This is a genomic window from Phytohabitans kaempferiae, from assembly GCF_042433955.1.
Classification (GTDB): Bacteria; Actinomycetota; Actinomycetes; order Mycobacteriales; family Micromonosporaceae; genus Phytohabitans; species Phytohabitans kaempferiae.
Map to the genome: position 1 here is coordinate 114,335 of NZ_JBHLUH010000068.1, position 56,646 is coordinate 170,980.

At 71.9% G+C, this 56,646-nt stretch carries 50 protein-coding genes, 2 pseudogenes and 1 riboswitch; of the genes and pseudogenes, 32 read left to right on the plus strand and 20 right to left on the minus strand.

All coding sequences use genetic code 11. The features are described from left to right. Positions 1-183: 183 nt before the first annotated feature. Positions 184-384, minus strand: a complete 201-nt coding sequence (locus tag ACFFIA_RS31865) for a DUF397 domain-containing protein (RefSeq protein WP_377257972.1) — start codon at positions 382-384, stop codon at positions 184-186. Positions 385-674: 290 nt separating this feature from the next. On the opposite strand from ACFFIA_RS31865, the gene ACFFIA_RS31870 reads away from it, so the two are divergent. Beyond that, positions 675-1,547 carry a helix-turn-helix domain-containing protein gene (locus ACFFIA_RS31870; protein ID WP_377257974.1) on the plus strand — a complete coding sequence of 291 codons (873 nt, stop codon included), beginning with the start codon at positions 675-677 and terminating at the stop codon, positions 1,545-1,547. Positions 1,548-1,572: 25 nt separating this feature from the next. Then, complete coding sequence (locus tag ACFFIA_RS31875) at positions 1,573-2,421, plus strand: helix-turn-helix domain-containing protein (RefSeq protein WP_377257977.1); 849 nt, start codon at positions 1,573-1,575, stop codon at positions 2,419-2,421. Positions 2,422-2,524: 103 nt separating this feature from the next. Here ACFFIA_RS31875 and ACFFIA_RS31880 read toward each other — a convergent pair whose 3' ends face one another. Further along, a complete protein-coding gene (locus ACFFIA_RS31880; protein WP_377257980.1) occupies positions 2,525-3,127 on the minus strand; it encodes a DUF6232 family protein in 603 nt (200 codons plus the stop codon). Between the two features lie 439 nt (positions 3,128-3,566). Beyond that, positions 3,567-3,716, plus strand: a riboswitch (cyclic di-AMP (ydaO/yuaA leader). A gap of 8 nt (positions 3,717-3,724) precedes the next feature. On the opposite strand from ACFFIA_RS31880, the gene ACFFIA_RS31885 reads away from it, so the two are divergent. Next, the gene (locus tag ACFFIA_RS31885; protein WP_377257983.1) at positions 3,725-4,684 is read left to right on the plus strand and encodes a C40 family peptidase; all 960 of its coding nucleotides are present in this window, start codon (positions 3,725-3,727) and stop codon (positions 4,682-4,684) included. A 157-nt stretch (positions 4,685-4,841) separates the two neighbouring features. Next, a complete protein-coding gene (locus ACFFIA_RS31890; protein WP_377257986.1) occupies positions 4,842-5,774 on the plus strand; it encodes a DNA-3-methyladenine glycosylase family protein in 933 nt (310 codons plus the stop codon). 179 nt (positions 5,775-5,953) lie between these two features. Here ACFFIA_RS31890 and ACFFIA_RS31895 read toward each other — a convergent pair whose 3' ends face one another. The 3 genes from ACFFIA_RS31895 to ACFFIA_RS31905 all read right to left on the minus strand — a co-directional run bounded on the left by ACFFIA_RS31895 (position 5,954) and on the right by ACFFIA_RS31905 (position 9,320). Further along, positions 5,954-6,955 (minus strand): sigma-70 family RNA polymerase sigma factor, encoded by a 1,002-nt coding sequence (locus ACFFIA_RS31895; protein ID WP_377257988.1) that lies wholly within the window; start codon positions 6,953-6,955, stop codon positions 5,954-5,956. Positions 6,956-7,381: 426 nt separating this feature from the next. Next, a complete protein-coding gene (murQ, locus tag ACFFIA_RS31900) occupies positions 7,382-8,323 on the minus strand; it encodes an N-acetylmuramic acid 6-phosphate etherase (protein ID WP_377257991.1) in 942 nt (313 codons plus the stop codon). Positions 8,324-8,405: 82 nt separating this feature from the next. Further along, positions 8,406-9,320 carry a MurR/RpiR family transcriptional regulator gene (locus tag ACFFIA_RS31905; RefSeq protein ID WP_377257994.1) on the minus strand — a complete coding sequence of 305 codons (915 nt, stop codon included), beginning with the start codon at positions 9,318-9,320 and terminating at the stop codon, positions 8,406-8,408. 170 nt (positions 9,321-9,490) lie between these two features. Between ACFFIA_RS31905 and ACFFIA_RS31910 the strand changes: the two genes are divergently transcribed. After that, the gene (locus ACFFIA_RS31910; protein ID WP_377257997.1) at positions 9,491-10,171 is read left to right on the plus strand and encodes an SDR family NAD(P)-dependent oxidoreductase; all 681 of its coding nucleotides are present in this window, start codon (positions 9,491-9,493) and stop codon (positions 10,169-10,171) included. Here ACFFIA_RS31910 and ACFFIA_RS31915 read toward each other — a convergent pair. Next, positions 10,156-10,785, minus strand: a complete 630-nt coding sequence (locus ACFFIA_RS31915) for a dTMP kinase (RefSeq protein ID WP_377258000.1) — start codon at positions 10,783-10,785, stop codon at positions 10,156-10,158. The genes ACFFIA_RS31910 and ACFFIA_RS31915 overlap by 16 nt on opposite strands. A gap of 197 nt (positions 10,786-10,982) precedes the next feature. Between ACFFIA_RS31915 and ACFFIA_RS31920 the strand changes: the two genes are divergently transcribed. The 6 genes from ACFFIA_RS31920 (at position 10,983) to ACFFIA_RS31945 (ending at position 14,832) form a co-directional block, all read left to right on the plus strand. Then, positions 10,983-11,795, plus strand: a complete 813-nt coding sequence (locus ACFFIA_RS31920; RefSeq protein WP_377258003.1) for a SigB/SigF/SigG family RNA polymerase sigma factor — start codon at positions 10,983-10,985, stop codon at positions 11,793-11,795. Positions 11,796-12,053: 258 nt separating this feature from the next. Next, complete coding sequence (locus tag ACFFIA_RS31925) at positions 12,054-12,602, plus strand: nucleotidyltransferase (protein WP_377258006.1); 549 nt, start codon at positions 12,054-12,056, stop codon at positions 12,600-12,602. Beyond that, entirely contained in the window at positions 12,599-12,844 is a 246-nt protein-coding gene (locus ACFFIA_RS31930) for a BON domain-containing protein (RefSeq protein WP_377258009.1), read from the plus strand. The genes ACFFIA_RS31925 and ACFFIA_RS31930 overlap by 4 nt, the downstream gene beginning before the upstream one ends. Beyond that, positions 12,841-13,575: a metallophosphoesterase family protein gene (locus ACFFIA_RS31935; protein WP_377258012.1), complete on the plus strand. Its 735-nt coding sequence runs from the start codon at positions 12,841-12,843 to the stop codon at positions 13,573-13,575. The genes ACFFIA_RS31930 and ACFFIA_RS31935 overlap by 4 nt, the downstream gene beginning before the upstream one ends. A 41-nt stretch (positions 13,576-13,616) precedes the next feature. Continuing rightward, positions 13,617-13,760 (plus strand): GPGG-motif small membrane protein, encoded by a 144-nt coding sequence (locus ACFFIA_RS31940; protein ID WP_173041606.1) that lies wholly within the window; start codon positions 13,617-13,619, stop codon positions 13,758-13,760. Positions 13,761-13,890: 130 nt separating this feature from the next. Next, entirely contained in the window at positions 13,891-14,832 is a 942-nt protein-coding gene (locus tag ACFFIA_RS31945; protein WP_377258015.1) for an MHYT domain-containing protein, read from the plus strand. Here the strand turns inward: ACFFIA_RS31945 and ACFFIA_RS31950 are convergent. Further along, on the minus strand, positions 14,807-15,586 hold the full coding sequence (locus ACFFIA_RS31950; protein WP_377258018.1) for a peptidoglycan DD-metalloendopeptidase family protein: 780 nt from the start codon (positions 15,584-15,586) through the stop codon (positions 14,807-14,809). The genes ACFFIA_RS31945 and ACFFIA_RS31950 overlap by 26 nt on opposite strands. 115 nt (positions 15,587-15,701) lie before the next feature. Here ACFFIA_RS31950 and ACFFIA_RS31955 point away from each other — a divergent pair, with 115 nt between their 5' ends. From ACFFIA_RS31955 to ACFFIA_RS31980, 6 genes are all read left to right on the plus strand, one after another. Then, positions 15,702-16,421, plus strand: coding sequence for an HD domain-containing protein (locus ACFFIA_RS31955; RefSeq protein WP_377258021.1), 720 nt, complete (start codon positions 15,702-15,704; stop codon positions 16,419-16,421). Positions 16,422-16,545: 124 nt separating this feature from the next. Then, positions 16,546-17,889: an ABC transporter substrate-binding protein gene (locus tag ACFFIA_RS31960; RefSeq protein WP_377258024.1), complete on the plus strand. Its 1,344-nt coding sequence runs from the start codon at positions 16,546-16,548 to the stop codon at positions 17,887-17,889. Between the two features lie 65 nt (positions 17,890-17,954). Further along, positions 17,955-19,007 carry a carbohydrate ABC transporter permease gene (locus ACFFIA_RS31965; protein ID WP_377258027.1) on the plus strand — a complete coding sequence of 351 codons (1,053 nt, stop codon included), beginning with the start codon at positions 17,955-17,957 and terminating at the stop codon, positions 19,005-19,007. Between the two features lies 1 nt (position 19,008). Continuing rightward, complete coding sequence (locus ACFFIA_RS31970; RefSeq protein ID WP_377258030.1) at positions 19,009-19,971, plus strand: carbohydrate ABC transporter permease; 963 nt, start codon at positions 19,009-19,011, stop codon at positions 19,969-19,971. A gap of 63 nt (positions 19,972-20,034) precedes the next feature. Beyond that, complete coding sequence (locus ACFFIA_RS31975) at positions 20,035-21,054, plus strand: LacI family DNA-binding transcriptional regulator (protein ID WP_377258033.1); 1,020 nt, start codon at positions 20,035-20,037, stop codon at positions 21,052-21,054. Between the two features lie 4 nt (positions 21,055-21,058). After that, positions 21,059-22,720, plus strand: a complete 1,662-nt coding sequence (locus ACFFIA_RS31980; RefSeq protein ID WP_377258036.1) for a glycoside hydrolase family 13 protein — start codon at positions 21,059-21,061, stop codon at positions 22,718-22,720. Here ACFFIA_RS31980 and ACFFIA_RS31985 read toward each other — a convergent pair. The 5 genes and pseudogenes from ACFFIA_RS31985 to ACFFIA_RS32005 all read right to left on the minus strand — a co-directional run. Continuing rightward, complete coding sequence (locus ACFFIA_RS31985; RefSeq protein WP_377258039.1) at positions 22,698-24,119, minus strand: MFS transporter; 1,422 nt, start codon at positions 24,117-24,119, stop codon at positions 22,698-22,700. The genes ACFFIA_RS31980 and ACFFIA_RS31985 overlap by 23 nt on opposite strands. Before the next feature lie 45 nt (positions 24,120-24,164). Then, positions 24,165-25,547: an ATP-binding protein gene (locus ACFFIA_RS31990; protein ID WP_377258042.1), complete on the minus strand. Its 1,383-nt coding sequence runs from the start codon at positions 25,545-25,547 to the stop codon at positions 24,165-24,167. A 53-nt stretch (positions 25,548-25,600) separates the two neighbouring features. Then, positions 25,601-29,818: a PDDEXK-like endonuclease domain-containing protein gene (locus ACFFIA_RS31995; RefSeq protein ID WP_377258045.1), complete on the minus strand. Its 4,218-nt coding sequence runs from the start codon at positions 29,816-29,818 to the stop codon at positions 25,601-25,603. A 43-nt stretch (positions 29,819-29,861) separates the two neighbouring features. Beyond that, complete coding sequence (gene xylB, locus ACFFIA_RS32000; protein WP_377258048.1) at positions 29,862-31,259, minus strand: xylulokinase; 1,398 nt, start codon at positions 31,257-31,259, stop codon at positions 29,862-29,864. Positions 31,260-31,357: 98 nt separating this feature from the next. After that, positions 31,358-31,501, minus strand: a pseudogene (locus ACFFIA_RS32005) (xylose isomerase); the annotation flags it as partial. A 74-nt stretch (positions 31,502-31,575) separates the two neighbouring features. Between ACFFIA_RS32005 and ACFFIA_RS32010 the strand changes: the two are divergent. Further along, positions 31,576-32,811: an ROK family protein gene (locus tag ACFFIA_RS32010; RefSeq protein ID WP_377258051.1), complete on the plus strand. Its 1,236-nt coding sequence runs from the start codon at positions 31,576-31,578 to the stop codon at positions 32,809-32,811. 93 nt (positions 32,812-32,904) lie between these two features. Here ACFFIA_RS32010 and ACFFIA_RS32015 read toward each other — a convergent pair whose 3' ends face one another. The 3 genes from ACFFIA_RS32015 to ACFFIA_RS32025 form a co-directional block, all read right to left on the minus strand. Continuing rightward, a complete protein-coding gene (locus tag ACFFIA_RS32015) occupies positions 32,905-34,407 on the minus strand; it encodes a sugar transferase (protein ID WP_377258054.1) in 1,503 nt (500 codons plus the stop codon). 216 nt (positions 34,408-34,623) lie between these two features. After that, positions 34,624-36,384, minus strand: coding sequence for a substrate-binding domain-containing protein (locus ACFFIA_RS32020; protein ID WP_377258173.1), 1,761 nt, complete (start codon positions 36,382-36,384; stop codon positions 34,624-34,626). Positions 36,385-36,592: 208 nt separating this feature from the next. Continuing rightward, positions 36,593-37,633: a lactonase family protein gene (locus tag ACFFIA_RS32025; RefSeq protein ID WP_377258057.1), complete on the minus strand. Its 1,041-nt coding sequence runs from the start codon at positions 37,631-37,633 to the stop codon at positions 36,593-36,595. A gap of 72 nt (positions 37,634-37,705) precedes the next feature. On the opposite strand from ACFFIA_RS32025, the gene ACFFIA_RS32030 reads away from it, so the two are divergent. The 4 genes from ACFFIA_RS32030 to ACFFIA_RS32045 are packed head-to-tail and all read left to right on the plus strand — an operon-like array spanning position 37,706 to position 41,131. Then, entirely contained in the window at positions 37,706-38,371 is a 666-nt protein-coding gene (locus ACFFIA_RS32030; RefSeq protein WP_377258176.1) for a GntR family transcriptional regulator, read from the plus strand. Continuing rightward, entirely contained in the window at positions 38,368-39,069 is a 702-nt protein-coding gene (locus tag ACFFIA_RS32035) for a (Fe-S)-binding protein (protein ID WP_377258060.1), read from the plus strand. Before ACFFIA_RS32030 ends, ACFFIA_RS32035 begins: the two co-directional genes overlap by 4 nt. Then, positions 39,066-40,517 (plus strand): LutB/LldF family L-lactate oxidation iron-sulfur protein, encoded by a 1,452-nt coding sequence (locus tag ACFFIA_RS32040; protein WP_377258063.1) that lies wholly within the window; start codon positions 39,066-39,068, stop codon positions 40,515-40,517. Before ACFFIA_RS32035 ends, ACFFIA_RS32040 begins: the two co-directional genes overlap by 4 nt. Then, positions 40,514-41,131, plus strand: coding sequence for a LutC/YkgG family protein (locus ACFFIA_RS32045; RefSeq protein WP_377258066.1), 618 nt, complete (start codon positions 40,514-40,516; stop codon positions 41,129-41,131). The genes ACFFIA_RS32040 and ACFFIA_RS32045 overlap by 4 nt, the downstream gene beginning before the upstream one ends. Here the strand turns inward: ACFFIA_RS32045 and ACFFIA_RS32050 are convergent. Next, complete coding sequence (locus ACFFIA_RS32050; protein WP_377258069.1) at positions 41,069-42,154, minus strand: hypothetical protein; 1,086 nt, start codon at positions 42,152-42,154, stop codon at positions 41,069-41,071. The genes ACFFIA_RS32045 and ACFFIA_RS32050 overlap by 63 nt on opposite strands. Before the next feature lie 259 nt (positions 42,155-42,413). Between ACFFIA_RS32050 and ACFFIA_RS32055 the strand changes: the two genes are divergently transcribed. Continuing rightward, entirely contained in the window at positions 42,414-43,118 is a 705-nt protein-coding gene (locus tag ACFFIA_RS32055) for a hypothetical protein (protein WP_377258071.1), read from the plus strand. A gap of 1 nt (position 43,119) precedes the next feature. Here ACFFIA_RS32055 and ACFFIA_RS32060 read toward each other — a convergent pair whose 3' ends face one another. The 4 genes and pseudogenes from ACFFIA_RS32060 to ACFFIA_RS32075 all read right to left on the minus strand — a co-directional run. Continuing rightward, positions 43,120-43,716 (minus strand): GTP-binding protein, encoded by a 597-nt coding sequence (locus ACFFIA_RS32060; RefSeq protein ID WP_377258074.1) that lies wholly within the window; start codon positions 43,714-43,716, stop codon positions 43,120-43,122. Next, entirely contained in the window at positions 43,697-44,086 is a 390-nt protein-coding gene (locus ACFFIA_RS32065; protein ID WP_377258077.1) for a DUF742 domain-containing protein, read from the minus strand. Before ACFFIA_RS32065 ends, ACFFIA_RS32060 begins: the two co-directional genes overlap by 20 nt. Further along, entirely contained in the window at positions 44,076-44,498 is a 423-nt protein-coding gene (locus tag ACFFIA_RS32070; RefSeq protein WP_173056264.1) for a roadblock/LC7 domain-containing protein, read from the minus strand. Before ACFFIA_RS32070 ends, ACFFIA_RS32065 begins: the two co-directional genes overlap by 11 nt. A 704-nt stretch (positions 44,499-45,202) precedes the next feature. Further along, a pseudogene (locus tag ACFFIA_RS32075) lies at positions 45,203-47,518 on the minus strand (sensor histidine kinase); the annotation flags it as partial. Between the two features lie 363 nt (positions 47,519-47,881). On the opposite strand from ACFFIA_RS32075, the gene ACFFIA_RS32080 reads away from it, so the two are divergent. From ACFFIA_RS32080 to ACFFIA_RS32120, 9 genes are all read left to right on the plus strand, one after another. Continuing rightward, positions 47,882-48,481 carry a hypothetical protein gene (locus ACFFIA_RS32080; RefSeq protein ID WP_377258080.1) on the plus strand — a complete coding sequence of 200 codons (600 nt, stop codon included), beginning with the start codon at positions 47,882-47,884 and terminating at the stop codon, positions 48,479-48,481. Positions 48,482-48,495: 14 nt separating this feature from the next. Next, the gene (locus tag ACFFIA_RS32085; RefSeq protein WP_377258083.1) at positions 48,496-49,347 is read left to right on the plus strand and encodes a hypothetical protein; all 852 of its coding nucleotides are present in this window, start codon (positions 48,496-48,498) and stop codon (positions 49,345-49,347) included. 134 nt (positions 49,348-49,481) lie between these two features. Then, complete coding sequence (locus ACFFIA_RS32090; RefSeq protein ID WP_377258086.1) at positions 49,482-51,122, plus strand: DUF4331 domain-containing protein; 1,641 nt, start codon at positions 49,482-49,484, stop codon at positions 51,120-51,122. A gap of 60 nt (positions 51,123-51,182) precedes the next feature. Further along, complete coding sequence (locus ACFFIA_RS32095; RefSeq protein WP_377258089.1) at positions 51,183-51,407, plus strand: hypothetical protein; 225 nt, start codon at positions 51,183-51,185, stop codon at positions 51,405-51,407. Beyond that, positions 51,404-51,541 carry a hypothetical protein gene (locus ACFFIA_RS32100; RefSeq protein ID WP_377258092.1) on the plus strand — a complete coding sequence of 46 codons (138 nt, stop codon included), beginning with the start codon at positions 51,404-51,406 and terminating at the stop codon, positions 51,539-51,541. Before ACFFIA_RS32095 ends, ACFFIA_RS32100 begins: the two co-directional genes overlap by 4 nt. Then, on the plus strand, positions 51,538-52,893 hold the full coding sequence (locus tag ACFFIA_RS32105) for an urease accessory protein UreH domain-containing protein (protein WP_377258095.1): 1,356 nt from the start codon (positions 51,538-51,540) through the stop codon (positions 52,891-52,893). The genes ACFFIA_RS32100 and ACFFIA_RS32105 overlap by 4 nt, the downstream gene beginning before the upstream one ends. A gap of 183 nt (positions 52,894-53,076) precedes the next feature. Beyond that, positions 53,077-54,540, plus strand: coding sequence for a flavin-containing monooxygenase (locus ACFFIA_RS32110; protein WP_377258098.1), 1,464 nt, complete (start codon positions 53,077-53,079; stop codon positions 54,538-54,540). Next, a complete protein-coding gene (locus tag ACFFIA_RS32115) occupies positions 54,530-55,387 on the plus strand; it encodes an SDR family oxidoreductase (RefSeq protein ID WP_377258101.1) in 858 nt (285 codons plus the stop codon). Before ACFFIA_RS32110 ends, ACFFIA_RS32115 begins: the two co-directional genes overlap by 11 nt. Next, on the plus strand, positions 55,384-56,169 hold the full coding sequence (locus tag ACFFIA_RS32120; RefSeq protein WP_377258104.1) for an alpha/beta fold hydrolase: 786 nt from the start codon (positions 55,384-55,386) through the stop codon (positions 56,167-56,169). Before ACFFIA_RS32115 ends, ACFFIA_RS32120 begins: the two co-directional genes overlap by 4 nt. Positions 56,170-56,646 lie beyond the last annotated feature (477 nt).

The window sequence follows — 56,646 nt, forward strand, 5'->3', positions numbered from 1 at the left end:
ATGTTTCATGTCGGGGCATCCACAGAAAGGAGGTGGTGCATGAATGAATGCCCTCCTGACCGCTACCAATGTGCCACAGGCTGTCACCGATCCATGAACAGCAAAAGAGGGCACCCATTGGGGGATGCCCTTTGTCTGGTGGCGCGGGGAGAGCTCCCCGGGTGCGGACCCGGGGAACCGGCCCTATCGAAGGTCGAACTGACCTGCACGGACGCCGCTGATGAACGCCGCCCAGGCGGGGCGGGCGAAGGCCAGCTGGGTGTCCGGGACCGCGCTGTTGCGAATTGCGATCTCGTCGGGGCGCTTAGCCACCTCGACACAGTTGTGCGCTTCGCAGCGAGCGCTCTTCCGCCACACGTCGGCGACGGAATCTGTCTGAGCCATCCGGTGCTCCTCTTAAGCAGCCGCAGCAATGTCGCGGCCAAGCGCCGTGACGCCACACTGTAGCGCATGAAGACCGGACTCATGTGTCCAAACCGCCACACTTACGGTCGAGTCGGAACCGCACCTTTGACGGATGCTTTGGCCGACGCAAACCGGCGCTGGAAAAAGCTAGCAAGGCAGGTGTAGCCTTCACAAGACTAGCTAAATGGCAGGTCGCGTCTAGCCAGGTGGCATTCTGCACGGAGCGATCTCTGGCGCGTGACGCGTCGCGCAGCCGGGGAGGGTCGCCGATGACGACGGTGCATGGGCCTACGGTCGGCCGGCGCCGACTGCGGTCCGCTTTGCGCCGGGCGCGGGATGCGGCGGGCCTGACCCAGGAGCAGGTGGCGGCGGCCATGGACTGGTCGCTCTCCAAGCTCATCCGGATCGAGGCCGGTTCGGTCTCGATCTCGACCAACGACGTCAAGGCACTGCTCGGCCACTACCGGATGACCGACCAGCAGCAGATCAACGAGCTGGTGGAGCTGGCCCGGGTCTCCCGGCGCCGCACCTGGTGGTCGCAGTACAAAGACACGCTCCCCAGCGCGTACGCCTCCTACATCGGCCTGGAGATCGAAGCTTCGGCCCTCTCGTTCTTCCAGCCCTCGGGCATCCCCGGGCTCTTGCAGACCGAGGCGTACGCACGAGCCGCCGTCACCGCTGCCTCCACCACCGTCGGCGACATGATGGACGCGGAGCAGATCGAGGTGCGGCATGCGATTCGCATGCGGCGGCAGAAGGAGGTGCTCGACCGCCCCGACCGGCCCGACATCGACGTCGTGCTCGACGAGGCCGCCCTGCACCGCCAGACCGGCGGCCCGGAGCGCCTGCGCGAGCAGCTGCTCCACCTCGCTGACGTCGGGCGGCTGCCCAGGGTGACCATGCGAGTGCTGCCCTTCACGGCTGGCGACTACGCCCCGCAGGGGCCGTTCGTGATCCTGGGCTTCCCTGACGAAGACGACACCGATGTCGTCTACCTCGAGGGCGTTCTCGCCCAGGATGTGCTCGACCGCCCCGCCGACGTGGCCGCATACCAGCAGACGTTCGACCGCCTCCGGGAGATGTCCCTGGAGCCCGAGGAGTCCCTCGCAAAGATCACCAAGGTGGCTGGCCAGCTCGGCTGAGCGGCGGAAACGCAGGAGCGGCGGCATGACTGCGACATATGGACCCACCGTCGGTCGGCGACGGCTCCGGTCCGCGTTACGCGCGGCGCGGGAGGCGGCGGGCCTCACCCAGGAGCAGGTCTCCCAGGAGATGGACTGGTCCCTCTCCAAGGTGATCCGGATCGAGTCCGGCGCGGTCGGCGTCTCCCCCATCGACGCGCGCGCCCTCCTGAAGCTGTACGGGGTGAGCGACCGGGAGCGGATCGACGAGCTGGTCGGGCTGGCCCGGTCCTCGCGGGCGCGCCGCTGGTGGTCGACGTACGCGGGGGCGCTCCCCGCGCCGTACACGGCGTACATCGGGCTGGAGGCGGAGACCTCGTCGGTGCTCTGCTACACGCCCACCAAGCTCCCGGCGCTCTTCCAGACCGAGGCGTACGCGGCGAAGGCGGTCCGCCGCGACCAGCCCGGTGGCGACGAGCAGAGCCAGGTGGAGGTGCGGCTCGCCCGCCAGCGCGAGGTGCTCGACAAGGCCGACCCGCCCCACATCACCGCGGTGATCGACGAGGCGGTGGTCCGGCGCATCGCCAACGACCCGCGCACCAAGCGCGAGCAGTTGGAGCGGCTCGTGTCGCTGGGCGCCCAGCCCAACATCACCATCCAGGTGCTGCCCTTCGCCGCCGGCGTCGACGGATTCCCCAACCCGTTCGCGATCCTCGAGTTTCCCGACCCGTCCGACGTCGTGATGTACGTGGAGAACGGCCTCGCCGACGACGTGGTCGACCAGCCCGACCTGGTGCGGCCGTTCCGGCACGAGTTTGAGCGGCTGCGCGAGATGGCGCTCAGCCCGGCCGAGACCCAGGAGATGATCAAACGGATCGTGGGCGGGCTCGAGTGAGCCCGCCCACGATCGGTGTGGCCCCCCGGCCCCACCTGCGCCCTTCATCCGGTCACTGCTGCCGCCTTGCCGGGCGGCTGCCGAACTTCGGGCGAAGTCTCTCCTATGGACGCATGCGCCACATGTTTACCGTCACCAGGGGCTCGGCCAGGCCGCCGAGCCGGTAGGCCTCCTGTGCCCGGAGCAGTGCCCGGGTCACCTGACCGTACTGCCGCTCCTCGTCGCTGCTGAAGAGCAGCACCGTCATGCCGCGGAACTCGCCCCACAGCTCGAAGGCCCTGGGCCGCAGGCGGTGGCCGATCGTCGCCACGAGGAATGGGATGAACGCCACCGCCGTGAGCGCCAGATATGCCTGGGCGCTCAGATCGTTGAAATCGGTGGTCACGCCGAGCGCGACCCCGATGGCGGCCAGCACGATCGCGGTCACCGTCACCGACCGAACGGTGAGCTGATGGTGCGGGCCCCGTGCCGTGTGCAGGTGGTGCAACTCGCCGACCGGAAAACGCCGACCACCGACGATGAACCAGTCGCGCGTCACCACGATGCCCGGCCGCTGGTAGAGCGGGCCGACTGATTTCGGGGTTGTTACGTCTACTGGTGTTACAGGCTGTGGTGCTGGTGACCGCGCGGGGTAGCGAGTAGTCTGCACTGCATGCCTCCTACGGCTCGTGAGGCGGGCTGGTGTGGTGGTCTTTGAGATCGGCACCTGGTGGCAGCCAGGTGCCGATCGTCTTTCGCGCTCCAGTGCCGCATCAGAGCTCTGTGCCGCCTTCAAACTGCGTTGCCGCTTGCGCGACCCAAGGGCCCTGTTGCCATTGTGCGAGATGCCATCTAGTCGAGGGAAGGGGCGCAATCAGCCACCTGGCAGATTGGAAGCGGTCTCCTAGCGGTACGGCGCCACTTTCCGCCCCCCATGTCCGATTTACCGGCACCGTCGCCCACCCAACGCGTAGAGCGACAAATCACCCATCACCCTTACGGCGACGTCACTCGGATCCACGAACTAATCACTATGAGTGACCTCGACATTTCGCTTATTGGCGGGCGTCAGTCACAAGTCACCCTCAGGCCACTTTCGCCCAACCGGCCCCGGCGCTAGGTTGGAGCCGCTGGTCCGGTCGTCAGTCACTCCCCCGGGTGGCGCCGGTCCGGTGCCGCCGAATCGCACGACGGTCACGCTCCGTCTGCGAATCGGGGACCCACCTTCTGCACTGGGGTGAATCCGCGAGCCGCGGTAGGGCGATCTTCCCGCCCGAACCCGTCAGCTAACCCGGTAGGCGGCGTTGGGGAAGAAGGTCACCGTTTGTCTTCCGCGCGGAAGCTGTTGCGCGCCCTCGTACTGGTCGCCCTCGGGTTCGGGCTGACCGTACCGGCCGCGGCGGCCCAGGCCGAGCCGTCACCCAGCGAGCTGACGGACCAGATCAACAAGGCGTCGACCGAGCTGGAGAAGGTCGTCGAGGCGTACAACAAGCTCAACGAGCAGCTCAAGCAGACCAAGGCCGCCTCGGCCGAGCTGGCCGCCAAGATGGGCCCGCTCGAGGCGCAGCTCGCCCAGGCTGACGCCGAGGTGGGCGCGATGGCGGCGGTGGCGTACCGCACCGGGCAGGTGGGCGCCGCGAGCGCGCTGCTCGACGGGAGCGGCCCCCTCGCCGACCGGCTCGGCATGCTCGACCAGCTCGCCCGCGACCGCCAGCGCCAGTTGGCCGGCTTCACGGCCGCCGAGCGGCGGTACACCGAGGAGAAGGCGAAGCTCGACGCCACGCAGGCCAAGCAGACCGCCCAGCTCAAAGAGCTCGCGGCCGGCAAGAAGAAGATCGAGGCGGATCTCAAGAAGCTGTACGAGATGCGGGAGCGGGCGTACGGCGCGGCCACCTCACCGAGCGGCGGCAAGTACACCGGCACCGTCCCCTCCGTCTCCGGCAAGGCCGGCGTGGCGGTGCGGTTCGCGTACGACGCGATCGGCAAGCCCTACGTGTGGGCGGCCGACGGCCCGAACGGGTACGACTGCTCCGGGCTCACGCTCGCCGCGTGGCGGGCGGCCGGCAAGCAACTGCCGCACAACGCCGCGATGCAATGGGACGCGGTGGCGCACATCGGCCGTGGTTCGCTCCAGCCGGGCGACCTCGTCTTCTACCGCGACCTCGGCCATGTCGCCATCTACGTGGGCAGCGGCAAGGTCATCCACGCGCCGACGTTCGGCGAGAGCGTCAAGCTGGCGTCGGTCGACATGATGAACCCGTACGGCTACGGCCGGGTCCGCTGACCCGCCCGAAAAATCTTCAACTGCGCCGATCAGGGACAGGGGATCGCGGTTCGCTCGCGGACACGCCGGTCTCCTGCCCTTGGTCGACGCATGAATCCCTGATCGGCGAGGTACCGGGCCGGCGGGAAGTGTCGTACCGCGGGCGCACCGTCGGGGCATGACTGAGCGCACCGATGCGAGCACGGCCGTGAGCCTGGCCGCCGAGCCGTATTCGTTCGACCTGTCCCTGCGCGCCCTCGCCGGCTTCGCGCCCACCGCCGGCGGCCACGTGATCGCCGGCGGCCGCGTGCGCAAGGCGTTCCTGCTCGGCGCCGACGCCGTGGTCGCCGAGGTGGGCCCCGGCGCCCCGGGCTCCGGCCCCGCAGTCACGCTCCACGCCGAGCGCCACCTGTCACCCGGGGAGCGAGCGGCGGTGCACCAGGCCGTCGGGCGGTGGCTCGGCCTCGACGACGACCTCACTGGCTTCCTCGACGTGGCCGAGCGCGACCCGGCCATGGCCACGCTGCTGCGCGCCGCACACGGGCTGCACCAGGTGCGTTTCGGCTCGCTCGCCGAGGGCACCGTCTACTTCGCACTGATCCAGCGCAGCACGCAGTGGTACGCGGCGGCCCGCAAGCGCCGCGTCGCCGCCGAGCTGGGGCCACGGCTCCGGCTCGACGGCGTGGAGCACGTCGCCTTCCCTTCGCTCGCCACCGTCTCCGCGCTGGACGACCGCGACCTGATCCGGTTCGCGGGCAGCCGGCTCCGCGCCGCCCGCGTCCGCGAGGTGGTCGACGGCGTGGCCGCGCTCGATGAGGAGTGGCTGCGCACGGGCCCCTACGACGAGGTGCGCAAGGCACTGCTCGCCGTTCCGGGCATCGGCACCTTCACCGCGCACGCCCTGCTCCTGCGAGTGCTCGGCCGTCCCGACGACGTCCCGCTGGAGATGGCCCAGTTCGAAGACGCGGCCCGCCGGCTCTACGGCGATCCCCCGCCCAGCCCGGCCGAGCTGCGCGCGGCCTACGGGCCGTTGGTCGGCTGGTGGGCCTACTACGCCCGCACCGCCGCCTCCTGGCTCCCGCAAGACACCGCCGTCGCCGTTCCGGCCTAGGGCCTAGTGCCCACCGGAGTTCACCGGTTGACCGGCGGTCCCTTCGGCCGCTGGTCACCGGCAGCCGCGAGACCCGCGCCCCGCGCCGAAGAGGCTGCCCGGGCGCGGGCCCTCGGGACAGACGAGCGGCCGGCGTCCGATGTGGACGCCGACCGCTCGGTGGGCTGATGGGGGTGGTGTCAGGCGGCCTGTAGGCCCTCGGCCCGAGCCAGCTCGCGGAGCCGGCCCAGTGCCTGGATCTCCAGCTGGCGGATCCGCTCACGGGAGAGGGAGAAGCGCGAGGCGACCTCGGTGAGCGAGTGCTCGCGCCCGTCCTCCAGGCCGTAGCGTGCCCGCATGATGCCGGCCGACCGGTCGTCGAGGTGGTTGAGCAGACCCTCGATGCGCTGGCGCTCAAGGGCGGTCAGCACGACCTCCTCCGGCGACGGCGCGTCGCTGTCGGCCACCAGGTCGCCGAGGTTGGTGTCGCCGTCGTCGCCGACCGGCGTGTCCAGCGACACGGTGTCCTGCGACCAGCGCACCAGCTCGTGCACCCGCTCGACCGGCACGCCCAGCGCCACCGCGATCTGCTCCGGCTCCGGGTCGGAGCCGAGCTCGCGGGTCAGCTGGCGAGCCACATTACGCATCCGGTTGACGTCTTCGACCAGGTGCACCGGCAGCCGCACGGTGCGCTCCTGCTGGGCGATCGCCCGGCTGATCGCCTGGCGGATCCACCACGTCGCATAGGTCGAAAACTTGAAACCGCGCTCGTAGTCGAACTTCTCCACGGCGCGCACCAGGCCGGTGTTGCCCTCCTGGATCAGGTCGAGCATCGGCATCCCCGACCGCACGTAGCGGCGGGCGATCGACACGACCAGCCGAAGGTTGGCCCGTATGAAGAGATCCTTCGCGCGCTCGCCCTCGAAGACGATGCGCTCCAGCTCCTCCTGCCCGACGCCCTTCGGGATCTGCCCCTCGTCGAGCAGGTGCTCGGCGTACAGCCCGGCCTCGATGGCCTTCGAGAGGTCGACCTCGGTAGCGGCGTCGAGCAGTGGCGTCCGGGAGATCTCGTGTAGGTAGACACCAACCAGGTCGCGCTCTTCGGCGACCTCGTCGGTGCGCATCACCACATTGCTTTCCACGTTGCTCACGATCCCCTCGCTCGCCCCTGTTGCTCTCTTGCGTGCGGTCCCCACGTTCATCAGCCCTCCCCCGTAATCTCCGCTATCCCCCGCGGTGCTGACACCTACACAACAGATGAGACGCGTAAGGGATTCCATCTGCTGAGTCGAAAGTGTCACGAATGCCTGAGTCTTAGCTGAGAGTGCGGTGCATACTTGCTGTGCACTGCCCTCATCAGGGCGTTTGGGAGCAGACCCGGTGGCGGATTGGGCGGCCGCTGCGCGCACTTCGCCCGAATAATGACACCATCCAGGCTCCGTGGCACACAGCGATCCGGGTCACTACCTCTCTGCGATCCTCGTCACTTCACAGTACGCACGTACGCCGTAGGTGGTTCACCGTCTGATCGAGGATTACCCGGGTCACATGACACCTAACTCGGGGCCGCCGCGGATCCATCCCGGGCGTGGCCGCGATCACGTCGGGTGACCCCCGCGCGGGCACTTTCAGGGGTAGCTCGGGCCTTCGGCGAGAGCGGCGAGCGCGCCACGCACCTGGCCGGCGGAGCGCACCAGCGCGCCCTGGGCCTCGGCCACGCCCGCCCCGGAGACGAGCGCCACAAGGGCCACCTTGAGGTCGCCCTCCGCCTCGGCGAGCGCGCGGCGGCAGACCTCCTCGGCGTACCCGGTCGCCTCCTCCAGGATGGAGATCATGCGGCCGCGCAGCTTCGCGTTGGTGGCGACCATGTCGATCATCAGGTTGGAGTAGACCCGGCCGAGCCGCACCATCACCGCCGTGGAGAAGGCGTTCAGCACCAGCTTCTGTGCGGTCGCCGCCTTCATCCGGGTCGAGCCGGTCACCACCTCCGGGCCGGTGTCCAGGCCGATGAAGACGTCGACGCCGGTGGCCGCCGCGGCGTCCGGGTCGGCCGCGACGAGTACCGTGCCCGCGCCCGCCGCCCCGGAAGCGCTCAGGGCGCCCAGCACGTACGGGGTGCGCCCGCTCGCCGCGAGCCCCACCACGAGGTCGCCGGCGCGTACGCACTCGGTCGCCTCGCGGGCGCCGCCCTCTTCGTCGTCCTCGGCATCCTCGACCGGCCGGAAGACCGCCTCGGGGCCGCCGGCGATGTGGGCGCAGAACCAGTCTTCCGGCGAGTTGAAGGTGGGCGGCAGCTCGGCGACGTCGAGCACGCCGAGGCGTCCTGAGGTGCCGGCGCCGAAGTAGTGCACCCGGCAGCCGGAGCGGATCGCGGTGACCGCCAGGTCGACGGCCGAGGCGATCTCGTCGAGCACCGCCGCCACCGCGGTCGGCACGGTGCGGTCGGCGTCGTTGATGACCCGCAGCACGTCGCGAGTGGACATGAGGTCGAGGTCGGCGCTGGCGGGGTTACGCCGCTCGGTCGGTGACCCGACCCGGACCACCGCGCGCCCGTCCGCCTCCGCCGTCATCGCGCCCCCCTGCGCCCTCGATCGGAGACCCGGTGGCGGGACAGGCCCGCGAGATCCCGGATCGACACGCAGCCGGCGGTGGTCACCGCGACCGCCGCGTGGTGCCCACGCGGTGGGTCTGCACGGCCTCGGCGGTGACCTCGAGCGCGCGGCGGGCCTTGCTCCGGTTGCGGGCCGCCACGCCCACGAACAGGCAGTCGACGACGGTCAGCTGGGCCAGGCGGCTGGCCATCGCGCCGGACCGGTACGTCGTCTCGCGCGCCGCCGTGGTGAGCACGAAGTCGGCCACCTCGGTGATCGGGGATCTGGGGAAGTTGGTGAGTCCGACTGTCGTGGCGCCCCGCGCCCGCGCCTGCTGCAACACCTCGACCACATCGGACGTCGTGCCGGAGTGGGAGATGCCGATCGCCACGTCGCCCTTGCCGAGCAGCGCCGCCGAGGTGAGCGCGAGGTGCACGTCCGGCCAGGCGAACGCGGTGCGCCCGATGCGGTGCAGCTTCTGCTGGAAGTCGGACGCGACGAAACCACTCGCGGCGGCACCGTAGATGTCCACGCGGCCGGCGCCGTTGATGGCGTCGACCACCTGCTCGCAGACGGCCGGGTCGAGCTGCTCGGCGGTCTCCTCCACGGCTCGCGCGTCGTTGAACGCGATCGTCGCGATGATCTGGGCCAGGTCGGCACCGGGCGGGATGTCGCCACCGACGACCCGCGCGTCCGGCGGCTCGACCCGGCGCGCGGCCTCGGCGGCGAGCCGGATGCGCAGCTGCGGGTAGCCCTCCATGCCGACCGAACGGCAGAAGCGGATCACTGTCGCCTCGGATGTCTCCGCGGCTGTGGCGAGGTCGGTGATGGTGCGCCGGGCGGCGTCGGCCGGGTCGGCCACGACGAGTCGCGCCACGCGCTGCTCCGCGGGCGACAGCGACGGCAGCAGGCCGCTGATGTGCACGATCAGCCCGCTCGCCTCGTTAGTCGCAGAAACCTTCGTCGTCTTCGCCACGGATGAAACTTACTTTCAGAGAGGTCGGACCGTCAACCGTGACCTCGGTATCTGCGACGGTACGCCGTACACCTCGGCCTCAGCCTCGGCTTTTGCTGGCCAAGCGTGCCATTCTCCACGCCGTTCGGTTCATCCCGACGTGGCGGGACGGTGAGGATACGGTTTGGGCCATGTTTGATCGCACCGCGCTCATCACGGGCGGCACTGGAGGGCTTGGCGGCGCCGTCACGGCCGCCTTCCGCGCCGCGGGCTGGCGCACCGTCGTACCCGTGCGTGAAGATCCGCCCGCCGACGACGGCGCTGTCTACCTGACCGCGGACCTCACCGATCCGGCGGCGGTGGCGGCGGCCGTGGCCGCCGCCACGAGCGATCCGGCGGCGCCGCTGCGGGCGGTGGTCAACCTGGTCGGCGGCTACGCCTCGGGCGGGCTCGTGCACGAGACGCCGATCGACGACTTCGAGGGCATGTTGACGCTCAACCTGCGCCCGACCTACCTCGTGACCCAGGCCGCCCTGCCCCACCTCGTCGAGACCGGCGGCGGCTCGGTGGTCTGCGTCTCCTCGCGCGCGGCGCTCGCCCCCTTCCCCGGCGCGATCGGCTACGTCACGGCGAAGGCCGCGGTGCTGGCATTCGCCAACGCGGTGGCGGTGGAGTACAAGTCCAGGAGCGTGCGGTGCAACACCGTGCTGCCGAGCGTCATCGACACCCCCACCAATCGGGCCGCCCAACCGGACGCCGACACCTCCCGATGGGTACGGCCCGAGGAGATCGCCCCGGTGATCCGCTTCCTGGCCGGCGAGGAGTCGGCGCCGATGAGCGGCGCGGCCATCCCGGTCTACGGGCGGGCGTAGGTCGGACCCGCGAGCATCTCGAGGTGCTCGTTGATCCGGGCGGTCACCTCGTCGGGCGTACCACTGGCATCAATTACGACAAACGACTTGAATTCTGGCAAAGAGCGATATGCCACGTCCGAGGTTGCCAGAAACTCCTCGCTCTCGTGGTCCTCCCCACGCAGGTCGATCCGGCGCACCGCCTCGGCCGCGTCCAGGGCCAGGAAGAAGGTCATGTCCGGCCGGGGAAAGAGCGCGTACGCCGCCCGCGCGAACCACTCCGCCACCCGGCTGCCCTCGTGCGCGCGGATGCTCGCGTACTGGCAGACGGCGTACCGATCCATGACCGCCACCCGGCCGCGCAGGCGGGACCGGAGCAGCGCGCGGGCGATGGCGAGCCAGCGCAGGATCGACTCGACCAGCAGGAGTCCGGCACGGCCGAGCAGGCGCTGGGCGTCACTGCCGCGGCCCAGGCGCTTGGCGAGCCGGCCGAACCAGCGGCGGCCACCGGCGTTCTGCCAGTAGGTGGCGGGTAGCCCGACCTCGGTCAGCGCCGCGGCCAGCCGGTGGGCCTGGGTGGTCTTGCCGGAGCCGTCCACGCCCACAAGGGCGACAACCCGTGGCCGCCTCGTCACAGCAAGCCGAACTCTGGATAGATCACGGCGATCCAGGCTACCTGAGCAGCGCCACCTCGTACTTTCGGCTAGATTTCTCGGAGCCATTTGGTCTAAGGTGAGATAGCTGATCGGTTAGCCCCGCCAGGATGATCGGGCAGCGCACGAGCACAAGAAGTACGAACACGAGTCCGGACACAGGTGCAGGGAGGATCACCATGACCGCGACACACGTGCACCAGCCGAAGAGCAACGCCCTCCTGGACGAGCGCCAGGTCACTGATAGCGCCGCCGACATGCTTACCACGATGGCCTCGCTGCCGACGCACCACCCGTCCCGGGCCAGGGTGCGCGACCAGGTGATCGAGTCGTGGCTGCCGCTGGCGCAGCACCTCGCCAACCGCTTCGCCGGACGTGGTGAGCCGATCGAGGATCTGGTGCAGACGGCCACCGTCGGGCTGATCAAGGCGGTCGACAAGTTCGACCCCGCGCGCGGCGTCGAGTTCGCCGCGTACGCGATCCCCACCATCATCGGTGAGATCAAGCGTCACTTCCGTGACCGCACGTGGGACATCCGCGTTCCCCGCCGCCTCCAGGAGCTGCGGCTCAGCATCTCCGAGGCGACGAGCACGCTGCTCCAGACGCTCGGCCGCTCGCCGACCGTCGCCGACATCGCCGCGCACATCGGGATCAGCGAGGAAGAGGTCCTGGAAGGGCTGGAAGGCGCCCGGGCGTACAACGCGGTGTCGCTCTCCATGCCGACCAGCGACGGCGACCGCGCCACCGAACTGGGCGACATGCTCGGCAGCGAGGACAGCGAGTTCGAGCTCGCCGAGCTGCGGGTCGCCCTCGGCCCCGCCCTCGCCGCCCTGGACCAGCGCGAGCAGAAGATCCTCACCCTCCGCTTCTACGGCAACATGACCCAGTCGCAGATCGCCGACCAGATCGGCGTCTCGCAGATGCACGTGTCCCGGCTGCTCGCCCGGGCGCTGGCCAAGCTCCGCGGCCACCTCGGCGAGGACTCCGCCTAGGTCACGCGGGCGTTCGCCACACACCAGCCGCGACGGCGGTTCGCCGTCTGCACCAGGCGCTCGGCGGCGGTTCGCCGTGCGAGCGATCCAAATGCGCACGGACGGTCCGGTGTGCCCGTCAGGGGGTTTCGACCCCGAGGAGGGGCACGGGTCACACCGGTCCGTCCGTGCGCGCGTACCCCGCTGGTGGCGTGTCAACCGAGTGCCGCCCGGGTATCTGTACTTCCTCCCCCCGAGCGACCGAGCTGAGGAGCCTTCATGAGCGTTGACGAGGGACTGCTCAACACACTCAAGCGAGTTGCCGCCACCTTGAAGCAGGCCGAGATCCCGTTCGCACTCGGCGGAAGCTTCGCCGTGTACGCGCACGGCGGCCACTCCGGCGACCACGACGTCGACTTCCTGATCCGGGAGGAGGACGTCGAGCGCGCGCTGGAGGCGTTGGTGGCGACCGGCTTCCGGGCCGAGCGGCCGCCCGAGGACTGGTTGGTCAAGGTCTACGACGACGACGGCCGGATGGTGGATCTGATCCACCATCCGCTGGACACGCCCGTTACCGAGGAGACGCTGGCCGACACCGTCCCCCGGGTCGTCGACGCGATCGTCATGCCGTGCCTGACCGCCACGCAACTGATGATTCACAAGCTGCTGAGCTTCACCGAGCACTACTGCGACTTCACTCGAGGGCTGCCGCTCGCCCGGTCGCTGCGCGAGCAGATCGACTGGGACCGCGTCCGCAAGGAGACCGCGCAGTCGCCGTACGCCGAGGCGTTCCTCCTGCTGCTCGAACGCCTGGAGGTGGTCCCATGATCGACGAGTACGTGGAGGCGGCCGTACAGCGGCTCCTCACCGAACACTCGGACCTCGCCGAGCAGGGCATCACAGTGGCCCGCCGGGAACGCACGATGCTCCTCCGCGGAGAGGTGGAGAGCACCGCCCGCCGGGACGAGATCGTGCGGCTGGTCGAGGAGCACTTCCCGGACATACCGCTCTGGGTCGACATCGGCATCACGCGCACGAACCCACCAAGCGAGCCGGAGGTCCTTCCGTGAAAGAGGCGTACGACCCACCGATCCGGATAGCGGCGGTCGGCGACGTCCACATGGACCAGGACGTACTCGGCCGCTTCCGCCCGGCGCTGGAGCAACTGTCCGAACAGGCCGATCTGCTGCTGCTGGCCGGCGACCTGACCCGGCACGGCACCGAGGCCGAGGCGCGTTGCGTGGCCCAGGAGTTCGGCCACCTCGACGTACCGGTGATCGCGGTGCTGGGCAACCACGACTACCACTGCGACCAGGTGGAGACGGTCGTGGACGTGCTGACCGACGAGGGCGGCATTACCGTCCTGGAGGGCGGCAGCACGGTCGTGGAGACCCCCGCCTGCCGCGTCGGTATCGCCGGCGCGAAGGGCTTCGGCGGTGGCTTCGCGGGGCGGTGCGCCAGCGAGTTCGGCGAGCCGGAGATGAAGGCGTTCGTACGCACCACCAGCGCCGTGTCGGACCGGCTGGGGCAGGCGCTGCGCGACCTCGACTGTGACGTACGGATCGCGCTGACCCACTACGCGCCGGTGCCGGACACGCTCGCCGGTGAGCCGCCGGAGATCTACCCGTTCCTCGGCTCGTACCTGCTCGGTCAGGCCATCGACTCGGCGCCCACCGCGCTGGCCGTGCACGGGCACGCGCACGCTGGCACCGAGCGGGGCGCGACGCCGGGCGGCGTACGGGTGCGGAACGTGGCGCATCCCGTCATCAAGCAGGCTTACAGCGTCTTCCGACTGGGCTGAGAACGGGTTTCTGCGCAGACCACCAGGGGTACCTACAACACATGGAATTTCTTCTGTGGATCCTCGCGGTTGTACTCGTGGTCGCCGGCGTCCTGGCGCTCTTCCGCCGGCAGGTCCTGTGGGGCATCGTCCTCATCATCGTCGGGCTGCTCGTTGGCCCGGGCGGCGTCAGCATCTTCACCTAACCCCCTCCGTACACAGGCCGATCTGGACGGTTCGCGGCTCCCCCAACAGCCGCGAGCCGTCCAGATCTGTGTAAGGTGCGGCGCACACCGTGTCCGGCCGGCCACCGCGCCGCGTGCCTCAATCTCTGGTGTGGCTGAGATCCATCACCTGACGTACGGCGCGATGAACCCCGTCGTCGCCTACCTGATCGCCTTCGTCGGCTCGCTGCTCGGCTTGGTCTGCACGACCCGGGCGCGGGCCGCTCGCCATCCCAGGCGGCGCAACCGGTGGCTGGTCCTGGCCGCCATCACGATCGGTGGCGCCGCGGTCTGGCTCATGCACTTCACCGCGATGTTCGGCTTCGACGTGCCGGACAGCCCGGTCCGGTACAGCCCGGTACTCACGGTCGCCAGCCTCGTCATCGCGGTCGTTACCACCGGTGCCGCGCTCTTCGTCGTCGGGCGGGGCGACCCGACCCTCGGCCGCGTCGCCATCGGCGGGCTGCTCATCGGCGCCGGCGCCGTGGCGATGCACCACACGGCGATGGCCGCGGTCCGCGTGGCCGGTTGGATCGAGTACGAACCCGCGCTCGTCGCCGCCTCCGCGCTGATCGCCGTCGCGACCGCCATCGCCGCGCTCTGGCTCACCGTGGTGGTACGCGGCTGGCGCGCGGTCGTCGCGGCCGCGTTCCTCCTCGGGCTCGGCCTGTGCGGCATGCACTACACCGGCATGGCCGCCATACGCGTACGGCTGTGGGCGCCCGGCGACAACCGGGTCGAAGGGCTCAGCCCGTCGCTGCTGATCGTGCCGATCACCGTGCTCGCCGCGGTCACGCTGATCGGTGTGGCGTTCAGCGCGCTCCAGGCGATGACCGAGGAGGAGTTCGCCGACGAACGCTGGCCGGCGGCGCGAGTGGTGTGGCCACCGGCCGACCCGGCATCGCCAGGCGGGAGGCCCGGGCAGCGCCCGGCGCGGGCGGTCCGGGCGATCGAGGCACCGCGGGCGGCGCTCGAAGACACCGCCCGGGGCGCCCGGCGTCCACACCGGACCGGGCGCCCCGGCGGGGTCAGCAGCGCGGGACGCCCGGGATGAAGCCGTCGTACCCGGTGTAGACGTACGCGTCGGAGACGAACCGCCCGGTGCCGATCCGGTCCCAGATGTTGCTGGTGCCGTACGTACCGGTGACCGTGGTGCCGGTGGTCTGGCAGTAGATGGTGACCCCGGCACCATCGGCAACCGTGCCGACCGAGCTGTAGCCCGTACCCGGTCCGGATCGGACGGTCAGCGGCGAGCCGGCGGTGTTGACGGTGCCTGCGCCGGTGTTGCCGCCGGAGCAGGCGTTGTCGCTCGTGTACGTCTTCGTGCCCCAGTACAGGGCGAGCGCGCCGTTGAAGCGGATCTGGATGTCGGCGCCGTTCAGCCGCTGCTCGTAGTGCAGGTGCGGCCCGGTCGAGCCGCCCGTGGTGCCGACCCAGCCGATGACCGTGCCGTAGCCCACCGTCTGCCCCACCGAGACGTTGAAGCCGTTGAGGTGCGCGTAGTACGTCGTGTAGCCGCTGCCGTGGTTGATCCGGACGTACTTGCCGTAGCTGGTGTTGCCGAGGTCGGTGACCCGGTCGACGGTGCCGGGCGCGCTCGCCACCACCGGGTCGCCGAGGTCGTCGGTGCGGTTGAAGTCGATCGCGTTCGCCGGGCTGTGGGCGGGGCGGGTCTGCCCGGACCATGACTGTCCACACGGGAACGGGACCTTGAAGGTCGGTGCGGCCTGCGCCGGGCCGGGCCCGACCAGGACCACGGCGGCCGCGATGGCGGTCACCGCCATGAGCCGGAGTACGCGGCGGATCATCCAGAACCTCCCCAGTGACGAAATCCTTCCACTTTGGGCGGCAGTCTGACAGAAACCTTCAGAGAGGGGAAGACGGGCCGACGGAAATTGGCGTGATCCGGTATACCTGGTGCCCATGGCGTCCCCGACGTACCTCGCGACCATGCCGCTGCACGCCATCACCGAGGTCTACGGGGAAGAAGGGCTGCGCCAGCGGTTCGCACTGGAGGTGGCCCGCTTCGGCGCGGCCGACCAGGAGCGGCTGACCGAGGCGCTCGACCTGGCCGCACACCTGCACCGCGACGATCGCCGGGTCCGCGAGCCCTACCTCAACCACCTGCTGCGGGTCGCCATCCGGATCATGTCGCACTACGGCGTCGACGACGTCGACGTGGTCGTGGCGGCACTGCTCCACGACGCGGTCGAAGACCACCCCGGCGAGTTGGGCGGCGGCACCGAGGCGGCGCTGGCCGAGCTGGCGCGGCGGTTCAACCCGCGGGTCGCCGACCTCGTGCGCTCGGTGACCAACCCGGCATACGACCCCGAGCGCGACCGCGACGAGCAGTACCGGGCGCACGTCGCGGAGAGCCTCGACCGCGACCCGTGGGCCCGCGTGATCAAGGTTTCCGACTTCACCGACAACGGGGTCGGCGTCATCCACACCACGGGGCCGAAGGTGCGCAGCTCAGCCATCAAGTACCGGCCGCTCGTGCCGGTCTTCCGGGAGCTGATGGTGCGTCCGGACACGCCGCTCTCCGGCCCGGCGAAGGCCCACATCATGGACCAACTGGACCTCGCCGAGAGCCGTTTTGCGGCGATCTTGGACGCCCCTGGAAGCGCTCCCGACGTTTCCTAATCGTTACGGCTTCCTCGCTTCAAAGCCTGGACGATGGATCGTGCAAGCGCTTACATGTGTAGACGCCCCAAGTCGGGACCGGCACGCGGGTCAATGCACCGTGCCGGCGAGGAAGGAGGACGGCATGGCGGTCTTTCCAGGACGACGCCAAGCCATCGTGATCGCCACCGTGGCCGGGTTGGCGCTCAGCGCCACCGCGTGCGGGGACGGCGACGACAGTGGAAGTGGCAACGGAAGCTCGGCGGAGTGCGCCGCCTTCGAAAAGTACAGCGGTAACGACGGCAAGAAGGTCACCATCTACGCGTCCATCCGGGACGCGGAGGCTGACCTGCTGGAGCAGTCCTGGGAGCAGTTCGCCGACTGCACCGGCATCGAAATCGACTACGAGGGCAGCGGCGAGTTCGAGGCGCAGTTGCAGGTGCGCGTCGAAGGTGGCAACGCCCCCGACATCGCCTTCATCCCCCAGCCCGGTCTGCTGGCGACGTTCGCCAACGCAGGCAAGCTGAAGGCCGCGCCGGCCGACGCCAAGTCCACGGCGGAGGCCAACTACCCGGCCGACTGGCTGAAGTACAGCACTGTCAACGGCACGTTCTACGGCGCGCCGCTCGGCTCCAACGTGAAGTCCTTCGTGTGGTACTCGCCGAAGACGTTCCAGGAGAAGGGCTACACCATCCCGAAGACGTGGGATGACCTCATCGCGCTGAGCGACAAGATCGCGGCGGACGGCGAAAAGCCGTGGTGCGCGGGCATCGAGTCCGGCGAGGCCACCGGCTGGCCGGCCACCGACTGGCTCGAGGACATCATGCTCCGCGACCAGTCGCCCGAGGTCTACGACCAGTGGGTGACCCACCAGATCCCGTTCAACGACCCGAAGGTCGCCGCCGCGCTCGACCGGGCCGGCACGATCCTGAAGAACGAGAAGTACGTCAACGCCGGGTTCGGCCCCGTGAAGAGCATCTCCACCACCTCCTTCCAGGAGGCGGGCCTGCCGATCTTGGAGAACAAGTGCTACCTGCACCGCCAGGCGTCCTTCTACGCCAACCAGTGGCCGCAGGGCACGAAGGTGGCCGAGGACGGCGACGTGTTCGCCTTCTACTTCCCGGCTGTCGATCCCAGCAAGGGCGAGCCGGTGCTCGCGGCCGGTGAGTTCACCGTCGCGTTCGCCGACCGTCCCGAGGTCCAGGCGGTGCAGAACTACCTGGCCACGCCCGAGTACGCCAACTCCCGGGCCAAGCTCGGCAACTGGGTCTCGGGTAACCGGGGTGCGGACATCAACAACTTCACCAACCCGATCGACAAGCTGTCGGTCCAGATCCTCCAGGACCAGAGCAAGGTGCTCCGCTTCGACGGCTCCGACCTGATGCCGTCGGCCGTCGGCGCGGGCACGCTGTGGAAGGCCATGGTCGACTGGATCAACGGCAAGGACACCGCCAGCACGCTCTCCGGCGTCGAGAGCTCCTGGAAGTAACGCATAGGCGGCCGGCTCGACCCCATCCCTCGGGGTCGGGCCGGCCGATCCCCTCGGGAGGGCGGATGGACTTCGCGGACATTTCCCCAAAGCTCACCATGCTGGTGTACGGCCTCGTCGCGTTCGCGGTGGTCGTTGGTGGGCTGTTGCTGCTCCTGGACGTCGTACCCACCTACTTCACCCGCCGCCGCGAGCAACAGCTCCTGGCGGTGGCCGCCGGCGACGTGCCCGCGCCACCTCCGGGCCGCCTGCACAAGCCGCGCGAGTTCGGGTACGCGATCCTCTTCCTCCTCCCAGCTCTCGTGCTGCTGGCGATCGGGCTGGTCGTACCGCTGGTCCGGACCACTCTGCTGTCGCTCAAGAACGGCAACAGCTCGGAGTGGGTGGGCCTGGAAAACTACGGCTGGCTGTTCAGCAACGACGACATCGTCAACGTGCTGTGGAACAGCCTCCTCTGGGTCGTCCTCGTGCCGCTGGTGGCGACCTCGGTCGGTCTCATCTACGCCGTACTCGTCGACCGCGCTCGCCTGGAGGCGGTCGCCAAGTCGCTGATCTTCCTGCCGATGGCCATCTCGTTCGTCGGCGCGAGCATCATCTGGCGGTTCGTGTACGCGTACCGCGGCGAGGAGCAGGACCAGATCGGTCTGCTCAACCAGATCGTGGTGTGGTTCGGCGGCACGCCCAAGCAGTGGCTGCTCGACTCGCCCCTCAACACGCTGCTGCTGATCGTGGTGATGGTCTGGATCCAGGCCGGCTTCGCGATGGTGATCCTCTCCGCCGCGATCAAGGCCATCCCCGGTGACATCGTCGAGGCGGCCCGCCTGGACGGCGTGACCGCGTGGCAGATGTTCTGGCGGATCACGCTGCCGAGCATCCGGCCCGCCCTGATCGTCGTGATCGTCGCCATCACCGTCGCCACGATGAAGATCTTCGACATCGTCCGCACGATGACCAACGGCAACTACGACACCAACGTGATCGCCCTCGAGATGTACAACCAGGCGTTCCGCTATCAGGAGACCGGGCAGGGCTCGGCGCTGGCGGTGTTCCTCTTCATCCTGGTGATCCCGATCGTGATCTTCCAGATCCGCAACCTGCGCCGGCAGCGGGAGGGCTGACATGGCAACCACGACCCCCGTCGCGCCCCCCGCCACCGCGGACCCGTTGCCCAATACCATCGCCGGCCGCGTGCGCAGGAGGCTCAACACGCGCATCGCCACGGTCGTCTCGATCCTCATCGCGGTGCTGTGGACCGTGCCGACCTTCGGCCTGTTCATCTCGTCGCTGCGCCCCGAGGACGCGATCAAGACCACGGGCTGGTGGACGTTCTTCAGCGACCCGCAACTGACGCTGGAAAACTACAACGAAGTCCTCTTCGGACAGTCGTCCTCCTCGGGCCAGTTGGCCAACTACTTCGTCAACTCGCTGGTCATCACGATCCCGTCGGTGCTCTTCCCGGTCGCGTTCGCCGCGATGGCCGCGTACGCGCTTTCGTGGATCCAGTTTCGCGGGCGCGAATGGCTCTACATCGGCATCTTCGCGTTGCAGATCGTGCCGCTCCAGATGGCGCTGGTGCCGCTGCTGAGCTTCTTCTCCCGCGGCGTCTCGCTGGGCGGCTTCACCATCATGCCGCCGTGGCAGCTCGACGACGAGCAGAAGTTCATCCAGGTGTGGTTCGCGCACACCTGCTTCGCCCTTCCGTTCGCCGTATTCCTGCTGCACAACTTCGTGTCGCAGCTGCCCAGCGAGCTGATGGAGGCGGCCCGGGTCGACGGGGCGAGCCACTCCAGGATCTTCCGCACGATCGTGCTGCCGCTGATCACACCGGCGCTCGCGTCGCTGACCATCTTCCAGTTCCTGTGGGTCTGGAACGACCTGCTCGTGGCGCTCATCTTCGCGGGCGGCGGCGACGAAACGGCACCGTTGACGGTGCGGCTGGCCGAGTTGGCCGGCACGCGCGGCAACGAATGGCAACGGTTGACGTCCGGCGCGTTCGTGTCGATCGTCATCCCGCTGCTCGTCTTCCTGTCCCTCCAGCGCTACTTCGTCCGGGGTCTCCTCACCGGCAGTGTGAAGGGCTGACCGTCGTACGCGGGTGGGTGGCCCACGCCGCCCACCTGCCGCGATCACCCACGAGGAGGGCGCGTGACGAAGATCGATGATGTCGCGCGGCTGGCCGGCGTGTCGACGGCCACCGTTTCCCGGGCACTTCGCGGCCTGCCCACCGTCTCCCAGGCCACTCGTGACCGCGTTCTCGCCGCCGCCGCCCAGTTGGGCTACGCGGCCTCGCCCAGCGCCTCGCGTCTCGCCGGTGGCAAGACCGGGTCGGTGGCGGTGGTCGTACCGCGGATCACCCGATGGTTCTTCGCGACCGTGGTGGAGGCCGCGGAGGACGCACTCCACCAGGCCGGATACGACCTGCTGCTGCACAACCTCGGCGGCAGCGAGAGCGAACGCCAACGGCTGCTGCACACGGCCGCCCTGCACAAGCGGGTCGACGCGGTGATGCTGGTCGCCACGCCGTTGCAGGGCGTCGACCTCGATGCGGTCACCAGCCTCGAGCTGCCCGGGGTCACGGTCAGCTCCGGCACCGGCGTACCCGGCTGGCCCAGCATCCGGATCGACGACGTGGCCGCCGCGCGTATGGCGACGACCCACCTGATTGAGTTGGGGCACCGCCGGATCGCGCACATCTCCGGCGATCCCGCCGACGAGCTTGCCTTCACCACTCACATCGACCGCCGCGGCGGTTACCGGGAGGCGCTCGGCGCCGCCGGCATCGCGCCCGACCCCGCGCTCGACGTGGAGGAGGAGTTCACCGTGGCGGGCGGCGAGCGGGCGGTGGCCGAGCTGCTGCGGCGCGGCGCCCCGCCGACCGCGATCTTCGCCGCCTGCGACGAGATCGCGATGGGCGCCATGGCCGCGCTTCGGCAGGCGGGGCTCAAGGTCCCCACCGACATCAGCGTGATCGGAATCGACGACCACGACCTGGCCGGCGTGGTCGGGCTCACAACCGTGGCCCAGCCCGCGGCCGATCAGGGCCGCTTGGCGGCCAACGTCCTACTTGGCCCGCTCACCGGCGGCGCCTACCCAGGGGAGGAAACCGTGATCCTGCCAACTCGCCTCATCATTCGCGAATCGACCGCACCTCCTCGGGCAAACTAAGACAATGCCTGAGCGGACCGCACCCCAAGAAGACGCTCCGCTGCGCTCCACGTCTACCCGGGGGCCCCGCACCCCAGACTGGTGGCGTAACGCGGTCATCTACCAGATCTATCCGCGCTCTTTTGCCGACGCCGACGGCGACGGCATCGGCGATCTGCCCGGCATCACGGCACGCCTCGACCACCTGGTCGAACTCGGCGTCGACGCGGTGTGGCTCTCGCCCTTCTATCCCTCGCCGCAGGCGGACGCCGGCTACGACGTGTCCAACTACCGAGACGTCGATCCCATATTCGGCAGCCTCGACGACGCCGACAAGCTCTTCACCGCGGCCCGCGAGCGCGGCCTGCGGGTCATCGTCGACCTGGTGCCCAACCACACCTCAAGCGAGCACCCCTGGTTCAAGGAGGCGCTCGCCGCCGGCCCCGGCAGCCCAGAGCGGGCCCGCTACATCTTCCGGCCGCACAAGCCCAACAACTGGGAGAGCACGTTCGGCGGCCCGGCCTGGACCCAGGTGCCCGACGGCGAGTGGTACCTGCATCTGTTCGACGCCGGCCAGCCCGACCTCAACTGGGACCACCCCGAGGTGCGCGCCGAGTTCCGCGACATCCTGCGCTTCTGGCTCGACCGCGGGGTCGACGGCTTCCGGGTCGACGTGGCGCACGGCCTGATCAAGCAGGCCGACCTCGCCGACTGGCACTACCCGGTCGAGCCGCTCTCCGGCCCCGGCACCGAGGGCATCCGCCCGCCGATGTGGGACCAGGACGGCGTACACGACGTCTACCGCGACTGGCGGCAGGTCCTGGAGGAGTACCCGGGCGAGCGCGTCCTCGTCGCCGAGGCGTGGGTCGCACCGGCCGAGCGGCTCGCGGCGTACGTACGCCCCGACGAGATGCACCAGGCGTTCAACTTCGAGTACCTGGAGGCGTCCTGGACCGCCGCCGCGCAGTACGCGGTGATCGACCGGTCGCTGGAAGCCAACGGCTCGGTCGGCGCGACGACCACGTGGGTCCTGTCCAACCACGACGTCATCCGGCACGCGTCACGGCTCGGCCTGCCGGTCGGCTCGGTGCGCCCGCGCGGCATCGGCGCCGGCGACCCGCAGCCCGACAGCCAGCTCGGCCTGCGCCGGGCGCGGGCGGCCACGCTGCTCATGCTCGCGCTGCCCGGCTCGGCCTACCTCTACCAAGGGGAGGAGCTGGGGCTGCCCGAGCACACCACGATGCCCGACGAGGCGCGGCAGGACCCGACCTTCCGGCGTACCGGTGGCGAGCAGAAGGGGCGCGACGGCTGCCGCGTACCGATCCCGTGGCAGAGCGAGGCGCCGTCGTTCGGCTTCGGCCCGACCAGCGCGACCTGGCTGCCGCAGCCGGAGATCTACGCCGAGTTCGCGCTCGACCGGCAGCGCGGTGTGCCCGGCTCCACGTACGAGATGTACCGGTCCGCGCTGCGCCTGCGCGCCCAGCGCCAGCTCGGTCTGGGCCGGCTGGAGTGGGCCGAGGGGCCTGACAGCGTGCTGGCGTTCCGCAACGGCGACGTCTACGTGCTGACCAACTTCGGCGAGACGCCGGCGTCGCTGCCCGAGGGCGCCCGCCCGATGATCAGCAGCGAGCCGCTCCGACCCGACGGCCTGGTCCCCACCGACGTCACGGTGTGGGCTGAGGTGTAGCCGGCCGGCTCCGCTCCGCGCGGGCCTCCAGCAGCGCGTGCACGGCGGCGATGTCCGCCGGCGAGCTGCGGGAGGCCCGCCAGTACATCAGCCCGGTGGGGATGAAGAAGAGTTGGAACGCCGCCAGCCCCACCGCGTAGTTGAGCGGTGGCGGCAGCGGTGCCTGGAGTGCCCGGAAGGCCACGCCGGCCAGCCCGTTGCCGACCGCCCGGCCCACTCCGTTGGTCAGGTTGCCCAGGCTGTAGACGGTGCCGCGGTGCTCGGGCGGGTTGACGTCGGCGATGAGCGCGAACCAGTTGGGCGAGTTGGCCGACGTGAGCGCCAGCGCGACCAGCGCCACCAGCAGGCTCAGCCCCACGGTCGGCTCGGTCACCACGCTGGCGAGCACGGCCCGGATCACCGCGCCGGCACCGGCGCCGTCGGGCACATCGATCTTGATGGGCACGAAGAAGAGCACGAGATACAGCGGTACGGCCGCCAGGATGCCCACCGCCGCGACCATCGCCCGCCCTCGTGGGGTACGCCGCTGCAACCGGTCGCCGACCAGCCCGCCGATGATCGAGAAGCCCCCGCCGAGCTGGAACATCGTGGCGAAGATGCTCCCCACCACGATCGCGGTCTCGGCGCTGTAGCCCTGGTCTTCCGCCCGCTCCCGGAAGAGCACCGGCAGCCACACCAACGACCCGAACGCCACCTGCGCGGTCAGCCCCTGCATCACCAGCCAGACGTTGGTCCGCCGGCCGAGGATGCGGGGCAGGTCGGCGCGGCTGATCCGGTAGTCGTACTCCCCGCCGTGGGCGAGCACGCCGGCCAGTTCGCGGTCGCTCTGCCCGCGCCGCACGTCGTACGTGAAGACGTAGGCCAGCGTCGCGGCCAGCCCCACCGCCGTGAGCACCAGGAACGGAACCCGCCAGTCGCTGCGCCCGAGCAGCCCGCCCACCAGCGTGCCGGCGAGCGTGCCGATGCCCTGCGACAGCCCCCAGAAGCTCATCACCAGCCCCCGGCGACGCGGCGCGATGAGGTCGCTGACCACGGAGAACCCGACCGAGGCGACCGCGCCCAGCCCGATCGCGGCGATGATCTGGGCGGCGAAGAAGAGGACGTAGCCAGGGCTCAACGCGGTGCCCGCCGTACCCGCCGCCCACAGCAGCGTGCCCACCATGAGCAGCGGCTTGCGGTGGTGCCGGTCCCCCGTGTACGCCCAGCCGACGGCGGCGACCGCGCTGACCAGAAACGTGACCGCGGTGACGACGCCGATCGCGCCCTCGGGCACGTCGAACGCGTCGCTGATGCTCCCGTAGAGCGGCGGCACCAGCCCGATCGCGACGTTGTCGAGCGAGGCGAGGACGACGAAGACCACCACGGTGTAGATGCGGTGTCCCCGCCCGCCGCTGCTCATGACCGGCAACCCAACCAGGGCCAGATAACGAAGCGGTCGCACCGGTCAGGCGGGATCATCGAGGATGTCCGCCGCGCCGAACAGGCGGACGTCCGGATGGTCCCGCAGCGCGTCGGCCCGCCCGCCCCGGGACCAGAACGCGAACAGCGGCGCCTCCGCTCGCGGCAGGTGCGCCGCCTTGCGCCGCAGGTCGGTCAGGTCGCGCTCGGTCAGCGGCTTCGCCTGCCACCGAGCCTCGCCCACCAGCACCGGCTCGTCGTCGCGGAGCGCGAGCACGTCGATCTCGACGGTCTCGTCCCGCCACCACCGGCCGACGATCGCCTCCGGCGGCAGCTCGCCGGTGCTGACCAGGCGCTGGGCATGCGCTCGCGCCGCCCCCTCGAACACCTTGCCGACGTGGGTCTGCCAGCGCCCGATCGTGCGCCGCCACACCGCCGCGCCCTGCCCGCCCTCGACGAGATCGGCGTCGTCGCGCAGCACCGCGAACCAGTAGGCGAGGTAGTCGTCGGCGATCTCGTACATCGGGTCGGCGGAGCCATGGTCGCCGATCGCGCGGACCGCCCGGACATAGCCGGCGCGGCGCAAGCGGTCGAGCGTGTAGTCGATGCGCTGCTGGGCACGCCCGGCGATCCGGGACCGGCGGCGGGCTCCACCGGCCATCGCGGTGAGCACTCGCTCGTAGCCGCCCCGCCAGTCGAGGTCCTCGGAGAGGATGTCCGGCGCGTCCCGCAGGAGCAGGGCCCCCGGCGTGAACGCGAGCTCGGCGAGGTTTTCCTCCATGTCGCGCTCGGCAGACCAGCGCCCGAGGTGCAGTGGATAGCCGCCGCACGCCGCGTATGCCTCGACGAACTCGGCGGGCGGCAGGTCGGGCTGGAACGCGCGCGCCTCGACAAGCGAGAACGGGTCCATCCGGCGCTCCACAGTGGCGCGACGGTGCAGGCCGCCGTGCGGGCCGAGCATCTCCTCCATCACGGCCACGGCCGACCCGGAGAGCACCAGCATCAGCCGCTGGTCGCGCACGCGGTTTTCCCACACCGCGGAGACGACGTCGGCGAAGTCGGAGCGGCCACTCGTCAGGCGCGGCGCCTCGTCGATGACGAGCAGCAGCGGCTCGCGGTCGGCCAGCCGCACGGCGAACCGCAGCGCGGCCTCCCAATCGGCGAACGACTCCGGCACCAGGTCGCGCACATCCTCGCCAAGCTGCTCACGCACCCGCTCGGCGAAGCGCCGGAGCTGCCGATCCTCGCTGTCCTGCCGGGTAGCGGTGAAGTAGACCGCCCGCTTGCCCTGGGCGAAGCGGGTCAGCAGGAAGGTCTTGCCGACCCGCCGGCGCCCCCAGACGACCGCGAGCTGAGGACTCCCGTCAGCCGCCCGCTCCCACGCGGCTGCCAGCTCACTCAGCTCCTGCCGCCGCCCGACCAGCTTCACCAGCTCACGGTACTACAAACTATTTGTAGTACAAACTGCTTGTAGTAGGTAGCCTACTTATGGTCTGGCGCCGTCACGACGAGGCCGACTTCCTCGGCGCGGTCCCAGATCGGGCGCATGGCGGCCTCCGGGTCGCGGTGGAAGACGCTGGCCCGCAGGCGTACGAAGACGCAGTTGCCGACCCGCTCGAGGATGGCCTGGCGGCGGAGGTCGTGGGCGAACGCCTCGGCGCCGTGGTAGCTGTCGCCGTCGCACTCGATCGCCAGGCGCCGGCCGTCGGGGGCGGCGACCATGAAGTCGACCTTGAAGGTGCCGATCCGGAACTGGGGCACCGCCCGCAGGCCGGCCGCGGTGAGGCGGCGGTGCACCGCGCGCTGGAAGTCGGTCACCGGCTCGCCGCCGACCTCCGGTGGCGCGGGCGGGCGCTGGACGTACGCGAGCAGGGCGGCCCGGGCGTCGTCGCGGTGCAGGTCGGCGACGTTGGCCGAGTGGAAGAGCCACATCTGGTCGCGGGCGCGGGAGGCGGCGACGTTGACGCGGCGGTGGAAGTCGCGCTTGGTGAAGGCGCCGATCGTGCCGTCGGCCGCCGATACGACCATCGAGGCGAGCACCACGTCGCGCTCGTCGCCCTGGAACGTGTACGGGTCGCCGACCCGCAACTCGCGCCGCTCCAGCTCGTCCGGGCCGATCTCCTCGCGCAGCCGGTGCTGGAGGTAAGCCGCCTGGCCGCTGCCGGACAGGAGGCTCACCACGCCGAGCGTGCGACCGGTGTACGAGGGGTCGGCCACGATCGCCGCCACGCGGGCCACCAGCGCCTCCGCCTCGGCGACGTTGACCTCGCCGTACTCGGGGAGCGTGACCCGCCGGCCCGCCGGCACGTGTACGGCGACCAGCGAGCGGTCGAGCCCGCTGTGCGCGGCGCGGAGCGGCTGGATCTTGCCGTCGTAGTAGGCGCCGCTGGAGAAGCCGATGATCTCGGGGACGCTGCGGAAGTGCTCGGTGAGCAGGATGCGCTGGGGCGAGCGGCGTACGGCGTGGTCGTACAGGCTGCTCTCGGTGTCGAAGTGCTCGGCCGACGGCACGCCCGCGGGGTGCAGGTGGGTCGCGACAAGCGCGTTGACCCGGTCGGTGGGTACGCCGACGAGCTGCGGCCCGATCTGCTGGTCGTCGCCGACGACCACCGCGCGGCGGGCGAGCGTGAGCACCGGCAGTGCGAAGAGGTCGGCCTGCGACGCCTCATCGACGATCACCACGTCGAAGATCGGCGCGTGGCCGGGGAACTGCTCCAGCGCCCGGTCGATCGACATGATCCAGACGGGCACGGCGGTGACCGCCTCGGACATGGCCCGCTGGGCGGCCGCCTGCCAGTGCGCCGCGCTCTTGCCGGTGCCCTTGCCGATCTTGCGGAGCGCCGCGGTCCAGTCGGCGAGGGCGGCCTTGCGCCGGTCGTCGAGGGCGAGCGCCACCTCCAGCCACGCCGAGGTGACCACGAGGTCGGCGGTGAGGCGGCGGGTCTGGTCGCGCGCCCGCTCCAGCCGGCGCCCCAGGTCGGCGCCGTCGACGTCGCCCACCACCTCGTCGAACCAGGTCTGTGCCTGCCGCCACTGCCAGGCCCGCAGCGCGCCGGCGCCGTCGAAGTCGGCCGCGCCGGCATCGACCGCGGCCGCCCACTGTGGCGCGGCGGCGGCGAGGCGGGCGTGCAGGGCGGCGTACCGCGTGGCATCCGGCCGCAGTGTCCACAGTCGACGGATCTCGGCCAGCGCCGCGTCCCAGCCGGCCAGGTCGTCGCGGTCCCACGCCGCGGCCAGCGCCTGGATCTGCGGCGACTCGGGGGCGAAGCGGCGCAGCCAGCCGGCCATCGCGGTGCGCTCGGCGTCGATCCGGTCGGCGACGAAGACATTGCCGGCCGCCTCGACCGCGCCGGCCAGCTCGGCGATCTGCCGCGCGTCGACGTCGCGGGGGCAGCGCGGGAAGACCGTGACCAGCGTGGCGTGCAGCTCCGGCCAGCGGTGGCTCTCCCACTCCAGGGCCGCGACGGCCGAGGAGAGCAGCCGGCCGGCCCACAGCTCCGGCTCGGGCGCGTCGCTCGGCACCGGCGCGTCGAGGCGCGTACGCCACTCGTCCCACCGCGCGGCCAGCCGCTGCCGCAACTGCTCGCGCTCCACCGAGGCCACCACGAGATCGACGTCGTCGGCGGTGCGCAGCGGCTCGCCGTCGACCTGTACCTCGGCCACCACGCGGGCCAGCTCACCGTGCGTGAGGCGGCGGATGGCCTTGCCGGCGGCGTACCGCGCGCGGATCTCGGAGAGCAACGTGAGCAGACGCCGGGGCTGGGCCGCGTACGGCTCGGGGATCGCGATCCGGCGACCGGCCACGAACGCGGTGCGCTGCCCCAACTCGCCCAGCACCTGCTGGCAGGCGCTCACGTGGCCGTCCCACACGGCGCGCCAGCTCGGGTCGCGGATGAGCTGGCCGAGCCGGTCGGTCCAGCTTCCCTCGCGGCGGGTCAGCTCGTCGGAGGCCCCGCGCAGGGCCGCGGCCAACTCGTCGACGACCGGGGACCCGCTGGCCCGTACCCCTTCTATGTCCATGCCGCGGTCGCGCAGCGCGTCGACCACCTTGCGCGCGTCGCGCAGCGCGTCTCTTCGCGCGGCGACCGCCTCTCCGGTCGGCAGCTGGCCCTCGGCGGGCAGGGGTCCGAGCGCGGCGGCGCGGTCCGCGGCGGTCAGCCGCCGCGCGAGATCGGCGAGTACGGCGAACTCGGCGGCTTCGAGCGGCGACGGCGTGCCGGGGGTGATCGGGTCGGGCACGAGCGCGTCGGCCTCGTTGCGGCGCAGCCACTCGCCCACCTCGCCGGCGCTGCGACCGGCGAAGTGGCGGGCCTCCCGCTCGGCCGCCGCCAGCAGCTCGGTGCGGGCGTCGGCGAACGCCTCCTCGGCCGCCGCGACGTCGGCGAGCAGCCGCCGCACCCACGCGCCTTCCGCCTCACTGTCCAATGTGGCAGCACGGTCGGCCAGCTCGCGGGCCGCGACCTGGAGCTGCACGAGCTGGTCGGCCGAGCGCCCCAGCACGGCCAGGCAGAGCGGCTGGATCTCCTCGGGCAGCCCGTCGCGGAGTACGCGCAGCGGGTCTTCCTTCTGCGCGAGCACCAGCACGCGCTTGCCGTGCGCGACCAGGTGGCAGATGAGGTTGCGGATGGTGTGCGTCTTGCCGGTGCCGGGCGGGCCCTGCACGGCGACGTTGCGGTGGGCGGCCAGCCGCCGGGCGATCGACTCCTGCGCGTCGTTGGTGGCCATCGGCATCAGCAGCCGCTCGCTGGTGCGCGCCCACGCCTCCGGGTCGTCGTCGGGCATGCGGAGGCGGCTGGGCTCGTGGGCGAGTACGCCGGCCAGCGCGCCCACCTCCGTGCTCCCGCTGGTCAGGCGCTCCCGGAGCACCTCGAGGAAACGGCGGACCATGCGCTGGCGCGGCCGTACGAAGAGGACGCCCGTGTCGACGACCGTGTCCGGCTCGAGCCCCAGCCGCCGCGTGGCCCGGCGGGCGAAGTCGAGCCGCTCCGCCGCGTCCCACGGGTCGATGTCGACCTGCCCGCCGGTGCCGCCGAGGTCGAGCAGGTCGGCGACCCGCCGCCCGTCGAGGTCACCGAGCGCGTCGGCCTGGATGCGCGGCGGGCCCTGCGGGGTCACCGAGACGGTGGTGGTCTCCGGGTCGTACTCGATCGCGACCGGCGTGGCCAGCAGCGGATAGTGGATCTCGCGGTGGCGCAGCACCAGGTGGCCCCAGACCAGCTCGACCCGGGCCGCGTCGATGTCGACCCGGTAGCGCAGGTCGTAGAGGCGGTCGTGCAGCCGCCGGGCCACCTCGGCGAGCTGGTGCTCGCGGGCCCACGGCTCCCACCGCCCGTCGCGCCACTCGGTGAAGGCGGCCTCCACTTCGGGCGTGACCTCACCGATGGTGGGCGGCGACGTCGTGGAGAGATCCCAGACCAGGTGGCGCAGCAGCGGCGTGGGGATCGAGGGCGGGTCGGGCGGATCGGGGCGGCCGACCCGCAGCCAGCTCCCGCCCGGCTTGAACGGGCCGACCCCGCACTCGACATGGGCGGGCAGGTCGTCCTGCCAGTACGCGTCGACCGCCGGCACCGCCCGCACCGGCTTTTCCAGCAGGGCGCGGACGGCCAGCAGGTACTCGGTCAGCGCGACCGCGCGAGCGTGCACCGCTGGCGGCGAGTCGCCGCCAGCGGTCTGCTCCGTGTCGCCCTGCGGTGCGGTCATAGACCTCGACGGTAACCCGCGGCCGCACCGGATCGCGCGTCGATCAACCGGTTCGATCGATCACGTGTTCGCGTGCCTCCGCGTATCGCTCGCGGATGGCCGGCACGCCCTTGGCCTCGTACCCCTCGACCTCGCCGCCGGACCACGCGGGCGGCTCGTCTCCGCCGAGCGCGACCCAGGCGGCCTGGCGGGCGGCGCCGTCGGCCACGTACTCCCCCGGTGGGGGGACGACGACCGGGGCGCCGAAGACCTCGGGCGCGATCCGGCGTACGGCCTCGGAGCGGGCACCGCCGCCGACCAGGATCACCCGGTTGACCACCGCGCCCTGGCTCACCAACGCGTCGAGACCGTCGGCCAGCGCGCACAGCATCCCCTCCACCGCCGCCCGGGCCAGGTGCGCCGGAGTGGAGGTGGCGAGCGTCAGGCCGTGCAGCGCGCCGGTCGACTTCGGACGGTTGGGGGTGCGCTCGCCCTCCAGGTACGGCACGAGGGAGAGCCCGTCCGCCCCCGGCGGCGCGCTCAACGCCAGCAGGGAGAGCTCGGTGTGGTCGACGCCGAGCAGCGCGCCGACCGCGTCGAGCACGCGGGCCGCGTTGAGCGTGGCGACCAGCGGCAGGAAGCGCCCGGTGGTGTCGGCGAACCCGGCCACCGTGCCGCTCGGGTCGGCGGCCGGCGACTCGGCGACGCTGAACGCCGTGCCCGAGGTGCCGATCGAGACCAGTACGTCGCCGGGGCGGGCGCCCGCCCCGAGTGCCGCTGCCGCGTTGTCGCCCGCGCCCGGGCCGAGCGGCGCCCCGTTGGGCAGGTGGCCGGCGATGCCGGTCGGGCCGAGCACCTCCGGCACGAGCGGCTCCCGCCCGAAGGCGTGCCGGAGCAGGTCGGGCCGATACTCCCCGGCGGGCGTGGACCAGTAGCCGGTGCCGCTGGCGTCGCTGCGGTCGGTGCGGAGCGTGTCGAGGCCCCCCGCACCGGCCAGCTTCCAGGTCAGCCAGTCGTGCGGCAGGCAGACGGCGGCGGTGCGCTCGGCGTTGGCCGGCTCGTTGCTGGCCAGCCAGCGCAGCTTGGTGATGGTGAACGAGGCCACCGGCACCAGCCCGACCGCGTCCGCCCACGCCTGCCCACCGCCCAGCTCCTCGACCAGCTCGGCGGCGGCGCCGGCGGAACGCGTGTCATTCCACAGCAGGGCGGGGCGCACCACCTCGCCGGCCGCGTCGAGGCAGACCATGCCGTGCTGCTGCCCGGCCACGGAGGCGGCCGCCACGTCGTCCAGGCCGCCGGCGGCGGTGATCGCCGCGCTGAGCGCCGCCCACCAGGCGACCGGGTCGACCTCGGTGCCATCCGGATGGCTGGCGCGCCCCTCACGGACGAACGCGCCGGTCTCCGCGTCTCGGATCACCACCTTGCACGACTGCGTCGACGAGTCGACTCCCGCGACAAGCACGCCGGCCGCCCTCAGCGAGCGCCGAGCGCGTGCTCGGCGGCGAGCTGGTCGAGCCGGACGAGGTGGTAGCCCCGCGCCTCCTTGGCGTCGAGGTCTTCCCACGCGCCGCGGTCGGCCACCGGCTCGCCCTCGATGGGGTCGAGAGGCGTGCGAGTGGCGTCACCGAAGGGATCGCGGGCCTGCCACCCCACCGGCCAGAGGCCGAATGAGAACTTGTCGGCGCGGGCGGGCTGGGCAGACACATCGACCTCCAGGTGACATCCGCGATTTGTTCAGCGGTTGAATTATTTGTCCCCGCTGTGGCACTGTCAAGGGCATGACGGACGGGCCGGTACGCCAGGCTTCGCTGCGCGAGCACAACCTCGGGCTGGTGCTGCGCCAGGCCGCGAGTTGGTCGTCCAGGTCCGGTCGTCGCCTCGCCGGCCCGCGACAGGAGCTGGAAGGTGAGGTCGCCCGCCCGCCGTCCCGAGCCGACATCGCCGCGGCCACCAGCCTCACCCGCGCGACGGTCTCCGCGCTGGTGGACGACCTGATCGCAGGCGGCCTGCTGACCGAGGTGGGGCCCGCGCCGCGCGCGGGAGCGGGGCGGCCCGCCGCCGGGCTGGTGCTCTCCGCCGACGGTCCCGCCGGCCTCGGCCTGGAGATCAATGTGGACTACCTCGCGGCCTGCGTGGTCGACCTGGCCGGCGGCGTGCGACACCGGGAGGTACGCCGGGCCGACCAGCGCCCCGGCCGCCCCGACCAGGTGCTCGCCGAGGTCGCCGGGCTCGCCGCCGACGCCCGCGCACACGCCGAGCGGCAGGGGCTGACGGTGGCCGGCGCGGCGGTGGCCGTACCCGGTCTGGTCACCCCCGCCGGGCTGGTCCGCCTCGCCCCCAACCTGGGCTGGCGCGACGTCGACGTACCGGATGGGCTCGACGCGCTCGACGGGCTGCCGGTGACGGTCGACAACGAGGCCAACCTCGCCGCGCTCGGCGAGTTGCACGCGGGCCCGACCGGCCCGGCCAGCTTCCTCTACGTCTCCGGCGAGGTCGGCATCGGCGCGGGCATCGTGCTGCAGGGCGCGCTCTTCCGGGGCGCCCGCGGCTGGAGCGGCGAGCTGGGCCACGTGGCGGTACGCCCGGACGGCCCGGCCTGCCGGTGCGGTGCGCGCGGCTGCCTGGAGCAGTACTCCGGCCAGGAGGCGATCCTCCGCGCGGCCGGCGTGGGCGGCACCGACGACCTGCGGCCGCGGGCCGAGGCCGGGGAGAGCGTGGTGCTGGCGGCACTCGCCGAGGCGGGGGCGGCGCTCGGCGTGGCCGTGGCCGGCGTGGTCAACCTGCTCGACGTCGAGGCGGTCGTGCTCGGCGGGATCTACGCGCCGCTCGCCGAGTGGCTCGGCCCGGCGGTGCGGGCGGAGATCGGCCAGCGTGTGCTGACCGCGGCGTGGTCACCGGTGGAGGTACGCCCCTCGCTGCTCGGCGGCGACGCGGCGGTCATGGGCGCGGCCGGCATGGTGGTGCGGGCCATCCACGACCATCCGGCCCGCTGGCTGGCCCGCGTCGCGACCTGACGCACGCCCCGGCTCCCAGGCTGGGTCCGCCCGCCGCCGGCGCGAGGCTGGCTGAGGGCGAGGCGCCGTGCCCGAAGCGGCGCGGCCGAAGGGCTAGTAGGCACCTCGGCTCGCCATCACCGCGCCGATGGTCTTCCACATGATCACGACGTCGGTGGCGAGCGACCAGTTTTCCACGTAGTACAGGTCGAGCCGGAGGCCGTCTTCCCAGGAGAGGTCGGAGCGGCCGCTGACCTGCCACAGACCGGTGATGCCCGGCTTGACCAGCAGGCGCCGGGCGATGTCGCCGTCGTAGCGCGCCACCTCGGAGGGGAGCGGTGGGCGCGGCCCGACCAGGCTCATGTGGCCGACCAGCACGTTGAGCAGCTGGGGCAGCTCGTCCAGCGAGTACTTGCGGAGGATCCGACCCACGCGCGTGACCCGGGGGTCCTTGCGCATCTTGAAGAGCAGGCCGTCGTGCTCGTTGCTCGCGGCCAGCTTGGCCAGCATCTCGTCGGCGTTGACCACCATCGTGCGGAACTTGTAGACGCCGAACTCGCGACCGCCCTGGCCGACCCGCTTCTGCCGGAAGATGACCGGGCCCTTGCTGTCCAGCTTGATCGCGATGGCGATCACGATCAACACGGGCAGCGCGATGGTCAGCCCGACGATCGCGGTGAACCGGTCGACGAAGCCCTTGACGATCTTGCGAGTGCCGCGGAACTCGGGTGCCTCCACGTGGATCAGCGGCAGACCGGCGACCGGGCGCGTGTGGATCCGCGGGCCGGCGACGTCGGTGAGCGCGGGCGCCAGCACCAGGTCGATGCCGGTGCCCTCCATCTGCCAGCCGAGCCGGCGCAGGCGGGCCGCGGTCAGCTCGCCGGAGGCGGTCACCGCGACCGTGTCGACGCCCGCCGCGCGGGCCGACTCGAGGATGCTACGGAACGAACCGACCACCGGCACGTCGCCCAGCCGCTGCGGCACCGGCGCGAGCAGCGCGTCGGGGATGCAGGCGCCGACGACCCGGTAGCCCGCGTAGGGCTCGCGGCGCAGCGTGTGCACCAGCTCCAGCACGTGCGGGGCGTCGCCGACCACCAGCACGCGGCGGGACCAGCCGGTGCCCCGGACGCGGGCCCGGTGCAGCCACTTGCGGGCCGCGTATCGCCCGGCGAGCAGGCCCACCGTGCCGGTGGCGAACGTCAGGGCGAGGAAGCCGCGGGCGACGCCGACGTTGGCGATGTAGCCGGCGATCGCGATCGCGCCGGCCAGGCGCAGGCTCGCCGAGGTGACCCGGCGGTACTCGTCGGCGCCGTAGCCGAGCACACGGTCGTCGTAGCAGCGCTGCAACTTGAGTGAGCCGAGCCACACCAGCACGAGGGCCGGGCCTACCACGGCGTAGGGGATCTGCGAGCCGATCGGCTCACCCCCGCCGAAGGGCTCGACCACCCAGTTGAAGCGCCCGAAGTATCCGGCGAGCACGGCGAGGGAGATGATGGCGAGATCGAGCACCATCAACACTCGCTCGTACGTGCGAAGCCGCGATCGCAGCAGAGCGCCCGTCGCGCCCGCCTCGGTCGAGACCCCCACCGGACGCGTCAGGAGAGTTGCCGACGTCACCAGCCCTCCCCCAGCTTGTCAAGTCGACCATGTGCTTATCACGGCAAGCGCCGGGCCCAAGATCGGGACCGGCGGCGCCGGAGCACCAGGACATCTTGACCTACGCCAGCATCGCACAAGCGCTTTCGACAAAAAACTGTCAGTTCATTGCCACCAACCAGCCGAACGTACATGCACGCAAGGTAGCCAATTGCCCACATGACGTATATCCGCTGGTCAACGAGGTGCTGCCGGCCGCAGGGCAAGCGCTTTGAGGAAAATGTCGCCGATCTTCGTCGGGTCCTTGGTGACGAATACGCCACCGCCCGTGACCTCCGTGATCCGATTGAGCTGAGCCTCGTCGACACCGTCACCGATACCCAAAATGATCACCTGGACCGGACGCCGCGGGTCGGCGAGATCCTTCAACTGCGCCAGCAGCGCCTGCTCGGTGATCCCGTTGTCGTCGTCGTTCTTACCGTCGGTGAACATCACGATCGAGTTGACCCGGTCGGCCGCCCAGCCCTCCTGGACCTCTTTGTAGGCGGCGAGCATCGTGTCGTACAGCCCGGTGTCGCCGTCCGGCTTGGGCGTGATCGCCTTCAGCGCGGCGAGCGCCTGGCCACGGTTGCTGCTCAGTGGGCCGACACGGTTGCTGCTCAGTGGGCCGATCGGCACCAGCTCGCGCCAGTCCTTGCCGCCGCCGAGGTCGGTGGAGAACGTCCAGAGCCCCAGCGCCCACGAGTCGTCGAAGAGGTTGAGCCCGGACTGGGCGGCCGCGAGCGTGACCGCCATCCGCGTGGCGTTGCCGGCCTCCGGCACGCGCTCCAGCATCGAGCCGGAGATGTCCATCACAGCGAGCATGCGGCCGGGCGCGGTGACCGCGGTCCACGTGGCGAGCGAGCGGTCGAGCGCCGCCGGGTCGAGGTCGCCGGCGGCCTTGCCACCGGCGCCGGGGGTCGCGGACGGCGGGCCGCCCGCCGGGCTGGGCGCGCCGGTCGGGGCCGTGAAGCCGGAACCCCAGGTGCCGTCGGGCGAGCGGAGCCCTTGCGCGCCCAGCCGGTCGCGGAACGCGGCGGTATCGAGCGCGTCGTGCACCGCCTCGGCCGCCTCGACCTTGACCGCGTCGACGCCTGGCATGATCGCGAACGGATAGTCGAGCGGCGCCGGCGTCGGCTCCACGTAGAGCGCGGCGAGCGGCACCGGCGGCTTCTTCGCGTTGTACGCGATGACGTCTTCCTCCGACAGCGGCGCCACGTTGAGCCCGGAGGCGAGCGAGGCGGCGTCGGCGGCCTGCGGGAACTTGGCGACGAGGTCGTCGCGGAGCGCCGAGCGGCCGATCGCCAGCGACCGCAGCGCGGCGGTCTGCGCCTGCGGGTTGCCGCCCGAGCCGGTGGCCGCGGCGAGCGAGAGGAGCCCGGAGAGGCCGGCCGCGTCGCGCGTCGGCTCGACGATGCCGGTGCGCAGGCCGGTGCCGGTGGTGATCTGCTTGAGCAGGTCGGCCCAGCCGACCTCCTTGTCGGGCCAGCCGAGGCTTTCGGCGAGCGGCTCGGGGATCGCGGCGACCACCGGGCTGCGCGCGATCGAACCGCCGTCGGCGGGCGTGAAACCGGGCGCCACCGTGCGGAGCCGCACCAGCCAGGTCGAGGAGTCGGGCACCCACACGTCGGGCGCCTCGAGCGTGCCGTTGGCGCTGCCCACGCCGGCCAGCCCCACGCTGTGCCGCGCGGCGATCACGGCGGCCACGTCGACCGAGTTGACCTCGCTGACGTCGACGACCACGCAGGTGCCGCCGGCCGAGCCGCCCTCCGCCCGCCAGCCGTCGAGCCGGGAACGCACAGCCGGTGCGATCTCGGGCGAGGCGGCGAGGGCAAGCTTGACCTCGCCGGTGCACCGCGAGCCGGCCAGCTCCCGGTAGCCGAACCAGGAGCCGCCCACGACGACGACAAGCGCCATCGCGACGGCGATGGCGCCTGCTCCGCGATAGTTGCTGCGCATGCGATGGCGGCCTGACACGGTCCCAATCCTGCTGACGCCGCCTGCGTGTTGCCAGGTACGTTCGGCCGAAAGTTACAGATGAGCGACCTTCTGCCGGATATCCCGTTACATCAAGTAGCAATTCAACGCCGGACAGTTTTGAGAAATCCCCATATACCGCCCCCAATCCCTCATCGCTCAAGGGGCGCTATTCATTGGCGATATAGGCTTATAAGGACTTAGCCGGCAAAACGCACGTTGGGCTGGGCAGTTGCAGTGCACTTCCCGGCTCTTGCGGTATGCCGGAATCGCGGTCGAGATGGAAGCCGACGACGGCGTGCGAGCGCTCGTTGGCCACGTACAGGTGCTCACCCACCGCCGCGAAATGCCTCGGCCACTGCCCTCCCGTGGCCACCTCGGCGAGGTGAGCGGGGAGGTCTCCGTCGAGTGAGAACGTCGAGATCGTGTCGGTGCCCCGGTTGGCGACGTAGAGGAAGCGGCCGTCGGGGCGGACCGCGACCTCGGAGGGCTGCGCGCCGCTGAGCCGGCTCGTGGCGACCCGCCCGCGCTCGCGCAGCACGCCGCTGGCGCCGTCGAGGTCGTATGCCGTCACGGTCGCGTCCAGCTCGCCGACCAGGTAGGCGTGCCGGCCGTCGGGGTGGCGGGCGATGTGCCGGGGGCCCGAGCCGGCGTGCACCTGGATGCGCGGCCCGGCCGGCACGAGGCGACCCGTGGCGGCCTCCAGCTCGTACCGGTAGACGGCGTCGGTGCCCAGGTCCACCACGAGGATCGGGCCGCCGCCGGGGTCGGGGGAGACCATGTGCGCGTGCGCCCGCTCCTGCCGCTTGGGGTCGGGGCCGGCGCCCTCGTGCACCAGCAGGTCGGTGCGCTCGCCCAGCGCGCCGTCGTCACCGAGCCGGTGCACGGCCACGCTGCCGCTGGAGTAGTTGGCGCTCACGAGGTATCGCCCACCGGGGGCGACGGCGAGGTGACACGGATGCGCGCCGCCGGTCGAACCGCTGCCGAGCGGGCGCAGGTCGGTCTCCCCCGCCACGGCCCAGGCGCTGACGCCGCCCTCGTCGACCTCGCTTACCGCGTACAGCACCGGGAGCGTCGGATGCCAGGCGAGAAACGAGGGAGAGAGCGTGTGCGCCACGACGCCGAGCGAGTCGAGCCGGCCGGTGGCGGGATCGCGCCGCACCGCGGTGATGCCGGCCCCCTCACCGCCCATCTCCGGCGTGTAGCACCCGATGTAGAGGAGTCCGGTCACGCTCCGATCCAACCAGACCGCCGACCACTGGATCCAGCGTCTTGGAATCGTATAGGATCCACGATCGTGGCGATGATGAAGCCGGCGCGGCGACTGACGCTCACCGAAGACGTCTACGTGTCGGTGCAGGCACTCATCATGGACCACGCCGTCGCACCGGGCGCCCGCATCAACATCGACGCCCTCGCCCGCCAGCTCGAGGTCTCGCCGACCCCGGTGCGCGAGGCGCTCGCGCGGCTGGAGGCCGACGGGCTGGTCCGCAAGCGACCGCTGGCCGGATACACGGCGGCGCCGCTGCTCACCCGCGCCGAGTTCGAGGAGCTGGTGCAGATGCGCCTGATCCTCGAGCCGCCGGCGGCCAGCCACGCCGCCACGGTGATCACGGCCTCCGGCGCCGACCGGCTCCGCGCCGAGGCCGCCCTCCCCGACCCCCAGCCCGAGGCGGAGGGATACGCGGGGATCGCCGCGTTCACCGCGCAGGACGCCCGCTTCCACCACCTCGTCGCGGAGCTCTCCGGCAACCACATGCTCCACGAGGCGGTCGTGCGGCTCCGCTCGCACCTCCACCTCTTCCGGCTGCACTTCCCGCCGGCGCACTACGGCATCAGCGCGGAGGAGCACCACCGCGTGGTCGACGCGATCGCGGCGGGCGACCCTGACCGCGCGGCCTCGGCCATGCGCGCGCACATCACCGCCGCCCGGGAGCGGCATCTCCCCTACTTCGGGAGGTCCACATGAAAGTCGCGCTCTTCGTCACGTGCGTCAACGACCTGGTCTTCCCCGGCACCGGACGCGCCGTCGTGCAGGTGCTGGAGCGGCTCGGGCACACCGTCGACTTCCCGGTCGAGCAGGGGTGCTGCGGCCAGATGCACGCCAACAGCGGCTACCGCGAGGAGGCACTCCCACTGGTGGCCAACTTCGCCAAGACCTTCGACGGGTACGACGCGATCGTCTGCCCCTCCGGCTCGTGCGTGGCGATGGTCCGCGACTGGTACCCGAAGCTCCTGCCGGACGCCGCCGAGGTGGCGGCCCGCACGTACGAGCTGTCCGAACTGCTCGTCGACGTGCTGGGCGTGACCGACGTGGGCGCCACCTTCCCGCACCGGGTCACGTACCACCCCACCTGCCATGGCCTGCGCATGCTCCGTCTCGGCGACCGGCCACGGCAGCTTCTCGGCGCGGTGCGCGGGCTGGAGCTGCTCGACCTGCCCGGCGCGGAGGAGTGCTGCGGCTTCGGCGGCACGTTCGCGGTGAAGAACGCCGGCGTATCGGGCGCGATGCTCGCCGACAAATGCAGGTCCATCGTGGACACCGGCGCCGAGTACGTCGCGGCGGTCGACAACTCCTGCCTGGCCCACATCGGCGGCGGGCTCTCCCGGGCGGGCGGGCCGGCCAAGCCGATCCACTACGCCGAGATCCTGGCGACGCGGGCATGAGCAGCCGGGGCAGGGGCGGCCGAGGCAGGAGTGGCGGGGGCAACATCGTGGCGCGGCTGCCGTTTCCCACGGCCGCGCGCCAGGAGTTGGGCGACGCGCAGCTCCGGATCAACCTGCGCAAGGCGACCCACACCATCCGCGACAAGCGGCTGCGCGTGGTCGGCGAGGTGCCGGACTGGGAAGCGCTGCGCCACGCCGGCGCGGCCATCAAGGACGACGTGCTGGCCCGCCTGCCCGAGCTGCTGGAGCGCTTCGAGGCGGCCGCCACCGCCGCCGGCGCCACCGTGCACTGGGCGCGCGACGCGGCCGAGGCGTGCACGGTGGTCACGGAGCTGGTGCGCGGCACCGGCACCACCGAGGTCGTCAAGGTGAAGTCGATGGCCACGCAGGAGATCGGGCTCAACGAGGCGCTGGAGGCGGCCGGCATCTCCGCCGTGGAGACCGACCTCGCCGAACTGATCGTGCAGCTCGCCGACGACACGCCCTCGCACATCCTGGTGCCGGCGATCCACTACAACCGCTCGCAGATCCGCGACATCTTCGCCCGCAACGGCCTCGCCGCGGTCACCGACGACCCGCCCGCGCTGGCCGAGGCGGCACGGCGGCACCTGCGGGCCAAGTTCCTCTCCGCGCGGGTCGCCATCTCCGGTGCCAACTTCGCCGTCGCCGAGTCGGGCACGCTCGTCGTGGTCGAGTCGGAGGGGAACGGCCGGATGTGCCTCACCCTCCCGGAGACCCTGATCTCGGTGGTGGGCATCGAGAAGATCCTGCCGACGTTCCGCGACCTCGAGGTCTTCCTGCAACTGCTGCCGCGCTCCTCGACCGGCGAGCGGATGAACCCGTACACGTCGCTGTGGACCGGTGTCACGCCCGGCGACGGCCCGCAGACCGTCCACATCGTCCTGGTCGACAACGGCCGCACCGAGACCCTCGCCGACGACGTGGGGCGGCAGGCGCTGCGGTGCATCCGCTGCTCCGCGTGCCTCAACGTCTGCCCCGTGTACGAGCGGGTCGGCGGCCACGCGTACGGCTCGGTCTATCCGGGACCGATCGGCGCGATCCTCTCCCCGCAGATGAGCGGCGAGGGCGCCAACCGCACGCTGCCCTACGCCTCCACGCTCTGCGGCGCCTGCTACGACGCCTGCCCGGTGCGGATCAACATCCCCGAGGTGCTCGTGCACCTGCGCCAGACCGGCCCGCATCCGCCCGCCGAGCGGGCCGCGATGCGCGCGCTCTCGTGGGCCATGCGCGACCGCCGCCGGTACGCCGCCGCGCTGCGCGCCGCCCGCCGCGGAGCCGCTCCGGTGCGGTGGGTCGCCGGCTCGCGCGGGAGCGTACGGCACCTGCCGTGGCCGCTGTCGAAATGGACGTCCACACGGGACGCTCCGCTGCCGGCGAAGCAGACCTTCCGCGAGTGGTGGGCCCGAGAACGGGGGCAGGAGTCATGAGCGCGCGGGATGAGGTGTTGCGGCGGGTACGGGCGGCGCGGCCGGCAACGCCGGTGGAGGTGCCCCGGAAGTATCGGACGGTCGACGCCGACGGCGACCTCGTGGAGCTGCTCGTCGACCGGCTGAGGGACTACCGGGCGACCGTGTGGCTGTGCGGGCCCGACGGGCTCGCCGGTTCGATCGGTGAGCTGCTGAGCGGGGCATCCGCCGTCGTCACACCGGCCGGCGTCCCGGGGGCGTGGCTGGCGGCGTACCACGGAACGGTCCTGCGGGACGGTGAGCCGCGGCCGCTCGCGGTGGCCGACCTCGACGCGCCGGGGGTCGCCGTACTGACCGGATGTGCCGTGGCGGTCGCCCGCACCGGCACGCTGATCCTCGACGCCGGCCCCGACCAGGGGCGCCGCGCGCTCACGCTCGTCCCCGACCACCACCTGTGCGTCGTCCAAAGCAAACAGATCGTGGGCGGCGTGCCGGAGGCGCTGGCCCGCCTCGCCGACCCCACGCGCCCGCTCACGCTGGTCTCCGGACCCTCGGCGACCAGCGACATCGAGCTAAACCGGGTCGAGGGCGTACACGGGCCGCGGCGGCTCGACGTCGTCGTGGTGATGAATTGAGGTCACCTCGCCGCGCAGGCGGGGCTGGTCGGCGCAGATCTTCTTGAGCAGCGCGACGATCGGGCGCAGGTGGTTGGGGCGCGGGTTGGCGGTCGTCACGTGCACCTCCAGCGTGAGCCGCTCGCCCTCGTGGTGCAGCGGTACCCACTTCGAGTGCTCCACGCCCGCCCCGCCGAAACGCATGCCCGGCTTGTAGATGAGCGCGATGTCGGACGGGGCGAGTACGAGCGGGCTGGGCAGGCCACACTCGTGCAGCAGCGCGACGCGTTCGATGACGCTCCCGATCTCGTACGTCTCGCTCGCCACGCGCCGCTCCTCCCCCGGGTCGTCGATCGGGCACGCGGCGATCCGCTCCTCCAGCAGCAGGCGGGCGCGCGAGTCCTTCGGCGGGATGTGCGACATGCTGCGTACGAACTCGGCCAGCGGCATCGTGTCGCCCGGATGGTCGGCCGGCACCAGCACCTCCAGTTGCGACTCGTACAGCAGGTCGGACTGGAGTTCGTCGCGATACTCGGCGGGCGGCGGCTGGCCGATCGCGAGGTGGTACGTGCCGGTGGTGAGCGGCCAGAACGCCTGGTCGAAGAAGGATTCGTTGCCGCGGTCGCTCTGCTGAAGCTCCTCGATGCCGACCTTCTCCTCGCCGGGCGGATGCTGGGCGAGCGTCTCGACGTACAGCGTCTTGACGATCGTGGCGTGGTGCGGGAGGCAGACCAGCCGGGTCACGTCGGACTCGGCGAGGCGGCCGCGCTCGTCCTGGTACAGGCTGCGGACCCGCTCACAGAAGCGCTGGAAGCGGCGGCCGCGCACGGTCAGCTCGGCCTTGCCGCGCGGGCCCACCCCCTCGCGCAGGGCGGGGCGCCCCAGCCACCTGTTGATCTTCAGGAGGATGGTGCGCACGCCCTCGACGGTGATGTATTCGTCGTACCGGTCGGCGAGCAACCGCACGGCCCGCTGCCGTGTGCCAGCCTCCACGACCGCCATGAACACGACGCAGTCCCACTCGTCCGGCGCGCGATCCCTCACCTTTCCCACAGCGGAAAGTTACGGCCCACCTACCGTCCGAATACGTGATTTGCGGTACGGCGGCGTGGCATCGAGCCCTTTCGACCGATGCGCTTTACCTGGCGCACTCGAACTGCAAGGAAAATTCAAAAAAGGTTCGATCAGCAAGCGGAGCTTGGCGGAGGCAACAAATAGTTCTTCCGATCTTGGTCGAATCCACGGTGCCGGTCACGGTCGAAAACGGGCCGGCGTGATCTTCGCGACAGGTACAAAACGGGGTGTGAATCCCGTCCGCTTCGTCGCTTTTGCGCGGCCGAGCTGGCACTCGCTGATCTTCTACGTCGGGACCGCCAACCTCGCCCGTACGCTGCTCGCCCGCGGGCACCCCGAGCCCGAGCCGCACGCCCACGTCGGCGTGTACGCGCTCTGTGCCGCGCTCGCCGTGCTGGTGTCCCGGCTCGTCGAGCGGGCCCGCAGCGCGCTCACCTCGCGAGTGTGCAGCGCCAGCCTCGGCATGGTCGGGCTGCTCTACGCCACGCTGCACGGCGACGCCCACCAGTTCGCGCCGATACCCGCGGCGGCGCTCCTGGTGGCGGCGGTGGTCGCGGGCGAGGCGGGGTACCGGCTGCGCGGCATCCGCCGGCCCTCCTGGTACTCGGTGATCTTCTTCATAGCCTCGGCCGGACTGACCCGTACGGTGCTGGTGGTCTACGGCGCCGACCTGCATGGGCTCGTCCACTGTGGTGCGTACCTGCTCTGCCTGGCGTTCGCCCTCGCGGCCGGCGGCGTCATGCGGCGCATGGAGAGCCCGCTCACGCCACGCGTGCACAGCGGCAGCCTCGGCCTCACCGGGCTGCTGCTCGCGGCGGCCCACGCGGACACGCCCGCGCACGCGCTGGTCGCGGTCACCGCGCTCGTACTCGGCATGACCTGCGTGGGCGAGTTGGCCTACCGCCGGCGCGCGCTGCGCCACAGCCTCGCGTGAGTCAGGCGGGCACCGGATGGCCGTGGTAGCCGGCCACGTGCTCGACCAGCGCGATCAGCACGAGCTTGCCAGACTGGCGCTCGCGCACGTCGCAGAGCACCACCGGCACCTCGCGGTCGAGGTCGAGCGCCTGCCGCACGGCGTCGGCGCTGTAGCGGCGGGCGCCGTCGAAGCAGTTGACGCCGACGACGAACGGGATGCCGTGGCCCTCGAAGTAGTCGACCGAGGGAAAGCTGTCTTCGAGCCGGCGCGTGTCGGCGAGCACGACGGCACCGAGCGCGCCGTACGCCAGCTCGTCCCAGAGGAACCAGAAACGGTCCTGGCCCGGCGTGCCGAAGAGGTACACCTGAAGGTCTTCGTTGATGGTGATCCGGCCGAAGTCCATCGCCACGGTGGTGGTGCGCTTGCCCTCGACGCCGGCCAGGTTGTCGGTGCCGATGCCGGCGTGGGTGAGCACCTCCTCCGTGTGCAGTGGCCGGATCTCGCTCAGCGCGCCGACCAAAGTGGACTTGCCAGCCCCGAAACCGCCCGCGATGAGTATCTTCAGCGCGAGCGGTATCCGCCGATCGGCGTCGAGGTCAGAGTGCCCGGAGTCCATTCACCACCGCCTGGAGGACGTCGTCTTCGGGGAAGTGGGCCGCTGTGGACGGCTCGTACATCGCGATGAGGCCAGCCGCCAGGAGGTCGCCGAGCAGCACTCGGACGACCCCGAGGACCAGGTTGAGACCGGAGGCCAGCTCGGCCACCGAGACCGGGTCTTCGGCCATCGCGAGGATCGCGCGATGCTCGGGCTGGAGGTGGGCAGCGTCCGGTGAGGTCGCCGCCTCGGGCGCCGCGAGCACGAACGCCATCAGGTCGAACCCGCCGGTCACCGGCCGCACGCGGCCGCCGGTCACCGTGTACGGACGGACTACCGGCCCGGCGTCGCCGTCGAGCCAGTCGTGCTGCCCGGAGGCCTCACCCCGCATCGGAGGGCACCGTCGGATGGCGCGAGGGTGTGCTCATGTTCTGCCCCACCCTGGCGACCAGCATCGCCATCTCATATGCGATCAAGCCAATGTCGGAGTCGATGCCGGCCAGCAGCGCCAGGCAGGCGCCCCGCCCGGCGGCCGTGACGAAGAGGTAGGCCCCCTCCATCTCGACCACGGTCTGCCGCACCGGCCCGGTCTCGAAGTGGCGGCTGGCCCCCTTGGCCAGGCTCTGGAAGCCGGCGGCCATGGCCGAGAGGTGCTCGGCGTCTTCTCGGGTCAGGCCGTGTGACGAGCCCATCAGGAGCCCGTCCGCGGAGAGCACGACGGCATGGTGCGCGGACGGCACCCGCTCGATGAGGTCATCGAGCAGCCAGTTGAGTCTGGCGGCCGGGCTGGTCGTCGACACCACTACTCGTCTCCTTCCGGCTCGGCAGGTGGGGTCTTGTCCCGCTGGCTGGCGCTCGGCGCCGAGCCGGCCGCGCCGTCGGCCGGAGCTTCCGGGCCGGCGCCGTGGCCGTTGGCGGCGGCTGGTGGCTCCGGGTCGGCACCGTGGCTCGGGAACGCCTCGGCACCGGCGACTCCGGGCTTTCGAGTGGGCAGGCTCCCACCGTCGACCTTGCGGGGCCGAAGCGCTTCGAGACCGGCGCCGCGACCGGGCCGAGCCGCGTCGTCGCCGGACGGCGATCCGTCGCCGGCCTTGCGGCGGGGCAGGCCGCCGGCGGTCGACCGGCGGGCGGGCGGGCCGTCCACACCGGGCCGGCGGGCCGGTGGCGCCTCGGCGCCGCGCTTGCGGCGGGGCAGGCCGTCGATGGTCTCCGGGCTCTCCGCGGCCGCTCCGGCCGGGCTCCCCGCGACGGGAATCGCCGGGCTGCCTCCGGCCGGCGGCGCCACGATCGCGCCGGGCGGCGGCGTGGCGGTGCCCCGGGCGAGCGGCACGGGGTCGGCCGGCGCGTCCCGCGTGCCCCGGCGGGCGAGCGGCACGGCACCTCCCTCGCCCGGGTCGCGCCGGCTGACCCGGGCGGAGTCGATGTCGCGGGTCTCGCGGAGCGCGAGCGGCACGAAATCCGCCTCCAGCGTCTCCTGCCCCGCCGGGCCGCGACCGGCGAACGGCATCGCATCGGGCTCGGTGCGGGCGGACGGCGCGGAGGCGCCGGGCTCGCGGCGGGCGAGCGGGATCGCGTCGGCGTCGCGACGGCCACGGGCGGTGCCCGCCTGGAGCGCGGACATCGTGGCCCGCGCCTGGTCGGCGGAGCGCGGCGGCGGCTCGGCGTCAACCCGGTCGATCGTGAGCGGCCCGGCCGGCTCGGCCCGCAGCTGGGGCGCGAGGCTCGCCTGCCGGACCCGCTTGGGCAGGCCGTCCGCTCCGGCGGAGGGCGCCGCACCGGTGGACTGGTCGGGCTCGGCCGGTGGCGCGGGCACCAGCACCGGACGGGCGACCGCCTCCAGCGGCCGGCGCGTGGAGTCGACGCTCGCCAGCGAGCGGGCGCGGCGCTTGCGGGGCGGCTCGGACCCGGACGGGCCGGCCGGCAGCGCGGCCGGCTCGGGCGGCGGGGTGACCAGGTCTGGCGGCACGAGCACGATGGCCGTGATGCCACCGTACGGCGAGCTGCGCAGCTGGATCTTCACGCCGTGGCGGGCGGCGAGCTGGGAGACCACGAAGAGACCGAGCCGCGCGCTGCTGGCCGGGTCGAAGTCGGGCGGGCGGCTCAGCTTGCGGTTGGCCTCGCCGAGCACCTCCGGCGTCATGCCCAGCCCGCGGTCTTCGATCTCGATGGCGTAGCCGTTGGGCAGCGTGGCACCGGAGACGTGCACCTTCGTCTCCGGCGGGGAGTACGACGTCGCGTTCTCGATCAGCTCGGCGAGCAGGTGGATCATGTCGCCGACCGCGCGGCCGGCGATGTCGGCGGGCTCGATCTTCGTGATCGAGACGCGCGCGTAATCCTCCACTTCGGACACCGCGCCGCGGATCACGTCGATCACGCCGATCGGGTTGCGCCAGCCCCGGCCCGGTGCCGAGCCGGCGAGGATGACCAGGTCTTCGGCGTGCCGCCGCATGCGCGTGGCGAGGTGGTCGACGCGGAAGAGGTTTTCCAGCTCGTCGGGGTCGGTGCTGCGTCGCTCCATCGAGTCGAGGAGCGCGAGCTGGCGGTGGAGCAGTGCCTGGCTGCGCCGGGCGATGTTGAGGAACACCTCGTTGAAGCCCTGCCGCAGCGTGGCCTCGTCGACCGCGGCCTGCACCGCCGTGCGCTGCGCCTCGGTGAACGCCCGGCCGAGCTGGCCGATCTCGTCGCTGCCGTACTCCAGCGGGGGCGCCTCCTCGGCGACGTCGACCTCCTCGCCGCGGCGCAACCGGGCGACCACGGCGGGCAGCCGCCGGTCGGCGAGATCCATCGCGCTCTCCCGCAGCCCGGTGAGGCGCCGGATCAGCGAACGCCCCACGCGCAACGAGATCAGCAGCGAGAGCGCGATCGCGGCGAGGCCGAGCAGGCCGGCGAGGGCGAGCCGGAGCAGCACGCCGACCGCGACCGGGCCGGCCCGGTCGGCGAGCGCGTCGGAGCTGGCCATCTCGAACTCGCGGAGCTGGAGGATGGCCGGCTCGTACGCGCTCTGCCACGCCCCCGCGTTGACCGGAACGGGCTGGCCGTCGCGCCCCTGCGCGATCACGCGGTCTTCGAACGCGCGGAGCTGGCTGAACGCCTCGCCCTCGGTCATCCGCTGGTAGGCGACCCGCTCGACGTCGGGCAGGGCGGGCAGCGCCTGGGCGAAGAGGTAGCGGTGGGCGCCGATGATCTGCACGAGCTGGGCGTGCTCGCCACCGGAGAACCGACCTGCCGCGAACGCGCCGGCGAGCAGCGCGTCGGACTGCCCGAGCACCTCGCGGGCACGGCCGAGCGCGGTGATCGCCCGTGCCTCGCGGTTGAGGTCGTCGTCGTCGACGTCGGCGGTGATCTCGAAGACCCGGAACGCGCCGTCGACCACGCCGGTGTAGAGGCCGAGCGCGCCGGCCTGGTCCATCTCCCGCCGGTCGATGAAGCCGCGGCCGGTGGGCAGCAGGTCGAGCGAGGTGAAGAGCTGGTCGAGGTGGACGCCGAGCCGCCCGCCCGCGGTGTCGCGCAGGTCGGGGCTGCTGGCGCGGCGACGGAACTCGGCGACCGCGGCGTCGGTGCGGTCGCGCTGCTCGCCCAGTGCCGGCAGCGCGCCCTTGCCGGCGAGGTAGACCAGCGAGAGGCGCCGCTCGCGTTGCAGCTCGGCGACCATCGACTCGCCGGGGCGGCCCACCTCGTCGAGGAGCGACTGGGCCGCGAGCAGGTTCAACGCCGGGCCGACGGTCAGTGTCGTGGTGAATATCCAGAGCGCCAGAAGGGCGGCGAGGGGCACGGTGACCAGGGCGATAATCTTCGCGCGGATCGACCAGTTGCCTGTATTCATGAGACCTCGCCGATCGGGGTGCGGTACGGCAGCCTTCGGCAGGATACATTGCCGCCGCAAGTATCAAGGCGCCCTTCTCACGCGAAAAGGGGCGCCTTGATCGATACGTTAACCGGCTCCGGCGCCGATTCCAAGACCCCTTTTCGTAGTCGTGGCCGCACAACATCCGCCACATGTGCACCGACCCAGATCGAGGGCGTTGTCACTCCTGATCCGGCCGTTCGGCTTCCACCACACATATTCGCCACCATCGATGGACGATCATCCCTGACGCTCACCTTATCTGGAATCAATCCAGTTAAGGCGCTGAGTTTTTCGTCGCGGGGGGATTGTCGATCATGGTTGAGCGGGAACTACCACCTCATGTCAGCCACGCAGATCGTTGTCACACTCATCGTCGTCATCGCGGTACTCGCCGCCGCGGGCGCCGGCTGGATGTCGTACCGCCGGTGGTCGCTGCGGCACCGGTTCGGCCCCGAGTACGACCGCCTCGTCGCCGAGCGCGAGGGTCGGGCGGCTGCCGAGCGCGAGCTGCGCGAGCGCGAGCGCCGCCACGCCGAACTTGACCGCAGGCCGCTCAGCCCCGAGTCCCGCGCGCGGTACGCCGCCGAGTGGGAGGAGATCCAGATCCGCTTCGTGGAGTCGCCGGTCGAGGCCGTGAACGCCGCCGAAGACCTGGTCAGCCGCATGGCCACCGAGCGCGGCTACCCGGCGGGCGACTTCGAGGAGCAGGCCGCGTACCTCTCCGTCGAGCACGCCCGCTCGCTCAAGCACTACCGGGACGCGCACGCGGTGCGCGAGTCGCTGGACCGCGGCGAGGGCGACACCGAGCAGCTCCGCGAGGCGCTCGTGCACTACCGGGAGATGGTCACCGAGCTGCTCGGTCACGAGGGGGTGCCGACCCCCCGCCGGCACCACGCCGAGCCCATGCGGGCCACCGAACGCTACGAGACCAACCGGTGAGGGAGGCGCACACCATGGCGAAGCAGAAGGCACCGCAGTACACCCCGACCGAGCCGCCCGAGCGGGTCGCGTCCGCGCCCGTACCCGTGCCGCACCACGCCGACGACGCCGACCGGAACGACGCCCGCCGCGACGCGGCCGAGGACGTCACCGACCGCGTCCCCGGCGACGCGCTGGACGACCGCGGCACGTTCCAGGACCCGGTGCTGGCCGGCGAACGCGGCGACCCGGACGACCTGACCGCGGTGACCCGGGCCGGCACGCCCGAGTACCACGAGCCGGAACCGCAGCGGACCGCGTTCGGCGCGGCCACCGTCGGGGGCGCGGCCGCCGCGGCGGCTCAGGCGGGCCCGTCCCACGAGGTCCACGACCGCGCCGAGGCGAAGGACGCCACCGGTGACCAGGTCGACCTGGCCGCCGGTACCAGCGGGGAAGCCGACCACAACGGCCGGCATGTACGCGACGAGCTGACGGCGGAGCGCACCGCCGCGTTCGACGCCGACGCGGACCGGGCCGACGCGGAGCGCACGCTCGGCGGGCCGAGTGACCTGCCCGAGACCACGCCCGCCGCGAACCTGCCGGCGGAGACGACCGGCATCGAGGAGCCGATCGCCGGGCTCTGGGGCGAGGGGACCGCGCAGGGCTACCGCGACCGGTGGCGCGAGGTCCAGTTCCGCTTCGTCGACGACCCGCCGGCCGCCGCCCGCGAGGCCAACCTGCTGGTCGAGGAGGCCGTCGGCGCCCTCACCGCCGAGCTGTCCCGGCAGAAGGAGGCACTCGGTGCCGGGTCCGGTGACGACACCGAGGAACTGCGCGCCGTCGTCCGCCGCCACCGCGACTTCCTGGACCGGCTCCTCGGCCTGTAGAGGGCTGAACAAGTCCATTCGCGGCCCGCGGCCGCGCGGATTGGTCGATGCGACCTATCTGACAGCGGGCAGTCCATCGAGCATCGGGGTTCCGAACGCCTGGCATCACCTCGCACCGGGCGGAAGGAACCCCGATGTCCATACGTACCCGAATCGCGGCACGCCGCGGCGCGGCCGCGCTCGCGGCGATGGCCGTGCTCGGCGGTGCCGGGCTCTACGGCCTCGGCCCGAGCGGCGCCACCGCCTCCAGCCACCGTGAGGCGCCGCTGGTCGCGGCCGACCCGGCCGTCGACAACACCGACCTGTACGCGTTCGTCAGCCCGGACCGGCCGGACCACGTCAGGTTCGTGGCGAACTGGATCCCCTTCGAGGAGCCCAACGGCGGGCCGAACTTCTACCCGTTCGCGACGGACGCCGCGTACAACATCAACGTCGACAACGACGGCGACGCGAAGCCGGACGCGATCTTCCGGTGGAAGTTCAGGACGATCGACAAGCGGGGCACCGGCACCTTCCTCTACAACAACGGACCGGTCGAGTCGCTCGACGACGAGAACCTGCTGGTACGCCAGACGTACACGCTGGAGTCCTCGTTCGACGGCAAGCCCTTCAAGACCCGGGTCAGCAACGGTCCGGTGGCCCCCTCCCGGGTCGGCCCGGCGTCCATGCCGGACTACGCGAAGCTGCGCGACCAGGCGGCGATCCAACTGCCCGGCGGCTGGAAGATCTTCGCCGGCCAGGCGGACGACCCGTTCTTCCTCGACCTGCGCGTCTTCGACCTGCTGTACGGCGGTGACCTGAGCGAGACCGGGCAGGACACGCTCGCCGGCTACAACGTCAACACGATCGTGCTCCAGGTGCCGTTCAAGGACGTGGCGCTGAACGGCGACGCGAAGCGCAACCCCAACATCGGCGTCTGGACCACCACCGACCGGCCGCGCGTACGGATCACCGGCGGCGGCTCGTCGGGCGACCGCGTGCAGGTCTCCCGTCTCGGCAACCCGCTGGTCAACGAGGTGGTCGTACCGGCCGGGCTGAAGGACGCGTTCAACGCCTCCCGCCCCGACCAGGACGCCAACAACCCCACCATCGTCAAGCGGGTCACCGACCCCGAGGTGCCGCGGCTGATCGAGAAGATCTACGGCATCCCGGCCCCGCCGGCGCCCCGCGACGACCTGGTGGAGATCTTCCTGACCGGCATCACCACCAAGGCCGGTGGGCCGATCAAGGCGGACCTCAACTCGCAGCTCGACAACATGGACGTCGACCCGAAGCGGTTCGTCCCCTCCGAGCAACTGCGGCTCAACCTGTCGGTGCCGGTCACCGCGGAGCCCAACCGGCTCGGCGTACTCGCCGGCGACCTCCAGGGCTTCCCGAACGGGCGGCGGCTCACCGACGACGTGGTCGACATCGAGGTGCAGGCGCTCGTGGGCGCGGCGCAGACCGGCAAGATCGTGGACGCGCTCGCCGCTGGTGACCAGGTGGACGCCAACGACCAGCAGTTCGGCGGCACGTTCCCGTACCTCGCACTGCCCAACGGCGTCGGCGTCAACACCGGTGGCGGCGGCGTGGGCCCGGCCGCCGGTGGCTCCGCTCCGGGCGGTCCTGACCTGACTCCGGCCGGGTTCGCCAGCCGGTCCGACGGGGGTACGCCGGCCACCATCGCGGCGGCAGCCGTGGGGGTCGCGACGAGCGCGGGCCTCGGCCTGCTGGTCCTCGCCCTGCTGTGGCGGCGCCGGGTCCGGCTCGCGGGCCAGCGCACTCAGCGGTTCTGATCTCTCGTCCCGGGGCGCGCCGCCACGGCGCGGCGCGCCCCTCTGATCGGAGGCTCACCAATGCGTCGCAGAGTTGTCGTCGCGGGCGTCGCGGTCGCCATCGGGCTGACCGCCGTGGCAGCGGTCCTCGCCCCGGCCGGCGCCCCGCCCGCGGTCCCGCCCGCCATGGCCGCCCAGCCGGCCGACCCGATCTCCCGGGCGCAGGAGCGGCTCCGCCTCGTACCCGGCGACTGGCGCACCTGGGCGGCGCCCGGTCCGCGTTGTACGCGTACCACCTGGGCGTGATCGAGCTGGGTCTGGGCCGCACCGGCGCGGCCAGGGCCGGCCTGGCGACGGCGCTGCGCCTCAACCCGCACTTCTCCCCCACGGACGCGCCGCTGGCGCGCAACCTGCTCGCGAGCCCGGAGGTCTACCGATGAAACGCCGCTGGCTGCTGGCGCTCGCCGCCGCCCCGATCGCGCTCCTGCTGATGCCGGCCGCGCCGGCGAGCGCGCACCCGCTCGGCAACTTCTCCGTCAACCAATATGTCGGCCTGACGCTGCGTCCGGACCGGATCGACGCGACCGCGGTGGTCGACTTCGCCGAGATCCCGACCTTGCAGGCGACGGCTGCCCCGTCCTGCGACGACCTCGCCGGCTCGATCGCCCTGGCGGTGGACGATCAGCCTCTACAGTGGACGATCGGGTCGGCGGGATTCGGCTACGAGGAGGGCACCGGCGGGCTGCGCACCAGCCGCCTCACCTGCGGCCTCTCGGCGGCGGCACCGCTGTCGACGGCCACCGTCACCGTGGCCAACGGCTACGCGCCGGACCGGATCGGCTGGCGCGAGATGACCGCCCGCGGCGACGGCGTACGGGTCGAGTCGCCACTGCCCGTCGAGAGCGCCAGCGACGAGCTGCGCACGTACCCGGCCGACCCGCTCGCGTCCGCGCCGGACGTACGGTCGGCGACGCTGCGCGTGACGCCCGGCGACGGCACGGCGGGCGCGGCGCTGTCCCGGCCCGGCGACGGCTTCCTGGCCGGTGTCACGGCCGGTGTGGAGCGGCACTTCCAGGAACTCGCCGGCGGGCGCCTCACGCCGGCGGTCGGGCTGCTCGCCGTACTGCTCGCGCTGCTCCTCGGCGCCGGGCACGCCGCACTGCCCGGGCACGGCAAGACGGTGCTCGCCGCGTACGCGGCCGCTCGGCGGCGCCGCATCCGGGACGCGCTCGCGGTCGGTGCCACGGTGACGCTGACCCACACCGGCGGCGTGCTGGTGGTGGGGCTGCTGCTCGCCACGTCCAGCACGCTCGCCGGCGACCGCGTCCTCGGCTACCTGGGCATCGTGAGCGGCGTGATCGTGGTCGCGGTGGGCGTGGGGATGTTCGTGCGGCGCCAGCGCGGTCATCACCACCATCACCACGGGCACTCCCACGACCACGCGCATCCGCACTCGCACGGGCATGGGCACGGGCGGCTCGGGCTCGCCGGCATCGGGATCGCCGGCGGACTCGTGCCCAGCCCGTCTGCGATCGTGGTGCTGCTGGCCGCGATCGGCCTGGGGCGCACGGCGTTCGGCGTGGTGCTCGTGCTCGCGTACGGCGTCGGCATGGCCGCGACGCTCACCGCCGTCGGGCTCGCGCTGGTCGCCGCCCAGCGCCGCCTGGGCCGCCTCCCGCGCCTCCCTCGCGTGGCCCAGCGCCTCACCAGGGCCGCCCCGGCCGGCACCGCCGCCCTGGTCGTGCTGGTCGGCGCCGGTGTCGCCGCCCGCGCCGCCACCGGCGCCTTCTGACCTCACGCTCCAGGGCACATCAGTGCCGTTTCGCGGCATATTTGGGCTGCCGCGACGTTCGTCGTGGTCCAGACCGCCGCTCCCGCGGCCGCGCCCTCCGCGTCCACACGACCCGCGATCGGTTGCCTGCCGCCGGCTCAGAAGCCTTTCCCCAGTGCGTTACCCGATGGTAACTTGGCCAGAATGGCGGGCCCACACCACTACCGGATCGCGGTGATCGGGGCTGGCTTCGGCGGCCTCGGCGCCGCGATCCGCCTCCGGCAGCGGGGGCACGACGACTTCGTGGTGCTCGACCGGGGCAGCGAGGTGGGCGGCACCTGGCGCGACAACACCTACCCAGGCTGCGCCTGCGACGTACCCTCACACCTCTACTCCTTCTCCTTCGGCCTCAACCCCGACTGGAGCCGCAGCTTCTCCGGCCAGGCCGAGATCTGGGCCTACCTGCGCCGCTGTGCGCGGGAGCACGGCATCGACCAGCACCTGCGGCTGGCGACCGAGGTGCACGGCGCGGCCTGGGACGGCGGCCGGTGGGCGATCGAGACGTCCCGCGGTCCGCTCACCGCCGACGTGCTCATCTCGGCGGCCGGCCCGCTCTGCGAGCCGGTGTCGCCGAAGCTGCCCGGGCTGGAGACGTTCACCGGCGAGGCCTTCCACTCGGCGCGGTGGCGGCACGACTACGACCTCACCGGCCGGCGGGTCGCGGTGGTCGGCACCGGCGCGTCCGCGATCCAGTTCGTACCCGCGATCGCGCCCGCCGTCGCGCGGCTGCACCTCTTCCAGCGCACGCCGCCCTGGGTGATGCCGAAGGCTGACCGGCCGATCAGCCGGCTGGAGCGGCGCGCGTTCCGGGCGGTGCCGGGGCTACAGCGGCTGGCCCGCACCGGCGTCTACTGGGGTCGCGAGGCGCAGGCGACCGGTTTCCTCCAGCCCGTGGTGATGCGCCTGGGCCAGCGGACGGCCCGCGCCCACCTGCGCCGGCAGGTGCCCGACCCGGAGCTGCGCGCCAAGCTCACCCCGCACTACCGGATGGGCTGCAAGCGGATCCTGCTCTCCAACGACTACTATCCCGCGCTCAGCCGGTCCAATGTGGAGCTTGTCACCGACGGCATCGCCGAGGTGCGGCCGGACGCCGTGGTGAGCGCCGACGGCACCGCCCGCCCTGTCGACGCCATCATCTTCGGCACCGGCTTCCACGTCAGCGACACGCCGATCGCCGAGCAGATCCGGGGGCGCGACGGGCGTACGCTCGCCGAGGCGTGGGAGGGCTCGCCGAAGGCGCACCTCGGCACGACCGTCGCCGGCTTTCCCAACCTCTTCCTGCTCCTCGGTCCGGGCACCGGCACCGGGCACACGTCGGTGGTGTTCATGATCGAGAGCCAGCTCGCGTACGTGCTGGACGCCCTGCGCCACCTCGACCGCACCGGCGGCGCCGCGATCGAGCCCACGGCGGCGGCGCAGCGCGCGTTCGTCTCCACTCTGGACCGGAAGATGGCCGGCACGGTGTGGCAGAGCGGCGGCTGCCGGAGCTGGTACCAGGACGCGACCGGCCGCGTCTCCGCGATCTGGCCGGGCTACACCTGGTCGTACCGGCTGCGCACCAGACGTTTCGACCCGAACGACTACCAGGTGGTGACGCGTGCTCAGTAGCAAGGTCGTCTTCGTCACCGGCGCCGCGCGCGGCATCGGCGAGCACACCGCGCGGCTGGCCGCGGCCCGCGGTGCCACGGTCGTACTCGCCGGCCTCGAACCCGAACGCCTCGCCACGGTGGCCGCCGAGACCGGGGGCGTCTCGTTCGAGTGCGACGTGACCGACCAGGCCGCGCTCGACCGGGCGGCGGCGACGACGGTGGAGCGGTACGGCCGCATCGACGCGGTCGTGGCCAACGCCGGCATCGCCCCGCGTGGCACGATCGCGGTCGGCGACATCGACGCGATGGCGCACACCGTGGAGGTCAACCTCATCGGCGCGATGCGTACCGTCCGCGCCACCGTCGACCACGTCATCGCCAGCCGCGGCTACTACCTGCTGGTCTCCTCGGCGGCCGCGTTCGCCGGGCTGCCCGGCATGGCGGCGTACTCCGCGTCGAAGGCAGGGCTGGAGCAGTTCGGCAACGCGATCCGGCTGGAGCTGCGGCACCGGGGCGTGGCGGTGGGCACCGCGCACATGTCGTTCATCGACACCGACCTGGTCCGCGACGTAGCTGACGACCTGCCCCAGTTTCGCCAGACGCTGCGCAGGCTGCCGTGGCCAATGGGCACGGTCACCTCGGTCGAGGCGTGCGCCCGGGCGTTCGTCGACGCGATCGAGCGCCGCCGCCGCAAGGTGTACGTGCCCCGCGCGATCGGCGCCGTGCATGCCTTCCGCTCGTTGATGAGCAGCCCGCTCACCGACGCCGTCATCGGGCGGGGCGCGCGCACGGCCGTACCCCGGATGGAGGAGCAGGTCCGCGCGCTGGGGCGGGCCTTCGGCGCGAGCGGCGGCGGTGAGCGGTGACAGTCGTGTACGAGCGGCGCGGCACCGGCGAGCCGCTGGTGCTGCTGCACGGCATCGGCCACCACTGGCAGGCGTGGCTGCCGGTACTCGACCTGCTCGCCGAGTCGCACGACGTGATCGCGATCGACCTGCCCGGCTTCGGCGAGTCGCCGATGCCGGTCGACGGGCCGCCACGCGACATGGCGAAGGCGGTCGACGGGGTCGCCGCGTTCCTCGGCGAGCTGGGCCTCGACCGGCCGCACGTCGCCGGCAACAGCCTCGGCGGCGCGATGGCACTGGAGCTGGCCAACGCCGGCCTGGTCGCCTCGGCGACCGCGCTCTCCCCCGCCGGCTTCTGGACTCCCCGCGAGCTGCGCTGGGCGGTTGGGCTGCTCACCGCACATCGGTGGGGCACGCGGATACCGCAGCCGGTGATGCGGCGCATGTTCCGGTACGGCGCCGTGCGCGCGATGTGCTTCGGCATGATCTGCGCCCGGCCCAACCGCCTCACGGCCGAGGTCGCGCTCTCCGACGCGCTCGCACTCCGCGACGGGCTGGCCTTTCCCGCCGCGGCCCGGGCCGGCCGCGCGTACGCCTACCGGGGCACGCCGGCCGTGCCGGTCACCATCGCCTGGGGTACGCGCGACCGCGTGCTCCTCTACCGCCAGGCGGCCCGGGCCCGGGAGGCGCTGCCCGGCGCGCACCACGTCGACCTGCCCGGCTGCGGCCACGTACCGATGAGCGACGACCCCGCGCTGGTGGCGTCCGTGATCCTGGCGACCACGCGCGGAAATCGCCACTGACGCGCCCCTCCGGCTCCCGCGAGGCTCGCTGGCAGGCCAGGGCGACCCGCCGCGGATACGCCTTTGGACACCACCGATCCGGAGGATCCGGCGGTTGCGACGGCTGGCGACGTCCATTCCGGAAAGGTCTCTGGAGAACTTTCCAGATGAAGGCCCGGCCATCAGGCCGCACGCCAGCGCGGCGAGCCAGCGCCCCACACCCCAGTGATCACGGTCCTTGCGGCGAGGCCGCCTGACTCTAGAGAGGTTTCGGGGTCGAGGTGGTCGCGTGGCTGGGCCGCGTTCGGACCTGGTGTCGTGTGTGGGAGAAGCTGTCGAGCTGGGCGCAGCGGTGCGCCCAACCCCCGGGACGGGCGCCGGATGCTGGGGCTGGTGGTGTGGATACCGGGTCCGGTGGGCCAGCCGCGCCGGACCCGGCGGGGTGTGTGGGCGTTGTCGGGGACATAGCCCTTTCAAACCGGCCGCAAGGGTCTATGT

Bases quoted from the DNA above. Each gene is read 5' to 3' on its own strand.
- ACFFIA_RS32105 (WP_377258095.1), top strand. From the start codon at position 51,538: ATGAAACGCCGCTGGCTGCTGGCGCTCGCCGCCGCCCCGATCGCGCTC.
- ACFFIA_RS32045 (WP_377258066.1), top strand. From the start codon at position 40,514: ATGAGCGCGCGGGATGAGGTGTTGCGGCGGGTACGGGCGGCGCGGCCG.
- ACFFIA_RS31925 (WP_377258006.1), top strand. From the start codon at position 12,054: ATGAGCGTTGACGAGGGACTGCTCAACACACTCAAGCGAGTTGCCGCC.
- ACFFIA_RS31865 (WP_377257972.1), bottom strand. From the start codon at position 384: ATGGCTCAGACAGATTCCGTCGCCGACGTGTGGCGGAAGAGCGCTCGC.
- ACFFIA_RS31895 (WP_377257988.1), bottom strand. From the start codon at position 6,955: ATGAACGTGGGGACCGCACGCAAGAGAGCAACAGGGGCGAGCGAGGGG.
- ACFFIA_RS31960 (WP_377258024.1), top strand. From the start codon at position 16,546: ATGGCGGTCTTTCCAGGACGACGCCAAGCCATCGTGATCGCCACCGTG.
- ACFFIA_RS31985 (WP_377258039.1), bottom strand. From the start codon at position 24,119: ATGAGCAGCGGCGGGCGGGGACACCGCATCTACACCGTGGTGGTCTTC.
- ACFFIA_RS32095 (WP_377258089.1), top strand. From the start codon at position 51,183: ATGCGTCGCAGAGTTGTCGTCGCGGGCGTCGCGGTCGCCATCGGGCTG.
- ACFFIA_RS32010 (WP_377258051.1), top strand. From the start codon at position 31,576: ATGACGGACGGGCCGGTACGCCAGGCTTCGCTGCGCGAGCACAACCTC.
- murQ (WP_377257991.1), bottom strand. From the start codon at position 8,323: ATGACGGCGGAGGCGGACGGGCGCGCGGTGGTCCGGGTCGGGTCACCG.
- ACFFIA_RS31870 (WP_377257974.1), top strand. From the start codon at position 675: ATGACGACGGTGCATGGGCCTACGGTCGGCCGGCGCCGACTGCGGTCC.
- ACFFIA_RS32065 (WP_377258077.1), bottom strand. From the start codon at position 44,086: ATGCGGGGTGAGGCCTCCGGGCAGCACGACTGGCTCGACGGCGACGCC.
- ACFFIA_RS32085 (WP_377258083.1), top strand. From the start codon at position 48,496: ATGGCGAAGCAGAAGGCACCGCAGTACACCCCGACCGAGCCGCCCGAG.
- ACFFIA_RS32040 (WP_377258063.1), top strand. From the start codon at position 39,066: ATGAGCAGCCGGGGCAGGGGCGGCCGAGGCAGGAGTGGCGGGGGCAAC.
- ACFFIA_RS31890 (WP_377257986.1), top strand. From the start codon at position 4,842: ATGACTGAGCGCACCGATGCGAGCACGGCCGTGAGCCTGGCCGCCGAG.
- ACFFIA_RS31950 (WP_377258018.1), bottom strand. From the start codon at position 15,586: ATGATCCGCCGCGTACTCCGGCTCATGGCGGTGACCGCCATCGCGGCC.
- ACFFIA_RS32090 (WP_377258086.1), top strand. From the start codon at position 49,482: ATGTCCATACGTACCCGAATCGCGGCACGCCGCGGCGCGGCCGCGCTC.
- ACFFIA_RS31875 (WP_377257977.1), top strand. From the start codon at position 1,573: ATGACTGCGACATATGGACCCACCGTCGGTCGGCGACGGCTCCGGTCC.
- ACFFIA_RS32030 (WP_377258176.1), top strand. From the start codon at position 37,706: ATGATGAAGCCGGCGCGGCGACTGACGCTCACCGAAGACGTCTACGTG.
- ACFFIA_RS31955 (WP_377258021.1), top strand. From the start codon at position 15,702: ATGGCGTCCCCGACGTACCTCGCGACCATGCCGCTGCACGCCATCACC.
- ACFFIA_RS32080 (WP_377258080.1), top strand. From the start codon at position 47,882: ATGTCAGCCACGCAGATCGTTGTCACACTCATCGTCGTCATCGCGGTA.
- ACFFIA_RS31940 (WP_173041606.1), top strand. From the start codon at position 13,617: ATGGAATTTCTTCTGTGGATCCTCGCGGTTGTACTCGTGGTCGCCGGC.
- ACFFIA_RS31970 (WP_377258030.1), top strand. From the start codon at position 19,009: ATGGCAACCACGACCCCCGTCGCGCCCCCCGCCACCGCGGACCCGTTG.
- ACFFIA_RS31910 (WP_377257997.1), top strand. From the start codon at position 9,491: ATGTTTGATCGCACCGCGCTCATCACGGGCGGCACTGGAGGGCTTGGC.
- ACFFIA_RS31920 (WP_377258003.1), top strand. From the start codon at position 10,983: ATGACCGCGACACACGTGCACCAGCCGAAGAGCAACGCCCTCCTGGAC.
- ACFFIA_RS31980 (WP_377258036.1), top strand. From the start codon at position 21,059: ATGCCTGAGCGGACCGCACCCCAAGAAGACGCTCCGCTGCGCTCCACG.
- ACFFIA_RS31930 (WP_377258009.1), top strand. From the start codon at position 12,599: ATGATCGACGAGTACGTGGAGGCGGCCGTACAGCGGCTCCTCACCGAA.
- ACFFIA_RS32020 (WP_377258173.1), bottom strand. From the start codon at position 36,384: ATGCGCAGCAACTATCGCGGAGCAGGCGCCATCGCCGTCGCGATGGCG.
- ACFFIA_RS31995 (WP_377258045.1), bottom strand. From the start codon at position 29,818: ATGACCGCACCGCAGGGCGACACGGAGCAGACCGCTGGCGGCGACTCG.
- ACFFIA_RS32110 (WP_377258098.1), top strand. From the start codon at position 53,077: ATGGCGGGCCCACACCACTACCGGATCGCGGTGATCGGGGCTGGCTTC.
- ACFFIA_RS32035 (WP_377258060.1), top strand. From the start codon at position 38,368: ATGAAAGTCGCGCTCTTCGTCACGTGCGTCAACGACCTGGTCTTCCCC.
- ACFFIA_RS32060 (WP_377258074.1), bottom strand. From the start codon at position 43,716: ATGGACTCCGGGCACTCTGACCTCGACGCCGATCGGCGGATACCGCTC.
- ACFFIA_RS31965 (WP_377258027.1), top strand. From the start codon at position 17,955: ATGGACTTCGCGGACATTTCCCCAAAGCTCACCATGCTGGTGTACGGC.